Raw genomic sequence first — 57,671 nt, 5'->3', positions numbered from 1 at the left:
CTGCCGGATCACGTAGTTGCGCCCCGGCGCTCCCGCCACTCCGCCCGCGAGCCCGAAGGGCGGAATGCGCCGGCGGTTCGACAGGATGGACGCCGTCATCGGCTCCAGGAAGCGCAGGCGGCGGATCGCGCCGTTGCCGCCCTTGCCGCGCCCCGCACCCCCGGTTCCATGGCGTATCTCGAAGCTTTCCAGCAAGACCGGAAAGCGCCATTCCAGCACTTCCGGATCGGTCAGGCGCGAGTTCGTCATGTGCGTCTGCACCACGTCGGTTCCGTCGAAGCACAGCATTTCGCCCTGTCCGTCTCTGCTCAGCAGGCCGCCGCCGGAGCCGCCCGAAATGGTTTCGTAATACTGGTGCCGGGCATTGCCGAAGGTGAAGTTGTTCATGGTTCCCTGCGCGCCGGCCATGACGCCGAGCGCGCCGTACAGCGCATCGGTGATGCATTGCGATGTCTCGACATTGCCGGCCACGGTGGCCGCCGGAAAATGCGGATTGAGCATGGATCCCGGCGGAATGATCACCTGCAGCGGCTTGAGGCAGCCGGCGTTCATCGGGATCTCGTCGTCGACCAGCGTGCGGAACACATACAGCACCGCCGCCATGCAGACGGCCGACGGCGCGTTGAAATTGTTGGGCAGCTGGTCCGACGTACCTGTGAAGTCGATGACAGCGCTGCGCGCCGCGCTGTCGACTTTGACCGCGACGCGAATGACGGCGCCGTTGTCCATCTCGTAGGAAAACTCGCCGTCCTGCAGCACGCCGATCACGCGCCGCACCGCCTCCTCTGCGTTGTCCTGCACATGCGTCATGTAGGCCTTGACCACATCAAGGCCGAATTCGCGCACCATGCGCCGCAGTTCCGTCACGCCTTTTTCATTCGCGGCAATCTGCGCGCGCAGGTCGGCGACGTTCTGGTCCGGATTGCGGGCGGGATAGCGGCCGCCGCCGAGCAGCGCGCGCAGTTCGCTCTCGCGCAGGCGCCCGCCTTCCACCAGCTTGAAATTGTCGAGCAGCACGCCCTCTTCTTCCACCGTCCGGCTGTTGGGCGGCATGGAGCCCGGCGTGATGCCGCCGATGTCCGCATGGTGGCCGCGCGAAGCGACGAAGAACAGCAGTTCCCGTTCCGCTTCGTCGAATACGGGGGTGACGACCGTAACGTCGGGCAGGTGAGTGCCGCCGTTGTAGGGGTCGTTGAGGACATAAGTGTCGCCCGGCCGTATGCGTCCTGCATTCTTGCGGATGACGGTCTTGATGCTTTCCCCCATCGAACCGAGATGGACCGGCATGTGAGGCGCATTTGCGATCAGGCTGCCGTCGGCGTCGAACAGCGCGCAGGAGAAATCGAGGCGCTCCTTGATATTGACCGAGAAGGCGGTGTTGGCGAGAGTCGCTCCCATCTGCTCCGCGATCGACATGAAGAGGTTATTGAAGATTTCGAGCATCACCGGATCGACCGCCGTGCCGATCGCGAAACGCTGGGCGCGCGGCACGGCGCGCGTGAGCAGGATCTCGCCGCCCGGCAGCGTTTCCATCTGCCACTCGGGCTCCACCACGGTCGTCGCATTGGCATCGGAGACGATGGCCGGACCGGCGATGCGCGTGCCGCTGCCCAGTGCGTCCCGCCGGTAAACCGGCGTGTCGTGATATTGCCCGCCCGAGTACATGCGCACGGTTGCCGTCGGCGCTGGCGCAGATGCCGCACCGGTTCCGGCTTGCCCCGCATCGGGCGAGCGCGGCTGTTCGCCGCTCCGGCCGATCGCTTCGACCGACAGCGCCTCGATGACCAGCCGCTTGTCCGGCATCAGGAAGCTGTAGCGCTGCCGGTAAGTCGCCTCGAAGGCAGCCTGCATGCCGGGCGCGTCGGCGTATTCGACGACCAGCGCGGCATCCGTGCCTTCGTAGCGCAGATGGGCGCGCCGCACGACGCGGATGCGTTCGCTTGCAATCCCCTGTGCCGCCACCTGTAGCGTTGCGTTTTCGGCCATGCCTTCGAGCACCGCTTCGCACTGCGGCAGGCTGTCCTGCTGCAGCGGCAGCTCGACGCTGGTTTCACGCATGGCGGTGATATCGGCCAGCCCCATGCCGTAGGCGGAGAGCACGCCGGCCAGCGGATGGATCAGGGCGCGGCTCATGCCGAGCGCGTCGGCGACCAGGCAGGCATGCTGGCCGCCTGCGCCGCCGAAGCTGACGAGGGTGTATTTAGTCACGTCATAGCCGCGTTCAACGGAGATCTTCTTGATCGCATTGGCCATGTTGGACACCGCGATGCTGATGAAGCCCTCGGCTACCGATTCCGGCGTGCCGGTGCGTCCTGTGCTGCCGGCAATCTTTGCCGCCAGTTCCTCGAAACGCTGCCGCACCGACGCGGTGTCGAGCGGCTGGTCCGCCCGCGGGCCGAAGATCTGCGGGAAAAACGCAGGCTGGATCTTGCCCAGCAGGACGTTGCAGTCGGTCACCGCCAGCGGCCCGCCGTTGCCGTAGGCAGCAGGCCCCGGATTGGCGCCGGCCGAGTCCGGCCCGACGCGCATCCGGGAACCGTCGAACTGCAGGATCGATCCGCCGCCGGCAGCCACGGTATGGATGTTCATCATCGGCGCGCGCATGCGCACGCCGGCCACCTGCGTCTCGAAAGCCCGTTCGAATTCGCCGTTGTAGTGCGAGACGTCGGTCGAGGTGCCGCCCATGTCGAAGCCGATGATCTGGCCTGCACCGGCCGCCTCGGCGACACGCACCATGCCGACGATGCCGCCGGCCGGGCCGGACAGGATCGAATCCTTGCCCTGGAACTGCTCGGCCGCGGTGAGGCCGCCGCTGGATTGCATGAACATGAGCTTGATGCCGGTAAGATCGCGCGCGATCCTGTCCACGTAGCGCCGCAGCAGCGGCGACAGATAGGCATCGACGACGGTCGTGTCGCCGCGCCCGACCAGCTTCATCATGGGGCTGACCTGATGCGACACCGAGATCTGGGTGAATCCCATGTCGGCGGCCATCTTCGCGGCGGCCTGCTCGTGCTGCGGGTAACGGTAGGCATGCATCAAGACGATCGCGATCGCGCGGATGCCGGCGTCGAGCGCCCTCTGCAGCTTTGCCCGCAGTTCATCGTCCTGCATCTCCCGCAGGACCTCGCCTTGTGCAGTGATGCGCTCGTCGATTTCCTCGACGCGGCTGTACAGCAGTTCCGGCAGCATGATGCGTCGGTCGAATATGCGCGGGCGTGCCTGATAGCCGATGCGCAGCGCATCGCGGAATCCGGCGGTCGTCAGCAGGAGCGTCGCTTCGCCCTTGCGTTCGAGCAGGGCATTGGTGGCGACCGTGGTTCCCATCTTGACCGCTTCCACCTGTTCGGGCGGAATCGGATCGCCTGCCTTCAGGCCCAGCAGCGCGCGGATGCCGGCCAGCGCCGCATCCTCATACTGGCCCGGGTTCTCGGAAAGCAGCTTGTGCGTGACCAGCGCGCCGTCCGGACGGCGGGCGACGATATCGGTGAACGTGCCGCCGCGGTCGATCCAGAATTGCCAGCGCCGGCTGTCCTGCAGGTTGGTAGCAGTCGTATTGGTAGCCATGGTGTGAGCGTGTAAGAGAAGCAGGCGAAGAAGGCCAAGGGGAACGGCGCGATGCCTATGCGCCGCGCGGAGTCAGGGTATGAAGCGCTGCTCGCGGAAGCTGTCGAAGATCCGGATGAACATGTCTTCGGAATCGACAAACTCCTGGAAGCCGTATTTTCTCGCCTTGGTGTTGTCGAGCATGATGTCCCAGGTCGGCGCAAACGCATAATTGGCGAATGCCCAGTTCGCAGCCTCGGAAAACGGCGTCGGCAGCAGGCCGTGCTCCTGCACGATCTCGTCCCAGAGCGCTTCCTTGTCCGCCATCATCAGCTCGAGGTCGATCTGCTGCACGCCGCCGTTCTCGAGCCCGAAATAGTCGGCGATCCGCGGCCACAGGTATTGCCAGCGGAAGTGGTCGCCGTTGACCATGTTGAAGGCTTCGTTGGCCGCCGCTGGCGTGGTCGCGGCCCACAGCATGCCCTTGTTCAGCAATTCGACGTCGCTCGCGCAATGGATGGCCCGAAACGCGCCTTCGGGCCCCGGGAAGCGCAGCGGCAAGCCCAACTTCTTGCACAGGGTGGCGTAGACGGCGATCGGCTTGGGCAGGTTGATGTCGGTGCGCGCGTAGCCGCAGACGATGTGCGGACGCATCAGCGAATAGCTCCACGGCTTGCCGCGCGCGAGTTCCTTCAGCAGGTCTTCCTGGGTGTAATAGAAGTTCGGCGGGAAATGCCGCGCATCGCTCTCCTTCGCCGGCGTCTTGAACGGCCCTAGGTGACGGCCATAGTATTTCGACCCCTGCAGCAGGGACACATGCTCGAGGCGGCTTGCGCCCGGCAGGATCGCGGTCATCGCGTTCTTGAACAGATCGGTGTCCCTGGCCGCCTTGTCGACCCAGCGCGTACCTGTTGCATGGCCGGTCCAAAAGATATGCGTGGCGTTCGTCAATTGCCCGAGCTTGTCTGCGCAGTCGCCGGGGTCGCTCATGTCGCACTCGACATGCCGGGCACGCGTCTCGAATTGAGGGGGCCGGCGCGAGACGATCGTCACGTCCCATCCGCCCACCTTGTCCAGCAATTGAGCCATATTGGCTCCGACCATGCCGGTGCCGCCAAGAATGACGGCGGTTTTGTCAGTCATTGAAGTTCCTTGTGAGTGGGTGGGTGGACGAAATAGGGTTGGTTTGGTGAGGGAATGCATGCGCCACAATGCCTCTCCTCCCCCTTCAAGGGGGAGGTCGGGTGGGGGATGGGTTTAAGCATGTAGGTGCGTTAACCCCATCCCCACCCCAACCCTCCCCCTGAAGGGGAGGGAGTAGAGGTTTAGCGGCGTACGTGTTTCACCTGCCCCAACCTTTCCATTCAGACCGCCTGCAGAAGCGCAGCCTCCACCGCTGCACCAAGCGCCAGTATCTGCTCGTCTTGCCCATTTAAACCGGCAACCATCAGCCCCACCGGCGCATCGCCGGGCTTGTGGCAAGGCAGGCTCAATGCGCAGCCGTCGACAAAGTTGATCAGCGTTGGATTGCGCAGCATGAGCAGATTGGTCGAGGTAAATAATTCGTCGCTGTCGCGCAATGCGGCAATCGGCGGTGCGACCACCGGTACCGTCGGCATCAGGAACGCGTCGCATCCGGCTTCCGCCAGCCGCTTGCCTACGCCTGCGCTCCAGCGCTTGCGTTCGCCGAGCAGCGTGATGTAATCCGCGGCGCTCATCGCAGCACCCCTGCGGATTCGCACCGCGACGCGGGGATCGTATTCCGCTTCACGTTCGCCAAGCATTTGCTCATGCCACGCCCAGGACTCGGCAGCGATGAAGCCACCTTGCCGGTTGATATGCGCAAGTTCGGCAAACTCGGGAACGTCGATCTCGACCAGGCTGGCCCCTGCCTTCGACAGGCTTGCGCAGGCCGCCTCGAACGCCGCCGATACTGCGGCATCGATGCCGTCGAACGCCAGTGTGCGCGGTATCGCAAATCGATGATGGGCAAGTTCGGCCGGGCGCAGGTCTTCGCGGGATGCGCCAGACAGTACTGCGTCGATGCGGGCGCAACATGCGACGCTGTGCGCAAGAGGTCCGCTGGAATCGAGGCTGGTGGACAGCGGCAGCACGCCGTCGCCGGGCACGCGGCTGGCAGTGGGCTTGAACCCGGTCAGCCCGCAGAGCGCGGAAGGAATGCGCACCGAGCCGCCGGTATCGGTGCCGATGGCGGCAACCGCCGCGCCCTCGACGACCGATATCGCCGCACCCGACGACGAACCGCCGGGGATGCGTCCGGTCTCGCGGTCCCAGGGATTGCGCGGCGTGCCGTAGTGCGGGTTCAGGCCCAGGCCGGAATACGCGAACTCGGTCATGTTGGTGCGGCCGATGATCACCGCTCCGGCCCGCCTCAGCCTTTCCACGACAATGCTGTCCTGCCGCGCGGGAGCGGCGTCATTCCTCACCCGCGAACCTGCCCGCGTGACCTGCCCCGCTTCATCGAAGAGGTCCTTGACCGATATGGGAATGCCGGCCAGCACCGGCAACGGCACGCCGGCGGCGCGCATCGTGTCGATGGCGTCGGCCGTCGCGCGCGCCGCGGTGGCATGCACGGCAATGAAGGTGGCCTGCGCCTCGCAGGAGTTCAGCGCCGCCTGCAGCGCCAGCTCGGTCAGTTCCCGGCTGCTGACGCGGCCGCCGTCGAGTTCGGCACGCCAGTAATCCAGTGTATTGGGAGGAAGAGACATGAATCGCTTTCGTCAACAGGTTCAGCGCGCCACCATGGCGCTCGGCAGACTCAGCACGATCTGAGGGAACATCGTGATCAGCACGACCGCGACGACCATCAGCACGAAGAAAGGAAATGCGGCCTTGGCCACCGTGAAGATGTCCTTTCCGGTCATGCCTTGCACGACGAAGAGGTTGAATCCCACGGGCGGCGTGACCTGCGCCATCTCGACCACGATCACGATGTAAATGCCGAACCAGAGCAGGTCGATGCCGGCGGCCTGGACCGCCGGCATGATCACCGACGTGGTCAGCAGTACGATGGAAATGCCATCGAGGAAGCAGCCCAGCACGATGAAGAACAAAGTCAGCGCCGTCAGCAGCGCCCAGGCTGGCATGCCGATGCCGGCGATCCAGTTCGCAAGGGCTGCCGGCAGGCCGGTGAAGCTCATGGCCGAAGTCAGGTAGGCTGCTCCCAGCAGGATGAAGAAGATCATCGTCGAGGTGCGGACCGCGCCGAGCAGGCTGTCGACAAACGTGGCGCGCGTCAGCATGCCCGACAGGGCCGCGATCAGTAGCGCACCCACCACGCCGATGGCGGCGGCCTCGGTGGCGGTTGCAAACCCGGCATAGATGGAACCGATGACACCGATGATGAGCAGCACTACCGGAATCAGGCTTCGCGACGCATGAAGCTTCTGGCCGAAGCTCATCGCCATGGCGGCGACGGGAATCCGCTCCTTGTTCATCGCAGCCCAGAGAACGATGTACCCCGAGAACAGCGCCATCAGAAGCAGCCCGGGCAGCACGCCGGCGATGAACAGCCGGGCAACCGAGATCTGCGCGGCGACGCCGTACACGATCATGATGATCGAAGGCGGAATCAGCAGACCCAGTGTGCCCGAGCCGGCCAGCGAGCCGATGGAAATCGCCTCGGGATAACCGCGCGACTTGAGTTCGGGCAGGGAAATGCGGCCGATGGTCGCCGCCGTTGCGGCGGAGGATCCGCTGACCGCGGCGAAAATGCCGCAGCCGAGCACATTGACATGCAGCAGGCGGCCGGGCAGCCTGTCGACCCACGGCGCCAGCCCCGCGAACATGTCTTCGGAGAGCTTGGTGCGAAACAGGATCTCGCCCATCCAGATGAACAGCGGCAATGCCGTCATGGTCCAGCTGGCGCTCGACGCCCAGCTGTTGGTGGCGAGGATGGAACCGCCGGGCGCACCGGCGAAGAACTCCATGCCGATGATGCCGACGGCAATCAGCGCCGGCGCGATCCAGACGCCCATTCCGAGAAGCAGCACAAGCGCGCCTCCGAGAATTATTGCGAGCCACACCATATCCATTATTCGCTCCTCGCTTCGCCTTCGCCGATTTCGAAATTCTCATGCCGCAGCACGCGCACCAGCCGCTCGCCGAAAGCGAGCACCAGCAGGATGGTGCCGATGACCATCGGCAGCTGGGGCATCCACATCGGCACCGCGATCAGGCCTTGCGACACCTCGTTGAAACGGTAGCTTTCGATCACGAAGGCGGTGCAGTGCCAGGCCAGATAGGCTGCGAGCAGCAGGCCGATGAGCGACACCAGGACCTCGAGCGGATGATGGAGCGACTCGGGGATGAAGCGCATGACCACCTGCACCCGGATATGCGAGCCGCAGTGCAGCGCATACGGCAAACCGAGAAAGCCGGCGGCGGCCATGGCCCATGCGGCAAACTCCTCGGCGTCGCGCACGGTCGAGCCCAGGTTGCGGGCCACGACCTGCGCGATGATGAGCATGCAGATCAGGACCAGCGCGGTCGCCGACAGCAGCCCGGAAAGCCGGTATAAGCGGTGCAGGAAGGCCATCTTCAGGGCTTGGCCTTGTCAAGTACCGCCTTGCCGTCAGGGCCGGCCTTCTTCAGCCATTCCTCGGCCATCACCGCGCCGATCTTCGCCAGGTCCGGCTGCAGTGCCGCCGGCGTCGGTCCGACCACCATGCCGTTCTTGGCCAGGGTCTGCGTCAGCTCGCTGGTCTTGCTGCGGCCCAGCTCCCAACCCTTTTTCTCGGCGCGTTCGGCGGCGGCCAGCACCGCCTTCTGGGAAGCCTCCGGCAGCCTGCCGAAGGCACGTGCGTTCACCATGACCACGTTCTTCGGGATGAAGGCCTGCACGTCGTAGTAATACTTGGAAAAATCCCATGCCTGGGAATCGACGCCGGTGGCGGGCGAGGTAATCATCGCTTCGATCAGGCCGGTGCCGAAGGCCTGCGGCACGTCGCCGGAATTGACCGTGGTCGGCGAGGCGCCCATCAGCTCCACCAGGCGGGAAGTAGCGGCATTGTAGGCACGGAATTTCATGCCCTTGAAGTCGGACATCTGCTTGACCGGCACCTTGGTGTAGATGCCCTGGGGCGGCCATGGCACGCTGTAGAGCAGCTTGATGCCCTGCTTCTGCAGGCGGGCTTCCATCTGGGCGCGGCTTGCCTGCCACAGCTTCCAGGCGCTGTCGAAGTCGCGTGCCAGCAGCGGCACCGCATCGACTTCGAAGATGGCGTCTTCATTGCCCAGCACCGAGATCAATACGTCGCCGAGCGGCACCTGACCGGTCTGCACCGCGCGCTTGAGATCGGCGCGCTTGAACAATACCGAGTTCGAATGAATCTTGATGTCGAGCTCACCGTTGGTGGCCTTGGCGACATCGGCTGCGAAGTCGCGGGCGACCGTCGTGATGTAGTTTCCATCCGGCTGCTCGACGGAAAAATTCCAGCGCTCGGCGGCATGGGCCGAGGACAGGCCGAGGCCCAGGCTCAGGGCGGCGATGCCTGTAAGAAAACAGCGGCGGTGCAGGGTCATGAGTCTTTCTCCAGAAAGTTCAGGAAGCCAGGCGCCAGAGCGACTGGAACGAATAGACTTCTTCCGAGGGCAGGCCCAGGGATTGGGACAAAGCTTGGGCATGCTGCTGCGCGACCTCTGCCCGCGTGGCCTCGATCATCACGAGGGCATCGGCGGGCGCGGGCTTCGCATCCGCGGTCACCGGCGTGGACAGGGCAGTATCGGTTTCGAGCAGCGTGGCACGTATGACGTGATCCTCGCCGGTCACACCGGTCAGCCGCTGCCGCAGCTGGTCCTTCACGCCGGGCTGCTTGAGCGCATCTTCCGGCACCACGAACAGCGCAAGCGCTCCGCCCTCGCCTTCACCCTGCTCGAGGCTCAGGCGGCCGACGCGCCGCTGCGTGCCGCGCATGCGCTTGAAGTTCTCGAGCGACCAGGCGGTCTGGTTTGCAAATGCGGTCCGGTAGGCGTCGGAATGGAAGGTATCGATGCCGTCCGTGTAGTACAGCGCCAGATAGGGTCTCGGGCAGTTGCCTGCTGCGGCAAAACGGCGTGCACTTTGAAAGCCGGGAATTGCGACACGCTCCTGCATGTGCTCACGGTCATACCAGCGATTGAAGTCCAGCTCGTGCTCTGGGTCGATATCGGTCCAGATGCAGAGCAGCCCACGTTCCTTGTCAGCGTTCATGAGAAGCCAGTCGTCGTGTTAGCGATCAGCTATTCTGGCCCCGACGCACCGTCAAAATCCAACAATAAATTTTTGCAGTTACCGATCAATTAAGTTTATGGCCTTGCAATGGCCCACGGATCGCCGGGCACCTCCGAGGACGGCATGCGCGCCACTTCCCTGGGCAGGGAGCGGGCGAAGTCCTGCGCGCTTTGCTGCGCTGCAACAGCAATCTGCTGGAACAGCCGCGTTTCCGGACGAGAACGGTAGGAGCAGACGAGCGACATGTTGGGCATCTCGCTGTCGATGCTCAGGATGGAGACCTGCCCGCTGGCCAGCTCCTGCTGCACGATCGCGGGAGGAAGCATCGCCACGCCGAAGCCGTCCACGACGAGCCGCACCATCGCCGAGACCGACGTCATGCAGTTGATCCTGACCGGCTTCTCGATCTTGTCCTTGAACAGCCGTTCCAGATACCTGTGGGGCCCTGAATTGCGGGAAAAGCTCAGGATGGGAAACGTGGCGATATCGGCCAGGGTCAGCACATCGCCATGAAGATTCAATCCGGTGGCGCCGAACCAGCGCATCGGGAAATCGCACAGCGGCAGGTTCTGCACATTGGTCTCGAACACCGGGTCGGTCTGCAGAATGACATCGAGGTGCCCCTTGTTGAATTGCTCGATCAGCTTGATCGTCGTGTCTCCGGCAAGCTCCACTTCCAGCTGCGGATAGGCGCGATGGATGCGGGTCATCAGGTCGGGAAACCAGGAATGGATGATGGACTCGATCACGCCGATGCGCACCACCCCGGTGTAGAGCGCCGGGTCTTTCATGTTCTCGAGCATTTCCTGGGTCGTGTTCACCAGGCGTTCGGCGTACAGCAGCGCCTTGCTGCCCTCCAGCGTGAGGGTCACTTCCCTGTCCGCCCGGTTGAACAGGCGCACGCCGAGCTCCTGCTCAAGCGTGGCGATGCGGCTGGACACGGCCGCCTGCGTGGTATGAAGCTTTTCCGCCGTCAAACGGAAATTGCGTATTCTGGCGAGCCAGACGAATGTTTCCAGAAAGCGTAGGTTCATCGTAGTCCTTCATGCCGCGGATGATGAAGGCAAGGCCGCTGTGAACACTGCGGCAGTCATGTCTCCGGAGCCGACGCTCACCGAGGCGCTCATTATTTTCCAAATGACAATCTTGGGCGAGAAGCACCCATCCGTCAAGCCGGTGAAAGGGATTGGCTTGCTACTTCAATAGAGCTCCCGTTTTCGACGGATAGCTGCAATGAAATCTTTCAATGCTGCACAGGAGAATCGCCATTATCAGGATCGTCGTGGCTCGAGGAGAAATGTCGAGGGCTTGGAGAACAGGAAACGGTAGAGCAACGAGAACCTGCTGCTTCTCTTATGCAAAGTTTTATTAACGAAATCCTCAATGTATTTTTTACCGCTCGAATGCATAAAGAATCGGTACGGCAAATCGGGCCGCTGCACGCACGCCAGCAAATTCCGGAAAAGACGTTGTCCTAGACACGTTAAGGAGGGAGATTTTCCTCCCATACAATTTCCAGAGTGCTGGCATGGAGAATGCATTAAAGGCCATAACAATTTAAACATACGGTCTTTCCGAATCTGTCATGCGATCATTACTCTCAACAAGTCCAACTGCAGCAATTCATGAAACCCTCGCCCCGGATGCCAAGAGTCTTTACTTTGAACTGAACGCCGAGCATGGACCTACCCAAGAAGCACTCGAACGCAGCCGAGATTTTCTGCAGAACAAACTGAAGGAGACCGAGGGCTTGCCGTGCGACCTTCCGGACCGCATGGAAGAGTGGCATGACTGGATGGAAAACGGCGCCGCACAAGCCTCGCAGCAGTATCGCGACTATCTGCATGGCCGCCGGTCAGGCCAGGGGCGGCGTTACTTCGGCAATGTATCGCACGCACTGTACTTCCTGAACGCGGTCGCACCCACCAAGCTGGTCGACGGCTCCTGGCTTTACGGCGTATTGCAGCGCTGGGATGATCCGCGATTCGGCGACCTGATCCGCATCTATCTGGAAGAACTCGGCGAAGGACTTCCGGACAAGAACCATGTGGTTCTGTACCGCAAGCTGCTGGAAAAGCACGGATGCACGCATTGGCCGCAATTGGACGAAGCCTATTTCACGCAGGGCACCATACAGCTGTGCCTGGCCCATCACGCGGCCGATTTCCTACCCGAGGTGATCGGCTTCAATCTCGGCTATGAACAGCTTCCCCTGCATCTGCTGATCACCGCTTACGAGCTTAATGAACTCGGCATCGATCCCTACTACTTCACCTTGCACGTCACGGTGGACAACGCATCCACCGGCCATGCGCAAAAGGCCTTGAAAGCCGTGTTCGACGCCATGCCGCAAGCAGGCGACCGCGCCGAATTCCTGCGCCGCGTGATCAACGGATACAAGCTGAACGAGATTGGCATCAACACGCTGACAGCGATCAAGTCATTCGACATCACGCAGGCGCTGCTGTCGACCTTCCGCGCCAAGGCTAAGGTTGGAGCGGCCGTGCATTCGGACTACTGCCGCGTCGGCGGACGCACCGTCAGCGACTGGCTGGCGGAACCGGAGCGCATGCCGGACTTCCTTGCGGCGCTGGAAGACGCCGGCTGGATAAAGCGGCACGAAGCCCCGGAGAACAGCCGCTTCTGGAAGCTGATCAGCGGCGAACGCGCCGAGATGTTCGGTGTCTTTACCGGCTATGAGCAGCAGCTCATCCGCGACTGGATTGCAGGCGATGCCGCCCAGGCAGGAGCGACGTTGCCGCGCCAGCCAAGCTTCAGGGCCAAGCAACGCATGCTGGAAGCAGCGGCCGACACTGCGGGCCGGAGCCGTCCGACCTACATGGCGCGCGGCGTGTTCCGCACCCAGCAGGCAAGAAACCGCGCAGCCAACGACCACGACGACTTCAACGCCGATCTGCGCCTGCTCGAAGCCGAAATCGCCGCATTGAAGGACCGCAGGAAAATCATGTCGCGCCTCGTCGAGCTGTTGTCGCCGGCGGTCCACCATACGTCGGCCGGCATGATGGCCACGCGCATTTTCAATCGCATGTTTTACACGTGAGGCATCATAATCAATGCCGCAAAGACAATGTCGCCAGCGGTCATCTTATTTCCCCTCTCCCGCAAGCGGGGAGAAGGCAGGGTTTCGCAAACCATGGTTTGCGCGGCCGTAGCCGGATCGGCTTACAAGTCGATCCGTGGGGCGCGGAGCGGGGGTCAGGGGTGAGGGCGGCAGCATGAGCGACTGAGGTCTTCGCACGCCATTTGCGCATGCTGCAGAAACGCGGGCAATCCGAGGCAACTACCGAAGAAAGAAGCATTAACAAGCACTAACGTCCATCCCCAAAGCGCAACACCTTCCTGATAGCCTAACGGCATCCACACCTCATCCTTCCTTCGTTGCCGCCAGCACCACCGCAGCAATCCGGTCAGCCTGCGTATAAGGCTCATGCATCAGCTCTTCACCAAAAATATCGGGATCAATCTCCCTATACTCCCACCGCATCCGCGAATCCTTGAATTTCTCCTCGATCGCATCGCGAAAGCTATCCCTCCCGTTCACGATCGCCACGCCGGTATACAGCAGCAGGCTTCCCTCATCACTCAAGCGCTTCACTGCAGCGTCCACAATGGCAAGAGACAAGCCCTCGCCGAGGCTTCCGGCTCCATGCCGATAGGTACGCTGATCCGCATCGATAAGATAAGGCGGATTGGCAACGACAAGATCGAACGTGCCTTCGATATCATTCAGCAAATCGCCTTGCATCGCGTGCACGCCTTGCGTTCCGGCGAGCCTGCTGTTGGCCTCGGCAAAACGAATCGCCTTGGGATTGATATCGACGGCATATACCTCGGCAGAAGTCCGGAGAGAGGCAATCGATATCGCGCCGGGTCCGCCGCCGCAACCGATGTCAACGGCACGACGGACCGGTGTCCGCAGACCGGCAAGGTACTGTTCGACTGCATTCACAAAACGGTAGGTATCAGGCCCGAAGAAGACGGCGTCGACCTCCGCCGTCGGATAGGCGGAATGAAAGAACAGCTGACCGCCCAGGGTGGACGCCCGTACAAGGCTGCGGTACATGCTGCCTTCCCGGACGAGAACGCCGGCATTTCGCATACGGAGGCACAAGTCCTCCGGAACTGCGGCTATGTCAAACGGCCGGCTCCAGCCGAAAATCCCTTCGAGGTCAGTCGCGCATTCATTGCCTTTTCTTGCATTCACGCGCGAATGCGTCAATGGCGACACCGTGGTAAATCGATATCCCTCGGCCTTCAGGAAACGGCCGAGTTCAACCAGTGCGGCTTCCGCTTCGTGCATTGCTTGGAGTTGCGGTGGAACATGCATATGGATAATGGCTGGCGGCGCGAATCTGGATTTGCCGAAAGCAAAGTAGCAAAGCATGTTAGACAATTTGTCTGCCGAGCCATTGCATCGTTCCACCTGAAATCGGCACTCCGACTTGGACTTTTCCGTTTCGCATCCGATTCGGCCAGCCCGCCATTTTCACTGCAATTCGCGCAGGCAGGCTGTCAGATGATCAAGCTGCGGCAAGCAGGCGAGTCACCGCATCGATGAGATCGCTGCGCGGCACAGGCTTCTTTAGAATTTCAGTCAAGCCGCTGGCTTCCGTAGCTGCAAGTGTTGAGTCCCCGAAATGGCCGCTGACCAGAAGCACGGGTATTGCGGGTCTGATCTTCCGGATTTCCGCAGCCAGTGCGGAGCCGGGCATCTGCGGCATCCGTTCATCGCTGAGAAGCATGCTGTAACGGTCCGGATCATCCCGGAATGCCTTCAGCGCTGCCTTTCCGGACGTGCAGACATGCGGCACAAAGCCGACTTCGTCAAGAATTTGCGCAGATAGCTGCGCGAGAGCTTCCTCGTCATCCACGATCAGTATGTGCTTTCCTTGTCCTGTAACCTGGCGTGGAGGGCTCTGGTATAGCCTGTCTTCGTCGCCGGGCAACGCTGCCGGCGGTTCAGCCTTCTTCCGCGCGCACGGCAGCCGTACGATGAAGAGCGCTCCTTCATTTGGCGCGCTTGCCACATCGATGGTGCCTCCGAGATCCGCTACCATCGCATGCACCAGCGTGAGCCCCAGTCCGGTACCGACGCCGACTTCCTTCGTCGTGAAGAAGGGATCGAAAATCCGGCTCATAACGCCGGGGCTGATACCCATGCCGGTATCCTGCACCTTCAGCACGATATACTTGCCGCGGTCTACCGTACCGGTCGTGGCAGGCCGCTTTGCGCTTACGAATTCGGTCGACAGTGAAATTTGAAGCGTGCCTCCGTCCGGCATTGCATGAACAGCGTTGGTCAGCAGATTGATGACGATCTGATGAATTTGCGTGGGGTCGCTGCAGACGGGCGGCAAGGCACTGGCAACCCGGATCTCCATCGTTATTCCCGGAGGCAAAGTGGGATTCAGGATACCCAGGGTTTCCTGCAGCACCTTGTCTACCGAAACGCGGCTGCGTTCGGCGCCGCCGCTGCGGCTGAACGCAAGAATGCGGCTCACCAGGTCCTTTCCGCGCTTGCCTGCCTTGATGATGTTGTTGATATCCCTGAGCTGCCGGGCGTTCTTCTCCGCTCCGCGCAATGCCATCTCGCCGTATCCCAATACGGCACCGAGAATATTATTGAAATCATGTGCGATGCCTCCGGCCAGGGTTCCAAGCGCTTCCAACCGCCTCGACTGTTCGAGCGACGCTTCCGTCCGCTTCTGCATGTCGATATCGCTCACCGAGCCGGCCAGTCTGGTCGGCTGTCCATGAACGTCACGGACACATTGACCACGCACTCGTATCCACTTGATCTCCCCCGCCAGGTTATAGACACGAAGTTCATGGTCGTAACTGACGTTCTTCCCAGCCAGAAACGCTTCGAGCTCCCGCCCGAAGATGTCGGCATCGTTCGGATGCACGCGTACGGTCTGCCGCCAGTGGCTGAGCCGACGCTCGTTCTCGGTCGCTTCCAGACCAAAGATGCATTGCGCCCTGTTCGACATGAACAGGGTGTCACGCTTGATATCCCAGTCCCAGATGCCGTCCGTCGACGCCGCGACAGCAAGGGCGAAACGCTCTTGTGAAGCCTTCAGCGCTTCTTCAGCCTGCTTCAGCTTGGTCACATCGGTGGAAATGCCGCTGGCGCGCAATGTCCGGTTTACCGGGTTATGAACGAACACGCCACGCTCGTAGATCCAGGAGAACCTGCCATCCGGGTGCAGCAGACGATAATTGATATCGTAGCGGCTGCTTGTGTTCATCGACGCGGCGTGCTCGAATACGCTTGATACCCGCTGAACATCTTCCGGGTGGACCATATCGATCCACAACCGTGGATTCTTGTAGAGATCCTCGGGCTTGTGACCCCACAAGTGTTCGAAGCTCGGACTGACGTAGAGCACCCGTTCCGGCCGGAACTCGGTAACCCAGATCACATCCGGGGTCGTTTCGGCCATGAGACGGAAGCGCTCCTCGCTCTCCTTGAGCGCCGCATCGATATAGTCCCGTTCCAGAGCAACCGCAGCAAGCTGGATCAGTTGATCAAGATAGATCTGCTGTTCCGCACTGAGGTCGGGAGGGACGGCAGCATGCAAATGGAAGCTGCCAAGGAGCATGCCTGCAGAGGAAACTATCGGAACGATGCATAGCGTGCGCAAACCGTGCGACGAAGCATATTGCACGTAGGATTGCCACTCCGGACTGGTACTTGCATCACCATGCAAACAGCTGAACCGGGTGTCCTGCTGAAATCTTGTATTGCCATATGATGTCGGGAGGTGCTGATCGGCCTGCTGCAGAAAATCCGGCGGCAGTGCCGGCGCCGCTCCGAACCGGAGCATGCCCCCTTCCGATGCTCGCAGCACCACTCCGCAGGAAACGCCGGCCAGTGTTTCGTTCACGATCTGACAGAGCAAGTCCAGCGTCATGTGCAGAGGTCCACCGCGCACGATACGCTCGAGCAGCAGCTTTTCGCCGGCAAGCATCTCCTCGGCACGTTTCAAGTCATCAATATCGATGTTCAGGCCGTACCATTTGATGATCTTCCCGTGATCATCCTTGTGCGGGCAAGCCCGGACAAGAAACCAGCGGTAGACGCCGTCGTGACGCCGAAGACGCGCCTTCGCCTCGCCTGCAATGCCCGCCGCGACAACCTGCTTCCAGGTCGTCGCCAGGTGATCGACGTCTCCAGGATGATAGGCGTCGCGCCACCCGAAACCGCATGAGTCTTCAAGACTCATGCCGGTGTACTCGAGCCAGCGCAGGTTATGGAAATCAACCTCGCCTCCGGGCAGGGCAGTCCAGAGCAAGCCCGGAAAACAGTCTGTCGCGGCACGAAACGATTCTTCGCCAGGGGATGCTTCATTACCATTCGTTCCCGAATGTACCCGTTGCGCCCGTTTCCTGACGGGTCTGGCTTTTGTTTTTGCAGGCGTTTGATTCATGCCTCCATATTAAGGACAGCAAACAGGCAGGGCAAGCGCAGAGGGTAGTTCCCGAACCGCTGAACATGTCATCTGAAACATTGGCGCTGACAGACGGGCCCGGAGTTCGCTACCGCTACGCTGCCATGCGCGATATGGACTTGGAACGATGATGGAGACATGTTGACGCCGCCGAGCGCTTTCCCCTGTCAGCGCGATCCACGCTCGCGGTCATGGCGGCATTTCATCAAGACCGTCGATTGCGTCGATTGAAATGCACCGGCAACGTTTGAAACATGCCGTCGGCGGAATTGGCAAATCGCCAGTTCTAGAATTTCTCACGCCGCTTGCTGCACGGCGTGGGAACAAACCGTCAAGCCCGTATGATTGGCCGCTGATCAAGTCAGTATTCCTGACTTCTGGTACTTGGCACACATTCGAAAACTTCGAACATTGCTCTGCAAATTATCCGTTTTGGCATGGCGACAGGCGAAGCCATAATGTCAGCAGCTTACGGGGGCACATACGAGTACGAGCGAAATGTACCCGGCGCACGGCCCCGTATGCGGATAGACAGCGGCAGATCGCCAGTTGCATGGCATCGAATCGGGAAGCCTTTCGCGATTGGGGCACAAGCGAAGACGATTGCTGCGCCATTGAGTGGAATGCCTGTATTTCATTTGAAACAAGGACTGACACAATCAGGTGATCTGTGTTGTTTATCCTCCTTGGGCGCGAACAGGAAGTTTTCCTGTCCGGCTCTATCCATGTGCGTTACGGAGGCCGTCCCGACTGAATCGATATCGTCACCGATACCGCCATGTCGAAGTACCAGGCGCGCTGCTTGCAGCCGCACATGGATAGGCAGGGCGTCGTGGGTTGCAGCCGCAGGCGGGTACAACGCACGTCCAGCGTGACATTACCAAGATAAACGATTCCGGTACACGGCAGACACTTCACTTTCCGACCATTGGCGGCAAGGTGCCTGCTGAACCGCCGAACCGGCTACAGGAGCTGATTATGATTGAAAACGAACCAACCGAGATTGCACACCCTGACAAGTCGCGACGAAGCGCAATCAAGGCGATCGCCGGCGTTGCCGCCGGTGCCTGGCTGGGTCCCGGCGCAATGCTCAATGCGGCTGCGGCAACAGGCAACAAGCCGGAAATCATCCTGCACAACGCCAAGATTACAACGCTGGACAAGCGCATGCCGACCGCGAGTGCAGTCGCGATATCCGGCGGCCGATTCGTGGCCGTGGGCTCGGATGCCGACATCATGCGCATGGCGGGACCCGCAACGAAAGTTATCGACGGCCGCGGCCGTCGCGTCATACCCGGACTGATCGACTCTCATATTCACATCATCCGCGGCGGCCTCAACTACAACATGGAACTCCGCTGGGATGGCATTCCTTCGCTGGCGGAAGCCATGCGCAGACTGAAGGAACAGGTGGACCGCACGCCCGCGCCTCAATGGGTCCGCGTCGTCGGAGGCTTTACCGAACAGCAGTTTGCGGAAAAGCGGCTCCCCACTCTCGAGGAGATCAACGCCGTCGCTCCCGACACCCCGGTGTTCATCCTGCACCTGTACGACCGTGCCCTGCTCAATCGCGCAGCCCTGAGGGCAGCCGGCTATACCAAGGACACGCCGAATCCTCCGGGCGGATTGATCGTGCGCGGCAAGGATGGTGAACCAACGGGCCTGATGCTGGCGGAGCCGAATGCATTGCTGCTGTACTCGGCATTGGCGCGCGGCCCCAAGCTGCCATATGACTACCAGGTTAATTCCACGCGTCATTTCATGCGCGAACTGAACCGCCTCGGCGTCACGAGCGCGATCGATGCGGGCGGCGGCTTCCAGAACTATCCCGATGACTACAAGGTCATCGAAGATCTGCACAAGGAAAACCAGCTCACCGTGCGGATTGCCTACAACCTCTTTACCCAGAAGGCAAAGGAAGAGCTTTCCGATTTCAAGAGATGGACCGGCATGGTGAAACCCGGCCAGGGAGATGACTACTATCGCCATAACGGCGCCGGTGAGATGCTGGTGTTTTCCGCGGCCGACTTCGAAGACTTTCGTCAGCCGCGTCCCGAGATGCCGGCGAACATGGAGCAGGACCTCGAAGAAGTGGTGCGGCTGCTGGCACAGAACCGCTGGCCGTTCCGGCTTCACGCCACCTATGACGAGACCATCTCGCGGGCGCTCGATACCTTCGAGAAGGTAAATCGCGACATTCCATTCAACGGGCTGCACTGGTTCTTCGACCATGCCGAAACGATCAGCGATCGGAACATCGACCGGATCGCCAGGTTAGGCGGCGGCGTCGCCATCCAGCATCGCATGGCTTACCAGGGCGAGTACTTCGTTGAACGCTATGGACAAAAGGCTGCCGAGCGCACACCTCCATTCAAGAGGATGCTCGAGATGGGAGTCCAGGTCGGCGTCGGTACCGATGCGACCCGCGTGGCAAGCCACGATCCGTGGAATGCCTTGTACTGGCTGACGACAGGAAAGACCGTCGGTGGGCAGCGCCTCTATCCGACAGCCAACGTGGTGGATCGCGAAACTGCGCTGCGCCTCTATACCCAGGCCAATACCTGGTTCTCGAATGAGGAAGGGACGAAGGGACAGATCAAGGCAGGGCAGCTGGCCGACCTGGCCATTCTCTCGCAGGATTATTTCGCGGTCCCCGAAGAGGAGATCCGGCAAATCGTCTCCTCGCTCACGGTCGTCGGCGGACGCGTCGTGTATGCGGCCGACGACTTTTCCGCTCTGGACTCGCCGCTTCCGCCTGCGATGCCCGACTGGTCGCCCGTGCGTAAATACGACGGCTACTACAAGACGAAGAAGTCCGAGACTGCGCGTTTGCAGGAGCTCCATCGTCAGGCGCTTGCAGCCTGCGGATGCAGTACATCCTGCGGCGTGCACGGACATGCGCACGGCCGCGCCGCATCGGCTCCTACATCCGACAACAACGGGTTCTGGGGCGCGCTCGGTTGCTCCTGCTGGGCCGCATAAGGCCGGCCCCGGCAACGCTCGCCTGCATGCGGAAGAACGACGGAAGCACCATTCCGGCATGGCCGGAACAGCCGGGCGAGCTTGCGGAAAACCGAGTACGGCTCCGGTACGGCCGCGACCTGGCTGCCGCCGGAGCATTCCGCCGCGCATATCAGTTACATACCTCCTATCCATCCACTCCAAGGGAAAACATGAAAACCGCAAAACAACTTTTCGCATCGCTCCTGCTTGCAACATCCGTGGCAGCGCCCGCACTGGCCGCGCCTGAAACGTTTATCGTGGATACGACACACAGCTTCCCGCGCTTCTCGTACAGCCACTTCGGCTACTCGACACAGCTTTCCCGCTTCAACAAGACGACGGGCAAGGTCACGTTCGACAAGGCGGCGAAAACCGGTTCGGTAGACATCGTGATCGATACGAAATCCGTGGACACCGGCTTTTCGACTTTTGACGAACACATCCAGGGCGAAGACTTCCTGAATACGGCGAAATTTCCCACCGCCACGTTCAAGTCCACGAAAGTCAATTTCAATGGCGATACGCCCTCTACCGTGGAAGGCAACCTTACGATCAAAGGCGTCACCAAGCCGGTGACCCTGACTGTATCGTCCTTCCAGGCGATGGCACACCCGATGCTGAAGAAAGACGCAATCGGTGCGAACGCGTACACGCTGATCAAGCGATCCGATTTCAATGCCGGCAAGTTTGCACCGCATGTAGGTGACGATGTCCGCATCGATATCGCGGTTGAAGCCATCAAGGAATAACGCCGGCACCGGCGCCTGTGCTTGTTACCGTCGGCCGGGCGTGGCAAGTGCACCTGCACGCCCGAAGACCGTTGCAGCAGATCCGCCGACCGCTGCTTTCAGCTTCAGCCTGACGGTGCGCCTACTCCCGATGCCCGGCGTGAGCCACAGGCAGTATCAGCTGGAAAATACTTCCATGGGGAGAGGCCGGGAGGACTTGCAGCCGGCCATCGTGCGCTTCGACAATCGACTGCGAGATGGCAAGTCCCATCCCCATTCCGTTTTGCTTGGTTGTAAAAAACGCCTCGAACACCTTCGCCATGTCTTCGGCAGTCAGTCCAATGCCCGTATCCTTCACAGAGACCATAATATGATCATCGTCCGGGTTCTCGGAATAGATGGATAGCGTACGCGGCCGGTCGCTGATTTCGCTCATCGCTTCCACGGCATTGACCACCAGGTTCAGTAGCACCTGCTGCAGCTGAATACTGTCGCCATTCACGGCATGCCACGCGGCCGCGAGCGAAAGCTGGACCGAAACAGTCCGCCGCTCGATATCGCTTCGTGCCAGCGTCAGGATGCGGCGGACGATTTCATGCGCATCCAGCTGCTGCATCACCGGTGCGCTGTTCCGGGTCAAGGCTTGCAGGCTGTGTATGATGTGACCGGCCCTGCCGGCTTCGCTTACGATTTCCTCCAGCCCGACAAGGACTTCGCCGAGTTCGGGCGGATTCCGCTTCAGCCACCGCAAGCTTGCGCCTCCGTTGGACACGATGGACATCAGCGGCTGGTTGATTTCATGCGCAATCGATGCCGTGAGCTGCCCTACCGTCGTTATGCGCGCAACTCGGGCAAGTTCGGCCTGCGACGTGCGCAAGGCATCTTCGTAGCCGCGCCGCTCGGTAATATCGGTGACAGTCCCGACGAAATGTCCGACATTGTCATCTCCTATCGCAAGCTTGCCCACACCGGATACATAGCGAATGGTTCCGTCCGGGCGGACGATGCGATACTCGACGTGGAAGGGCTTCCGCTCTTCCGTGCATAGACGGAGCGTATCGACCACGACCGAACGGTCATCTTCGTGGATATAAGCGAGGAAATCGGACAACGACAGCAGGCGCTGGTCCGGATCACGGCCGAAGATCCGGCAAGCCTCGGCGGAAGCGCTGACGACGTTTTCATTCGTATCCCACTGCCAGCTCCCGGTATGCGTGATCTGCTCGCCAAGCTCCAGCTTTGCCTCGCTGGCGCGCAACGCAGTTTCCGCCCGCTGCCGCTGCTGATTCTCGTCGACGAGATCCGCATACAGCCTTGCGACTTCGAGCGAGATGGCGGCTTGCGCAGCAATCACTTCAAGCACCCTGACCTGCTCCTCAGTGAAGGCATCCGGCCGATGGCAATTTTCAAGAAACAGTACGCCGATCAATTCTCCGCGCTTGACCAGCGGAATGCACATCGCAGCACAATGCGGCTTGCCCTGCAGATACGGATCCTGCTGAAAGGCGCTCGCGTGCAGGTTGCCGGCGAAGTGCGTCCCCCTGAGGCTGCGCATCGTGGTATGCAGCATCGAAAGCGGAAGGTCCTTTTCCGATGGCGGCCTCTGCAGCAGATCCACGTCTACCCCGGTCAGCGAGGTGGTTGCCCTTGCCGTTATCACCGGCACCTCCCGTTCATTGCGAATCAGGAGCCCGCGCTGTGCGCCTGCATGTTCGATGGCGATCGTCATGAGAATCTTGACGGAACTGTCCAGGCGTATCTCTTCGGACAATGCACGCACCGAGCGCAATACGCTGGACATCTGCCAGCTTTCCTCGCCGCCCGCGACCGCCGCATTCGCGAGCGGGCCTGCGGCATGTTGAAACAGTCTGGGATATACCTGCTCCAGCCGCCTTGCCTTCGCAAAGGCGCCCCAGCTGCGATAGGCATTGCGCGCGCAATTGACATGAGCCTCGGCCGAGGTCTGCAGGTCATGTTCCATGCAAAACCTTGCAGCCAGTTCATGCGCAAAAGCGGCATACTGGAGAAAGCCCTGAGATTCCGCATGCCGTATCGCCGTTCCATACAGTGTCTGTGCCGTCCATGGATCTCCGCTGACTCTTGCCATCTCGGCCCCGACGAGCGCCTTTTTGTCGGAGAAGTTGCCGGGATTGGCTTCAGCCCACTGCACGAGCTTCTCGTAATGCGGCTGGATGCCGGCACGGATCGCATTCGAATCAAGCGATGCGTCTCCGCCGGCGGCAATGATCAGCGCATAAAAAACATGGAAATCAACCTGGGTCACATGTGCAGGGGCCGACCACGCAAATTGCTCGGCCTCCTTGATGCTGGCCGCGGCTTGCCCGAACTCTCCGGCCACGTAATGGCTGATGGCTTTGTAAAGCCAGAACCAGAACACCAGGGTCGACATGCGCTCCCTGCCCTGCTCCGTGAATTCATCCAGATACGACACGGCAATCCCGTTTCCCGAAAAGGGAACATTTTCTGCCTTCCGAAGATTTTCGATGAAGCGGATTTGTATCTTCAGGATGGCTTCCACATCCCTGTAACCGGCGTGCTGCACGAATGACAGGCCGCGTTCGGCTTCGGACTGCACCGCGTCGAGGTGGTCTCCGCGTGCAAGGCAGTACACCACCTGGGCGCAGCAGTGAATGCACGCCATGGTGACATCTCCATGGGCTATGCCGGCCTTGAATCCGGCTGTCGTGCAATCGACGGAAAATGATAGCGGCCGGGTCCAGGCGCCGAGCAGGCCCAGCTGCAGGAGCGATCTGGATTCATAGGGCAGGTAACGATGCTGCGTCACCAGGCTCTGCGCCAGCTGCGCATAACGGAAGCCCTCCTTGCTGTTACCGAAACGCTGAGTCACCATGGCGCCGAAGCTTCCCAAGGCGATGGCGGCGCTTCCCGTCATCCCGAATTCGAGCGTCAATTCCAGCGTCTGGCATATCTGGATGAAATTCAGGCGATCGTCCGTAAAGGCTGCGGAGGGGAACAATACCGATAGCAGTGACATGGCCGCCTGCACATCCGGATTCTGCATTGGCGGAAGCCTGAACAGCACGTCTTCGGGAGACGCAGTGAGCTTGCTCGACAGGCGTTGATACGCAGTCTCGCAATCCTGGTCCGTAGGGTGCCGTTCGATCCGTATCCCGAACGGCCGCAGGCCCTCCAAGACAACGTCCACCGTTTTCGAGTTTTCGGAACGCCGCAAATGAATCTCGGCCTTGATTCGGCAGGCATTCGTTTTGTCGGCCAGGGAGGACGGAAGCAAAAGCAGTTTGCGGACCACCTGATCGGCGTCATCGAGGCTGCCCGCCAGCAGCAGGCAATCCGCCCTTTCCAATTCGAGTGCATGGATCAAGGTCATGCAAGCTTCCGAATTTTCGCTGCGAATCAGAGTCAGCGCAGAATCGATAAATTTCAACGCGGAGCCGTAGGCGATTGCACGCCTGGCTTTCCGGGCGGCTTGCAGGCCGAGCCTTGCCACATGTTCACGCTCGCCTGGCACAACGATAAGCGGTGATGCAATCGCCAGGTGGTCAAACGCCTTGAACAAATCCTCTTCACGAGCGCTGCCGGCAAAGTCATCGAGCAACATCCGTCCGACGCGCAGATGAAGATGCGAGCGCCGTTGTTCATCGATGAGCAGGTAGGCAGCCTCCTGTACCCGGTCGTGATGGAAGCTGATGTTCTCCTTGGAGAGAAATACTGCTTCAGCCTCGATTGCGGGTTCCAGCATCTCGCTGACTGTGGCTGCAGTATCTGCATGAAGCCTTGCCAGCAGCTCAAGCGAACTTCTTCGTCCAAGGCAGGCCAGCGTCCCCAGGACATCCCGTGTCGGCGAAGGCAGGCGTGACAGCCGCAGCAGCACCAACGCTGCGACATTGTCGGTGTAATCGCGATTGCGGATGGCAGCCAGATCAAAGTTCCAGACCGCGGACGAGGGATCGAAGGCAACCAGCCCGTCATCCACGGCGGCTTTCAGGAACTGTTTAACGAAGAAAGGGTTTCCGTCCGTCTTTCCATGTACAAGCGCCGCGAGTTCCCGTACGCCTCGCACGTTCTGGCGCAGTGCGCCGGCAACCATGCGTTCGACCGCCTTGATATCCAGGGCAGCCAAGCCTGTTCGAAAAACCTTGGAGGCGTTCGGTCTCACGTCACTCAGCAACATGTTGAAAGGCGCTCCGGCGACCTTTTCCTCTTCCCGGTAGGCGAGAACAAGCAGCAGCGGCATCTCTTCCGCACACTTCATCAAGTACTCGAGCAGTTGCACTGACGGAAGGTCGATCCACTGTACATCGTCTATCACGAGTACCATTGGGCGGCCCGGCGAGGCAAGCGCACTGAAAAGTCGCTGCATCACCGTACGAAATCTGTTCTGCGTTTCGAGCGCGGGCAAATCCGGAACCGGAGGCAGCTCACCGACAAGGTATCCCAGCGCCGGAATCAGATTCAGTGCGAGCGCGCCGTATTCTCCGAGACGCTGCATCAAGCGATTGCGCCAGAAAAGCAATTCCTTGTCCGGCTGGCCGATGATGCGCATGATCAGGCTCTCAAGCGCCTGCACAATGGCTGCATACGGCAGGTCATTGCCATACTGGTCGATCTTTCCCAGCGCAACGCAGGCATCACGCTGGCGCAGTTGCGACAGCAATGACGCCAGCAGCGCCGATTTGCCGACGCCGGACTGGCCATGAACAATGGCCAGGGTACGGCTACGCGTTGCCCGGACCTGTTCGAATGCCGCAAGAAGTACCTGGAGGTTGTCCTCTCTTGAGTACAGTTTGTTCGAGAAGCCGAGTTCGGCGCCTATATCCTGCGCACCAAGCGGAAACTCGTCGATCCTGCGAGACAGCTTCCAGCTGCGGTGGCAACGCCTCAGGTCACGCTCAAGCCCGGCTGCGGTTTGATAGCGGGACCCCGGGTTCTTGGCCAGAAGCTTCAGGACCAGTGAAGAAAGCTGCTTCGGGATTTCAGGAAAAAGCAGATGTGGAGCACTCGGTTCGCTTGCCAGGTGCTGGTGGATCCACTCCATGCTTTCCGTACCGTCTTTGAGGTTGAACGGCAGGAGCCCGGTCAGAAGCTCGTAGAACATGACGCCTAGCGAATACAAGTCACTCCGCGCGTCAATCATGTGCTTCGTACGACCGGTATGCTCCGGCGACATGTAGGCATGGGTAGCCGCGAGCAGCCGGGGCTGATCCTGCATTCCCTCTTCCGTGGTCCGCCAGGCCGTTCCGAAACTGCGGAGGCGACAGGTTCCGTCCCGTTGTACCAGAACCGTCGAGGGCTTCAAATTATTGTGCTGCAAGCCGGTGGCATGCATCCGCCGTACTGCATTGGCCATCGGCATCGCATACTCGAAAAACACATCGATATCGAGCAGATGCGAAGTGATTTGATCGAGAGAAACCACGTCGATGTCGTGGTAGAGCAGGGAAAGCCGGCCCTCATGCACCACCGTTTGCTGGGGTACGAGTGCCCATGCGGGATCGAGAATCTTGCGCAGCCCATACTCATGATTCAACTGCAGGCTGGCATCGATTCCATCGGAAGCAGCCGCAGCCTGTACCATCAAGACCGTCGATGGAGAGGATCGATGGCGACCGCGATACAGCGCGAGCACGCTGTCGTGCAACAGCGCTTCAAAATCAAAATCCGCGAGTGAGGCAACAGACTCGCCGCCGCGAAGCCCGGCATGAGAGACGCGCTCGGAGGCCGGTTGAAGCCGTGTCATCCAGCGCTCCTGCGCGCCTCGAGGATCGTTTCGATATCGTCGAGAAGAGCATCGACATCGATCGGCTTGGAACGAAACGCAAAAGCTCCGGCGTCCATCGCGCGTTTGCGAACGGCTTCATCGCCGTAGGATGATACGAAAATGACCGGCATGCAGGTTCCGGAATCCGCGAGGCGGCGCTGCACTTCAAACCCGTCCAGTCCTCCCAGTTTGATGTCCAGTATCAAGATGGCAATGCCTTCACGTGGACCCGATTCCAGCAGCGCTTCTCCCGACGCAAAGCATTCGGTCCTGTATCCGGCTGATTTGAGCAGGTTGCTCAAGCCTCTCCTGACCGCGCGCTCATCGTCAACGATACCGATCAGGCACGGCGAAAGGGATGGGTCACACATGCTATGCCTCTTGTGTCGGTATTAGCTGCAACAATTCCGGATTATTCGCAAAAGATCATCGATCACGCTTGCGCCTGGCCATCGATCGGACCGAACCCCGACAGACGGAGCAAGTTGCGAATTGTAACCAAGCCTACCCGCCGATGCTTATATTTTTCAATCCGAACGAAAGGTCCGGCGACGCGCGGCGCGGCCCGCTCATGCCGATCGGCAATCATTCCATCCAGTGCATCGCCCTGCTACGTTTCGCTCTTTGCGGGATCAGCGGCGCCGGCGGGACCGGCAGCCTCGACCGTATTGGCTGGAGCGGCGGGAGCGGCCGGCGCCCCGGTAATCCTGGGAACGCATTCGTTGCGAAACCATGTAATGGTCACGGGTTCGCCGTTGATGATGCGCTTCACGGCAGGAACCACCTGCTCGCCGACGAGCATTCCAAGCAGCCCGAGCAATGCGATGACGGGCGGTGCAGGCGAACGGACATTGAGCAGGGAATAAACGATTCCCACCAGGGCGCCGGCACCCAAAGACATCAGATAGAGCTTCATCGATGACCCTCTTTAGATGTGTCAACGCCTCGCCGGGGACCGCATTATTGATCCGGCCCGAAAAATGGTTCATTTTTCGGGCCGCTGATCTCACCCTCTCCCTCTGGGAGAGGGCCGGGGTGAGGGGATCCGGCTCAACCTATTTTCGGGCCGGATCTATAACGCTCCTCGGCGAGGCACTTCTGATACCTGATCCGCTGCTTCAGTCAGCGTGCGGGAACCGGGGCCAGCGTTTCATGGCTGGAAGCGCGCTGGGGCGCCTTGTGTACCATCGTGTACGCATAATCGACACCCATGCCATAGGCTCCCGAGTGCTCCCTGACGATGTCCATGACGGCGTTGTAGGTGTCCTTGTGAGCCCAGTCCCGCTGCCACTCGAGCAGCACCTGCTGCCAGGTCACCGGCACGACGCCTGCCTGGACCATGCGCAGCATCGACATGTCATGCGCCTCCTTGGATGTGCCGCCGGAAGCATCGGCAACCATGTAGATTTCATAGCCGCCCTCGAGCATTGCGCTCAGTGCGAAGGTATTGTTGCAGACTTCCGTCCACAAGCCGGCCACCACCACCTTTTTACGGCCGTTCCTTGCGAGTGCGTCGCGCACCTTCTGGTCGTCCCAGGAGTTCATCGAAGTGCGCTCCAGCAGCGGGGCGTCAGGAAACACGTTCAACAGTTCGGGATAGGTGTGGCCGGAAAAGCTCTCGGTTTCAACGGTGGTGATCGTCGTCGGAATGCCGAAGGCTTTCGCCGCCTTTGCAAGGCCGACGGTATTGTTCTTGAGGACCTGGCGGTCGATCGACTGAACACCGAAAGCCATCTGGGGCTGGTGATCAATGAAAATGATCTGGCTGTTTTGCGGGGTCAGTACTTCCAATTTCGGATTGGTCATGGTCGGCTCTTCAGTGTTTGATGTTTGCAATGTCACGCTCGGCCGGTTTCTGTCATTGCCGTTTCCATTCACTCCCGCGCACGATGGAGGTGTCGTTTGACGGAACGGAAGATTGCAGCGGCTTCAGCCGGAGGCTGCAGAGCGTATCGGGCGACCGGTCGGCCGGTTTCGTCGCGTGGACGGCACCGCAGCTTACGGTCGGAGCAAATTCTAGGTTGCCGATTCAACGCTGCCTATTATCCAATCGGATAATAGACGGGTTCATCCGGCATCGGGACAATGCTGCTACCTTGTGATTGCCAGGCCCATCGAAAGGAGTCATGCAGTGGAATCAACCTTAACGCCCGATCTTCTTTTGGTCAACGGCAAGTTTCGCACCATGAACAGGCAGCAACCCGTTGCCGGCGCCGTCTCCATCAGCAACGGCAGGTTTGTCGAAGTCGGCGATACCGAAGCCATCCTGCGCAACAGGAAAGGGAACGCAAAGGTCATCGACCTCGGCGGACGAACCGTCATTCCTGGCCTGAACGATTCGCACATCCACCTGATCCGGGGCGGCTTGAACTATAACCTCGAGCTGCGCTGGGAAGGCGTTCCCTCCCTCGCCGACGCGCTGCGCATGCTCAAGCGACAGGCGGAAAGGACTCCTCACCCTCAGTGGGTCAGAGTCGTCGGCGGCTGGTCGGAATTCCAGTTTGCCGAGCGCCGCCTCCCGACGCTGGAGGAGATCAATGCGGCGGCACCGGATACGCCCGTCTTTATCCTCCATCTCTACGATCGCGCGCTCCTCAATGCGGCGGCGCTCAGGGCAGTCGGCTATAACCGCGATACGCCAAACCCGCCCGGGGGCGAGATTCAGCGCGACGCCAACGGCAATCCGACCGGCATGCTGATTGCCAGGCCGAACGCGATGATTCTGTATGCGACGCTGGCGAAGGGGCCGATGCTGCCTCGCGAGCATCAAGTCAACTCGACCCGGCAGTTCATGCGCGAACTGAACCGCCTGGGCGTCACCAGCGTCATCGATGCGGGCGGCGGCTTCCAGAACTATCCGGAGGATTATGCGGTGATCGACGAGCTTGCGCGCAACGGCCAATTGACTCTCCGTGTCGCGTACAACCTCTTCACCCAGCGCAAGGGCAGCGAACTCGAAGACTTCCAGAACTGGACATCGATGATTCAGCCCGGCCAGGGTGATGACTACCTGCGCCACAACGGCGCCGGAGAAATGCTGGTCTTCTCGGCTGCCGACTTCGAGGACTTCCTTGAGCCGCGCCCGGATCTGTCGCCCGACATGGAGCCCCAGCTCGAACGCGTCGTGCGTCATCTCGTGGAACATCGCTGGCCGTTCAGGCTGCACGCAACCTACGACGAGTCGATCAGCCGCATGCTGGATGTCTTCGAAAAGGTCAATCGCGACATTCCCTTCGACGGCCTGCACTGGATGTTCGACCATGCGGAGACCATTTCGGACCGCAACATCGAACGCGTGCGCGCCCTTGGCGGCGGCATTGCGATTCAGCACCGGATGGCCTTCCAGGGCGAATACTTTATCGACCGCTATGGTTTCGAAGCTGCAAGCCATACGCCGCCGGTCGCGAGGATGCTTGAAATGGGCGTTCCCGTCGGCGGCGGCACCGACGCCACGCGCGTAGCAAGCTATAACCCATGGACAGCGCTGTATTGGCTGGTGTCAGGCTGCACGGTTGGCGGCACCCGGCTGTACAAGGCAGCAGGCACGCTGCCGCGGGACACCGCGCTGGAGTTATGGACCGCCGGCAGCGCCTGGTTCTCCAGCGAACAGGACAAGAAGGGAAGAATCAAGACAGGCCAGCTGGCCGATCTCGCGGTGTTGTCGGCCGACTTCTTCTCGATCCCTCAGGAGGAAATCAAGTCGCTGGAATCGCTCCTCACCGTGGTAGGCGGGAAAATCGTGCATGCGGACGGCGAATTCTCATCGCACGGCCCCGAACCCTTGCCGGTCATGCCGGAATGGTCTCCCGTGCGCGAGGTCCCGGGCCACTATCGTCCTGCCCAGGCCAGGTCAGCCTCCCTGATGCCGCATTCCTGCGCCGGTGCATGCGGGGTACATGGCCATGCGCACGATACCGCAAGGCGCTCCTCGGTGCCGGTGACCAACTTCAGCGGCTTCTGGGGCACGCTCGGCTGCAGCTGCTTCTCCTTTTGACATGTGCATGTGAATATGAAAACTACACGCCCTTCGTTGGCAGAACAGGGAGGAGATGCCGGCCTCTTCTTCCTCCGCCTCGCCGGCAGCTTCATGCTGGCCTATGTCCATGGCTGGCCCAAGGTCATGAACTACGCCCACGAGCTCACCGTCATCGAGGACCCTTTCGGGTTCGGTCCTCATTTCAGCTTGTGGTGCGCGCTGATCGCCGAGGTGGTCTGCCCGGTCTTTATCGTGGCCGGCGTGGCAACGCGGCTGGCATGCCTGCCGGTCATCGCCGTTCTGCTGGTTTCAATGTTCATCGTGCATCCCGCCTGGACGATCGCGCAGGGACAGTTCGGCTGGCTCCTGCTCATCATCTTCGTGGCGATCGCGCTCTGCGGTCCGGGACGTTGGCGCCTGACGCTGCCCTTTTCCCTGCCGTCTTCGCAGCCGCGGCAACGCCTGGGCGCATGAAAACAGTGAATGACATAGCCAACCTGCAATAGGTGGAAATAGGTGGAATATGAAACAAGCTGCAGATACATCGGCCAACCAAGCCGGGACGGCCGGTGAAAAAACATTCCCGGCATCGGCAAAGGCCGCGCCAAGCGGATCGGCGTGGAGCCCATTGAGCCACCCTGTCTTCCGCATGGTGTGGATTGCCACGGTTGCCTCCAATGTCGGCACCTGGATGCACGATGTCGGCGCAAGCTGGATGATGACCTCGCTCAATCCCGACCCGCTCATGATCGCCATGGTGCAGGCCGCCGGCAGCTTGCCCATGTTCCTGTTCGCACTGCCGTCCGGCGTTCTCGCGGACATTGTCGATCGCCGCAAGTACATGCTGTTTGCGCAGGTATGGATGCTGGTGACCGCTGCGGCGCTTGGCGTTCTGGCGTTCGGCGGTCTTGTGACGCCCGGCGTGCTGCTGGGCACCACCTTCCTGCTGAGCATGGGTGCGGCGATGAGCGCGCCTGCGTTCCAGGCCATCGTGCCGGATCTCGTTCCAAAATCCGACCTGCCCCAGGCGGTGGCGCTGAATTCGCTGGGCATCAACATCAGCCGGGCCATTGGGCCTGCCCTCGGCGGATTGATACTGTCCTTTGCCGGCCCTCCTGCGGTGTTCATGCTGAATGCGGTGTCCGTCGTCGGCGTCATGTATGCGCTTTATCGCTGGAAGCCCGCCGAGAAAAAGAAGCGGCTGCCGCCGGAACACTTCATTCCTGCGATTCGCACCGGAATCCGTTATGTACGTTCGGCGCCGGTACTGCGCATCGTACTTGCCCGCTCCGTCGCATTCTTCCTGTTCGGCAGCGCCGGCTGGGCATTGCTTCCGCTGGTGGCGCGGCAGGAGCTTGGCGTCGGTCCCGGCGGTTATGGCTTGCTGCTGACCAGCATCGGCATCGGCGCGGTTGCAGGTGCATTGCTGCTGCCCAGAATACGTGCAGCCCTGGGCGCCGACAAGCTGGTCGTCGTGTCGAGCCTGATCTTCGCGATGACCATGCTGGCACAGGCCTACGTGCGTCATTTCTGGCTGCTTGCGGGGATGCTCTTGTTCGCCGGCTTTTCATGGATCGCCGTATTGTCGACCCTTAACGTCGGCGCGCAGCGCAGCACGGCAAATTGGGTCAAGGCACGTGCGCTGGCAGCCTACCTTACCGTGTTTTTTGGCTCCATGACGGCAGGCAGCGCCATCTGGGGGCAAATCGCCTCGCTGCTCGGCGTGACAACGAGCTTCGTCATTGCAGCAGCGGGCATGGCGGTGGCGTCTGCGGCGGTCCTTCGCTGGCGACTCGACACATCACCCGCGCTGGACTTGAGTCCTGCCGAACTGGTGTCGCTTTCCTCGACGGAAACCGACCATGACCGCGGTCCCGTCATGATCAGCGTCGAATACGACATCGATCCGGCAGAGGCAGGTCCCTTCACGACTGCGGCACGCGAGTTGGAAAGGGTGCGCAAGCGCAGCGGCGCCCTGTCGTGGGCGCTCTATGAAGACAAGGAGAATCCGCGCTGCTATGTCGAAGTCTTCATTGTCGAATCCTGGCTCGAGCATCTGCGCCAGCATGAGCGTCATACCGCAAACGATCAGGCCATCAGAACCAGGGTCCATGCCTTTCATCGCGGCCCTGCGGCGCCTGTCATCAGGCACCTGATCGCCCCCAATGCAGCGAGTTGAAGAAGTGCTGCGGGCAGAGGTGGCGAAACCGCGCCGGACCAAGGGGAATTGCGCGCATTGTCGACGCAGTACCTGCGCGATGCTCGCATTTCATTTCAACGACAAGTTTTAGCGCGCACCGCTCTTGAATGGCGATTCAAGCCTTTCCGATATTCAATGGCTCAGGAGGCGCAGTTTGGACCCGGCCCTGTTGAACACTCCTCTGCCCAATGGCATGCATGTCTTGCTGATCGACGATGATGCAGGCATACGGGACTTGATTTCCGATTATCTGAATGACAATGACATTCGCGTCACAAGCCTGGCCAGCGGCCGGGGAATCGGTGATGTTCTCTTCAGGGAATGCATCGATCTCGTCATTCTTGAACGGAAGCTGCCGGGCGAAGACGGCATGCACATCGTGCTGAAGCTGCGAGAGGCATCTTCCATTCCCATATTCATACTGACCGGGTTGAAGGAAGAAGCCGATCGCGTCATGGGACTGGAACTCGGTGCCGACGATTACCTTACCAAGCCGTTTTCTCCCCGGGAGTTGCTTGCGCGGATTCGCGCACTGATGCGCCGCACACGGAGGCATGAATCAATCGCGAGCGAATTGTCGCGAATCCGTTCCTACCGCTTTTCCGGCTGGGAAGTGAGCGTCCGGCTGCGCAGCGCCACGCTGCCCAGTGGAGACCGGGTGGATCTCACCAATGCGGAATTCAATCTGCTTGCCGCATTCCTGGCCTCGCCCCAGCGCCTGTTGACCCGTGACCAGCTCCTGACCAAATCCAGGCTGCGCAATGACGAGGTGTACGACAGGTCTATCGACGTCCAGGTTGCCCGGCTGCGGAAAAAGCTGGCTTTCGATACCTCCATCATTCACACCGAACGTGGTACAGGTTATATGCTGAACGTGCCCGTCGATATCGCATACTGAAGACCCATGCTTTTCAGGCAGAGGGACAGACAGCGGTTTTGTCCCAGTCATGCCGATATTGTTCAAGAATTTCCAAGCCCTTCTTCATACGATGATGGCAGCCATCGCCACGATGTCGGCTTTTGCCAGGTCATTTTGCTCAAGTTATCAATGCTGCATGTGACATGACGCCGCATCGCCGGACTGGCTGCGCCCCGTTTGGCGCGCCAGAGGCCTTCTGGTAACGCCGGACGGAGCAACAGCTGAAATATCCGAACATGTACATTTCCGGCAAGACCTGTCCAGCCCTTGAACTCCGCTGCCAGGAGAGCTTCTTTTCTGGAACATCCAGACGCATATACGCAATGTGTCTGCACGTCTCAGCAAGGCGGCCGGTTTTGCCAGGTTTCCGAATGATGCAATACAAGCAATTACACCAAGCAGACAGCATGAAGTCCTTCTACGTACGGATGACATTCCCTTCTTCCGCACGCGGCGGAGGGATTAGTGGTGAAGGTGAAAGCGACGGCAAAGCCGCCTGCCGCCGTGACCAGCCGCTTCGTTCCCGGCCCTTCTTCTGCCTGCAGGAGAAGGCGGCAATATTCACATCGTCTGATTGTAAAAAAGCCTTTCTTCATCTGCTTGGACATATCAGGAGAACCGCATGCCTGCGATAGCAGCCGAACCTCGCACGTATTCGCTGGCACTGAAAAACACGGTGGAACCGATGCCATTCACCAGCTCCTATCCTTCCGAACCCCATGTCCTGGTAGTGGAAGATGACGACGGGATGCGCCAGATGATCACCGACTATCTCGTCGACAACGATATATGCGTTACCAGCCTCTGCAACGGCAATGGCATTCTGGACGCGCTGGCAACCAAAGAAATCGACCTGATCATTCTTGATGTAAAACTGCCGGGACAGGACGGAATGCAGATCGCTCGCAGATTGCGTGAAGCGTTCGCGATTCCGATCATCATCGTCACAGGCCTGAAAGACGAGGCCGACCGGGTGATGGGATTGGAGCTTGGTGCCGACGACTATCTCACCAAGCCTTTCTCGCCGCGAGAGCTGCTGGCCAGGATCCGTGCCCTGCTCCGGCGAACCAAGGCAGCGGAATCCATCTCGAATGCTGCTGCCAAGGTTCGCGGTTACCGTTTCGGCGGTTTTGAGGTCAGTGTCGGTCTGCGGCGCCTCACCTGCCCTAACGGCGAGACCGTTGAACTGACGAACAACGAATTCAACCTGCTCCTGGCGTTTCTGTCGGCTCCGCAGTGCGTACTGACGCGAGACGATCTTCTCAGCAGATCTCGCCTGCATAACGATGAAGTCTATGATCGCGCCATCGACGTGCAGATCGGCCGGCTGCGGAAAAAGCTTGCTGCGGGCGGGGATCGTGCATCGCAATTGATCAAGACCGAGCGCGGCTCGGGTTATGTGCTCACGGTACCGGTGAACGTCATCAGATAGCGTGACGCGACGAGTTGAAGATCTGCCGAGGGTTCATGTACAGGGCATTCAAACCCGACGATGTATTGTCGGGCTCTCATTGCCCCTGGACTGCCAACGCGGCTTGTGAGCCTCCGATACCCTGACCGGGCAGTACCACGGCTACGCACTGCCCGATTCCTGGGGCCGGTTTGAAAACTGTCACGGATAGCGCAAGTCCGTTACGAAAAGCGCTGCGTGCGTGAGATGCACCGCCCCAGGTTCCCAAACAGGCTCTTCCAGCAAGCGCTGTCCGGGAATTACGTGAGACTTGCCGCTTCCCGAGTCAACTCAAAACCGCTGTGCTTCGCATAATATGCGTGCACCCCGCGTTTTGTCAGGGCCGCACATACGCCAGCGGCATACAGCGGATCAGCCTTCATGAACAGGCCGAGTTGCCTGTGCAGGATTTCTTCCGGCACCTGGCTCAATGTATCGGCCAGATTGTCGAACAGGCGCTGCTTTTCTTCGGCATCCATCAATCGGAACAGATTGCCTGCCTGCTGGAAATCATCCTCATGGCCTCGGCCATCGTAACGGCCGGCATGGCCGATGATGGGCAAGCCCGGTTCGCCATGCCCCAGTCCTGACGGCGATGTTCCGCGTGCCTGGACGTTATGATAGTTTGCGTCCGCCGAACCATGACCGCTTGCCATGGCGCCGTCACGCTGGAAATTGTGAAACGGGCACTTGGGCGCATTGACGGGAAGGTGCTGATGATTGGTACCCACGCGATACAGTTGTGCATCGTGATAGGCAAACAGCCTTCCCTGGAGCATCTTGTCCGGCGAATAGCCCATGCCCGGCACGACATTGGCAGGGGAAAACGCAGCCTGCTCGACTTCGGCATGATAGTTCACGGGGTTGCGATCAAGCTCCAGCAGGCCGGCTCTCAACAGCGGGAAGTCTCCATGCGGCCATACTTTAGTCAGATCGAAAGGATTCCAGCCTGTGCGCTTTTCCCAATCGGACAATGCAGCTTCCGTCGCAACCTGGATGAAAACATCCCATTGAGGAAAGTCGCCGCTTTCGATCGCGGCGAACAGGTCGCGCTGAGCATAATCAGGATCGTCGCCGCAAAGCCGCAGGGCCGCTTCCTGGCTCAGGTTTTTTATTCCCTGCCGCGTTTTCAGATGCCACTTCACGTAAAAGCGGTCGCCGGTGTGATTCACCAGGCTGTAAGTATGGCTGCCGAATCCGTCCATATGGCGATACCCGTCGGGAATGCCGCGGTCGCCAAATAACATCGTGACCTGGTGAAGGCTCTCCGGCGCCTTGCTCCAGAAGTCGAACATCATTGTCGGCGACTTGAGGTTGGTCCGGGGATCGCGCTTCTGCGTGTGAACAAAGTCCGGAAACTTGATCGGATCCTTGATGAAGAACACCGGCGTGTTATTGCCCACCAGATCCCAGTTGCCCTCCTCGGTATAGAACTTGACCGCAAAACCTCGCGGATCGCGGACGGTATCGGCACTGCCGCGCTCGCCGCCCACGGTGGAGAACCGTACAAAGGTCTCCGTCTTTTTTCCGACCTCGCTGAACAGCTTCGCCTTGGTGTACTGCGAAAGATCCTGCGTCACGGTGAACGTACCATAGGCGCCCGATCCTTTTGCATGGACGACGCGTTCGGGAATTCGCTCGCGATTGAAATGCTGAAGCTTTTCAATGAGATGAACATCCTGCAGCAGCAGCGGACCGCGCCTGCCCGCGCTCAGCGAGTTCTGATCGTCCGCCACCGGAATACCGGATGCGGTCGACAACGGAGACCTTGTAGTCATGAGAAGACTCCTCCTTCAGTTATGCAGCCGACTTGCTTGGCGACTTCGCGAATTCAAGCAAGTCCGCATTCAGCTTGTCCTTGTGGGTATCGGCCAGACCATGCGGCGCGCCAGGGTACACAATGAGTTTCGCGCCCTTGACCAGCTTTGCCGACATCAGACCGCTCGCACCGATCGGCACAATCTGGTCATCATCCCCATGAATCACCAGCGTCGGAACGTCGAACTTCTTCAGGTCTTCGGTAAAGTCGGTTTCGGAGAAGGCCTTGATGCAGTCATAGGTATTCTTGTGCCCTGCCTGCATGCCCTGCGCCCAGAACGAGTCGATCATGCCCTGGGACACCTTCGCGCCCGGCCGATTGAAGCCGAAGAAGGGACCGCTGGCAATATCCTTGTACAGCTGGGAGCGATCGGCCAGGGAAGCGGCGCGCATGCCATTGAACACGTCGACAGGCAGCCCGCCCGGATTGGCAGCGGTCTTGAGCATCAACGGCGGGACGGCCGAGACCAGCGCCGCCTTTGCAACGCGCCTGGTGCCGTGCCGGCCGATATAGCGCGCAACCTCGCCGCCGCCGGTGGAGAACCCGACCAGGATGGCATTCTTCAGATCGAGCGTATCCATCAGCAAGGCCAGGTCGTCCGCATAGGTATTCATCTCGTTGCCGTTCCACGGCTGGGTGGAGCGGCCATGACCGCGGCGGTCATGCGCAATCACGCGAAAACCATTGGACGCCAGATGCATCATCTGCGATTCCCAGCTGTCGGAATTCAGCGGCCAACCATGGCTGAACACGACCGGCTGGCCGCTGCCCCAGTCCTTGAAGTACAGTGTCGTGCCGTCTTGCGTGGTGATGGTGTTCATGGGCTTTGCTCCTGGTTTTGCGGGTTGGTTTCTTTTCTCAGTGTTGGCACTGGTAACCGCGGTGGCTGCCCCGGATATACCAAGGGCGGCCGCCGCTACTGCGCTTTTGAGAGCGGAACGGCGGGTGATTGCGGCGGGCACATCGTTATTGTTGTTCGACATTGATTCCTCGTTTTAATGGCTTGGATTGCATGCGCAGCGTTCTTGCTGCAGCATTCGAATGCTCGCAAAACGATGTTTCATTCTTATGCCGGCAGTGCCTGGGCAGATGTCATTTGATATGCAAATGTTACGAGGGATATCAGGACGCGTTGTCGCAGACAGTGGTCAGGAAAGCATGTCAGCACCCGTTAATTCGTGCGCTTCCTTAGCAGGTACACGCATTTCCAGTTTTGTCGTCAAGGGCTGGCGTACCAACGGCCACTATTTTTTCTATAGGTTACGGCGAATTTCGTTGATAGAATCGCAATCTTGCAAATAAAACACTATTCCTGCTTTTTTGATTGCGAGCAAAAAGATGATGACGTGGAATTTCAAATTGAACGGCAAGCCCAAGAGCGTCCTGACCTGCGGGTCATCTACATTTCCTGCGTTCTCAGGAATGAACAACTACAAAAATGACCCTCGCTTCCAATGCATTGCCGGCAATGGACCGATCCCGGCCGGAACCTATTACATCCTTCAACGAGAGTCAGGCGGCCGACTGGGGTGGCTGCGCGAGCTATGGAGCGGCAACAACAAGAAAGACTGGTTCGCCTTGTATGCCGCGGATGGAAAAATTGATGATGAGGTTTTCTGCGACAAGGTGAAACGGGGAGCATTCCGTTTGCATCCGAAAGGGCCACTAGGCATCAGTGAAGGCTGCATCACGATTGAAAGCAGCGCCGACTTCATGACGATCAGCCACATGCTTAAAAGCAGCACGCTTGAACAAGTTCCGAACAGCGAGATTCTCGCTTATGGAAAAGTGACAGTGGCATGATGAGAACAGTCCTTAAAGCCCTTGGGCTGTTCATATGGCTGGTTCTGCTTGCGTTCTTATATGGAGCTATCTGGAACAGGTATCCCGAAGGTTATTTTCCTGTGCCGCCTGAAGCAGTCAGCAACTGGATCGCGAGTCGTTATCTTGCGGAATTTAATATTGAGGACAAGACGGATATTCTTGTTCTACTGTATTCGTTTTTCACGTCCAGCTTGATTAGCTTTTGTGTTTGGGGTGCATGGAAATTTTGGAAAAAAGTTCGATGAAAGTTAATCGGCAACAATAGCAAGGAATGCAAACGCCGTTCTAAGAGTGAGCTTCGGCGGCTAGATGTAAGTAGGCTGTTCTACACACGAAGTAGGAATTTGAATCGATTTTCTTTACCCTTTGTAAGATTTTTTATTTATTCCACTTAATTCGGGAGTAAATAAAACCTTTCATAAGGCACTTCAAGATTAAAAATCCCAAATTTCTAAGCACTGTCATATGTACAGACAATAACTAGCCGCCTTCCAATTTATTAAATATCAGTTGCAGCAACTGCATTTCCCGAAAGATTACTGAGCTCAAATATTGGAGCTTTACGTAACAAAGCAACCAATCGAAGCACTGTATCACCGGCCCGTGACGGTTCTGTACTTCGTGTACGTTTCAAAACCATATGTCCACGCTCAAAATCCAAGACGTGAAGACCTTGTTTTAAGCGATAACCCGAATATTGGCTAAGATCCAGCAAATATACTTCAGATCGCTGTCCTGCATGATGTGGGTCCGACAAGCTATTGTTTATGAGGTGCAGCATGCGCAGATCTGCCAATGCTTGAAGAGCTCGATACTCGGCGCCGTTAGTTTCTTTGTCCCTGAAATCAACTCTGAAGAAGGTAATTTGCTGTTGGGCTAATAAGAAATCGCGTACTATGTTTAATGTGTCTACGAGTACAGAGGATCGTCCGGATGTAGCAGCAGCATCATCCTCGAGTTCTTGTAGTTTTGTTTGGCCAGCAACTCCTGCAGCATTATTAACGTCTTGAACCCCCACAGTTTTAGCGTTGGGCCGTTGGCGTGCTGTTTGTATAGATAGGGCGCAAAGAGTCAAAAAGTCACGTGGTACTCCACCGGAAGCAAGTACCAATCGGTCGAGCGCAGAAGCACTCAATACATTACTTAACGGTAGGGCAGAGCACTCGTCAATATATCCTCTTAGCACGCTTTCAAGAAAAGCTTTTGCTTTTCCTGGATGCTCTAGGGTCATATCTAAGTTAATAATAGTTGCATCATGGCCAGTTTGAAGTCCTGTAGGCGGCACCGGAATAAACCATCTTGTTTGGTGTTGAATTCCTGCTATCTTCAACCAAACTGGATTATCTCGTGTTATTCCATGGAGAGCATCTAGAAAATGTGGTACGTCACTACTTGGCAAGTAGTGAATATCATCGAGAAAAATGAACATTGATGCTTGAACTTGGATACAGAAGCGGGAACAGGCTTGCTGAAGAAGCGGCACCAAAAGTGTCACGTCCTTAAGTTTCGTAGCTGTCGCCTGAAATCTTTGTTCGACATTCGACCTCAAAGATCTCACAAATTCTGTGCTATGTACTGAGACTAGGCCTGACTCATATGCGCCAAGGATCAAATCACATACTCGCATCGCAACGGTTAGGAATGCATGCGCAACACTAAGTGACCTGAGCGGTTGCATATTGATCCATAATACGTATGCCCCAGTTCCCTCTAATGTACGCTTCGCCTCAAGAAGCAGAGCAGTTTTACCTACACCTCGCCTGCCAAACACTAGATGATGACGTGGAGAAATCGCCAAACTAAGACGTTCATCTACGTCTTGAATATAGCGAAGGCTCGGTTGACTTTCAGACGTTCGGGACCTTGCATTCAAGAGATTTAACAGAGCTCCAACTCGTTCATCATGAACGCCATCGACGGGTTTGTTATTCGTTCGCCTCAATGTACTTTGCTGAACTTGACGAACTGTTACAAATCCGTTTTCTATTTTTCCATCAAGTGTTTGTGCTACATCTAATGCACGTTGATAATCTCGATCAACTTCAATGATAGCAATTACCTCACCAGGAAATGTCCTAATCTGAATAGATACAGGAGATATCCCAGCTATCCTAAGCTCTTCTTCCACAAGCTTTCGAACGTTTGATTCTGCAGACATGTATGCCTTTAAAAATTACGATTTTGAACGAAGATAAATTTGAGCGACTTTTATCAACTCTTTAGCTTGATCAATTAAATCTGCTGCCACTGTTCCAAATGCTGCGTCCCCGGCAGGATACGGATCATAATCTGCTCGGTTCCGCTCAAGACGAGCATTCTTGAGCTTATTCTTCCAGATATCAGCATTCGGCAAATCGTGTGGCAATTTTGTGGGAAGTACCGAATGTTGTTCATGATCGTCTCCACCAAAAGAAACATACGTTACGGCTCGTGCTGCATGATACATAGCATAATAGGCTCTGCTTACCACAGTGCGACTTTGATCCTTCTCGGCCTTATACGCGATAATTGCATGCTTTAGTTGTAGACGCGCTAATCGCAACCGATCATTTGCAGTACGTAGTTGAAGTTTTTGAATCGTTGTTCTTGCACGTTGCGCAATCTTTGCCCCATCAGAGAAATGCTTTAATTTCTCCTGAGGAGCCTTCGAAATAAGCAGCAATTCGCTTTCTGTTATCTTTGCCATGCGATAATAGTAACTTACTTCTTGGAAATAAAAACAGTAGTATATTTAAAGTACTTGTCACTTCACATCAGATACTAAGTAATTTCTAAAGCGAAAATCGGCAAAGACGTAACCAATGTTAGTATGCAAGGCCTTTGCGCTTTTGTAGCTTATCTCAACAAAGTTGGCAATATTTTGTATGTGGATAACTAAGCGTTTCGCTTTATCGATACAGCGTTTTAGCTCATCACCGCGATTACGGAGGTCAGTTTCTGAAAAGATCGGTTTCTGAAAATTTGCGATATCTAGCAAAATCAAAGGAGAACAGCATCTATACGAATTACATATAGGAAGGGCTAGCGTTACCGCTAGCCCTTCATTTTTGGTGCTGATGAGAGGAGTCGAACCTCCGACCTACTGATTACGAATCAGTTGCTCTACCAACTGAGCTACATCAGCCGAAATACACATTTTACAAAAAACTTTTCTACGCTACTAGCCGGCGAAAGCTTCAGAACGTAATAAAAGCAGATTCCTGCTTTCGCCATCGACATCCGAAGGATCTAAAAGGTATCACTGGTTGTGATACCCGGTAACCCGTTCCACTTCGCTCTTCGAGCCCAGGAACACCGCAACCCGCTCGTGCAGCTTCTGCGGCTGGATATCCAGGATCCGCTGCTTGCCGTTGGTCGCGGCGCCGCCGGCCTGTTCGACGATGAAGGCCATGGGGTTGGCTTCGTACATCAGGCGCAGCTTGCCGGGCTTGTCCGGTTCGCGGGCGTCGGCCGGGTACATGAAGACGCCGCCGCGGTTCAAGATGCGGTGCACGTCGGCGACCATGGAGGCGATCCAGCGCATGTTGAAGTTCTTGCCGCGCGGACCGGTGTCGCCGGACTGGAGTTCGTCGATGTAGCGCTTGACCGGCGGATACCAGTGGCGCGCGTTCGAGGCGTTGATCGCGTATTCCTTGGTCTCGGCGGGGATCTGCATGTCGCGCTGGGTGAGGACCCAGGAACCCATCTCGCGGTCGAGGGTGAAGCAGTTGACGCCGTCGCCGGTGGTGAGCACCAGCACGGTCTGCGGGCCGTAGACCGCGTAGCCGGCGGCAACCTGTTTCACGCCGGGCTGCAGGAAGTCCTTCTCGCTCGGTTCCTTCATGCCTTCCGGCGCCTTCAGCACCGAGAAGATGGTGCCGATGGAGACGTTGACGTCGATGTTGCTGGAGCCGTCGAGCGGATCGAACAGCAGCATGTATTCGCCCTTGGGATAGCGGTTGGGAATGGGATGGATGGTTTCCATTTCCTCGGACGCCATCGCGGCGAGGTGGCCGCCCCATTCGTTGGCTTCGAGCAGGATTTCGTTGGAGAGCACGTCGAGCTTCTTCTGCACTTCGCCCTGCACGTTTTCGCTGCCGGCGCTGCCGAGCACTTCGCCGAGCGCGCCCTTGCTGACGGCGTGGCTGATGGTCTTGCAGGCGCGGGCGACGACTTCGATCAGCAGGCGCAGTTCGGCGGGGATGCTGTTGTGCAGCCGCTGCTCTTCGACCAGATATTGGGTAAGGCTTATGCGTTTCATAGCGTTTCCGTTGGTTTAATAATAGTTATGTCCTGTGTTCGGCGGCTCGGCTTATCGACTGAGCGGGCCTCCCTTGCCGGCGCGGTTCCGGTCGCCGGAACCGCCCGGCCGCCGCAAGTGCTTGCAAGGATTCTGCCCTGCGGCGGCCGCGCCGGTTTTGCCGCACATTAATTGGCGAGCGATTTGCTGATCACCTCGTGCACGTCCTTGGAGAGCGACTTGGTCGCGGCCACGCGCTGCAGGGCGGCGCGCATTCTGTCCTGCAGTTCCGGCGCGTACTTGCGCCAGCGGTCGAGGCTGCGCGCCAGGCGTGCGGCGACCTGCGGATTGATGGTGTTGAGGGCGATCACCTGGTCGGCCCAGAACTCGTAGCCGCTGCCGTCGGGCGCATGGAACTGGCCGGGGTTGCCGTTGCAGAAGCTGAAGATCAGGCTGCGGGCTCGGTTCGGATTCCTGAGGCTGAACGCCGGGTGCTCCATCAGCGCGCGCACGGCGGCCACGTCGGTGGTGCGCGCCATGGCCTGCAGCGAGAACCACTTGTCGACGACCAGCGCTTCCTGCTTGAAGTCTTCATAGAAGCTGGCCAGCGCCGCGTCCCTGCCCGGCGCGCTGCCGTTGACCAGGGCCGACAGCGCGGCGACGCGGTCGGTCATATTGTTGGCGTTGTCGTACTGGGCCTGGGCGAGCGCATGGGCGTCGCTGTCGTCAAGCTCCAGCACGTAGGACAGCGCCAGGTTCTTCAGGCCGCGCTTGCCGGCAGAGACCGGGTCGGGGCTGTAGGCGCCGGGCGTGCGGTTGGACTGGTAGGCGACTTCCCAGTCGAAGCGCATGGCCGATGCCAGCGAACGGCGCAGGAAGCGGCGCACCTGGTGGATGGCCTGCGGATGCACGACATCCATCTGTTCGGCCACCACGCTTTCCGAGGGCAGCGTCAGCGCGAGTTCGCAGAAGGCCGGATCGAGCGCGGTGTCGGTCAGCGTGGCGCGGAATGCGTTGCCGAGCGCCTTTTCGGCGGCGCCTTCCGTCAACTGCTCGCCGTTCTTCACCGCCTCGGTCAGCGCCAGCATGCGGCGCATGGCGAGGCGCTGGCCGGCTTCCCAGCGGTTGAAGGCATCGCTGTCGTTGGCCATCAGGAAGGCGAGTTCGGCGTCGGTGTATTCGATGTCGAGGATCACCGGCGCGGAAAAGTTGCGCAGCACCGAAGGCACCGGCTGTTCACGCACATTGCGGAAATGGAAGGTCTGGCTCTGCTCCGTCAGTTCGAGCACCATCGTCGTCGGTGCGGCGTCGATCTCGTCGCCGCCCTCGACGCTGTCGAGCACCAGCGGCATGTCGCGTCCGCCGCTGTCGAGCAGGCCGACCGCCACCGGGATATGGAAGGGCAGCTTGGTCGGCTGGCCCGGGGTCGGCGGGCAGGACTGGGTGAGCGTGATCATGTAGCTCTGCGCAACTTCGTCGTAGCGGGTCTCGACCTTGACGCGCGGCGTGCCGGCCTGGCTGTACCAGAGCTCGAACTGGGTCAGGTCGCGGCCGCCGGCGTCGGCCATCGCGGCGCGGAAGTCGTCGCAGGTGACGGCCTGGCCGTCATGCCGCTCGAAGTACAGGTCCATCCCCTTGCGGAAGCCGTCGCGGCCGAGCAGGGTCTGGTACATGCGCACCACTTCCGAGCCCTTCTCGTAGATGGTGACGGTATAAAAGTTGTTGATCTCCACGTAGGAATCGGGCCGCACCGGATGCGCCATCGGGCCGGCGTCTTCCGGGAACTGCGCCTGGCGCAGCACGCGCACGTCCTCGATGCGCTTGACCGCGCGGCCGCTGTCGGTGCCGATCAGGTCGGCCGAGAATTCCTGGTCGCGGAAGACGGTGAGGCCTTCCTTGAGCGACAGCTGGAACCAGTCGCGGCAGGTGACGCGGTTGCCGGTCCAGTTGTGGAAGTATTCGTGACCGACCACCGATTCGATGCCGGCATAGTCGGCGTCGGTGGCGATGCGCGGGTTGGCCAGCACATACTTGGTGTTGAAGATGTTGAGGCCCTTGTTTTCCATCGCGCCCATGTTGAAGTCGCCGACGGCCACGATCATGAAGCGGTCGAGGTCGAGCTCCAGGCCGAAGCGTTCCTCATCCCAGCGGATGCTGTTCTTGAGCGAATCCATCGCATGCTGGGTCTTGTCGAGATTGCCTTCCTCGACCCACACCTGCAGCAGCACTTCGCGGCCGGATTGCAGCGTGTAGGTTTCTTCCTGGCACACCAGCTGGCCGGCCACCAGGGCGAACAGATAGGACGGCTTCTTGAACGGGTCTTCCCATACCGCATAGTGGCGGCCGTCGCCCAAGTCGCCCTCCTCGATCAGGTTGCCGTTGGACAGCAGCACCGGATAGCGGCTCTTGTCGGCGCGCAACATGACCTTGTACTTGGCCATGACATCGGGCCGGTCGGGGAAGAAGGTGATCTTGCGGAAACCTTCGGCCTCGCACTGGGTGAAGAAGTTGCCGTTGGAGGTGTACAGGCCCATCAGCGAGGTGTTCTGGCTGGGCTGGATGGCGGTCTCGATGTCGAGCGTGACCTCGTCGGGCACATTGAAGATTTCAAGGACGCCGTTGCCCAGGGTGTAGCCGCGCTTGCCGACTTCCTTGCCGTTCATGCGCAGTTGCACGAGTTCAAGGCTCTCGCCGTACAGCACGAGGCTCTTGCCGCGGCTGCCGGTATTGCGGCTGAGCGTGAGGCGGGTGGCGACGCGGGTCAGGTCGGGATCGAGGTCGAAGCCCATTTCCACGGTATTGACCCAGTAGGTCGGCGGCGTGTAATCCTTGCGGTAGATGGCTTGGGGAGTGTCGGTACGCATAGGCTGATGGAATCAGGAGATAATGGCGCAAAGTGGCATTTTACCAACCAACGGCAGCAGGAGCCTATTCCGATGAAGTCTTCCTTTGCGCTTTTCGTAGTTGCCATTTCGGCACTGCTTTCGGCGTGTACCCAGGAGCAGCAGAACCAGATCAGCCGCTCGGTCCAGAACTGGACCGGCACCAACGGCGTGCTCGAATACTACGCGGGCGACAAGCTGGTGCGGCGCTTCATCCGCATCGACAAGATGACGACGGCTTCCGGCACCGACGACGGCCGGCCGCGCTCCTATCGCTTCGGCTACGGGGTGCTGGACGAGAACCTGAACATGATTGCCGATCCCGGCGAAAAGAAGGTGTATTTCGAGATCAGCGACTTCGGGTCGAACTACATCTTCTTTGAAAACCCGCGCTGAAGGGCGGCATGCCACGGTCGCGCAGTCGAGTAGGGAGTTAAAGATCGCGGTACTTGCCGACAAAGTGGGTTACAAAAATTTACGGAATTTTTAACTCCATTTTCCATTCTGAACTTTTAACCAATATCCGATCCGGAGAGATGTAATGAAGCGATGGATGATCGCCATGCTGATGGCGGTTTCAGCGATGCTGCTCGGCGGCTGCGCGACCAGCACGTTCAGGAGCAGCGTCACGGCCTTTCATGAATGGCCTGCCACCCTTCCCAGCAAGACCTATGTCTTCGAGCGAACGAAGGAACAGAACGACAGCCTCGAATACCGCAACTATGAAAACCTGGTGCGCAACGAACTCGCCCGCCTCGGCTTCGAGGAAGCGCCCGCATCGGTGAAGCCGGCCCTGAAGGTATCGCTCAGCTACAGCAACAACGGGCGCGATGTGCGCGAAGTCTATCCGGTCGTGGTCAATCCCTATCCCTATTGGGGTCCCGCCTGGCGCGGCTATTACGGCCCGTTCTACAGTCCCTTCTATGACCCGTTCTGGTACGGACCGCCCATCGTGGAGCAGCGCGTGTCGCAGTACCAGCTGTTCAACCGGCAGCTGAAGATACAGATGGCCGACATGGCGACGGGCAAGAAACTGTACGAGACCACGGTGGTCAGCGAAGGCACCAACAGTTCGCTTGCCGCCGTGATGCCTTTCATGGTGCGCAGTGCGTTCACCGATTTCCCCGGCCCGAGCGGCGTGCCGCGCCGGGTGGAGCTGAAGCTCGAGCAGTAGTTGCCGCTCCCTCAACATGGACAAAGACAACGATAAAGCGCCCTGCAATGCGGGGCGTTTTTATTTTGCGAGTCCACGGCGGCGCATCCCCCGGCTGCAGTGCTCCGGCTGCCTCGTTCGTTCCGGTTTGCGCTGAATCAAGCCCGCCTCAGCCCGGAGGAAGACCATTCCGGAACGGGCCTGCCTTGCCAAGGCCAAGCCTATCCGGCAACACCGGCAGCCCGGGTCCGTAATGCAATCGAGGAGGATGCGATGACCATGACCAATGCCGCTTCCGGCACGAACGTGAACGAGATTGCGGCCGGCATCTACCGGATCAACACGCCGACGGACACGGTTCCGGGCGGCTTTTCCTTCAATCAGTACCTGATACTGGACGACCAGCCGCTGCTCTTTCATACCGGGCCGCGCAAGATGTTTCCATTGGTTCATGAGGCCGTCGAAAAGATCATGCCGGCAAGGGAGTTGCGCTACGTCGCGCTGTCGCATTTCGAGGCGGACGAATGCGGCTCGCTCAATGAGTGGCTGGAGGCGGCGCCGCACGCCGTTCCCCTGTGCAGCCATGTCGCCGCGCTGGTTTCCGTCAACGATGTGGCAAACAGGCCTGCACGTGCGATGGCCGACGGCGAGGAACTCGGCCTGGGCGCGCATTCCGTGAAATGGCTGGACGCGCCTCACATGCCGCACGGATGGGAGACCGGCTACCTGATGGATACCGTAACCGCGACGATGTTCTGCGGCGACCTCTTCACCCAGGGCGGCCGCGGTTTGGTTGCACTGACGCAAAGCGATATCCTGGAACCGAGCGAAGCCTTCCGCCGGCCGATGGATTACTTTTCCCACTCGGCCAACGCGGCTTCGCTGATCGAGAAGCTTGCGCGTGAAAATCCCTCCACGCTGGCCTGCATGCATGGCAGCGCGTGGAGCGGAAACGGCGCCGGCCTGCTGCGCGCGCTCGGCCGGCGCCTCGCCGAGCATTAGAGCGCTTTCGGGTTGACTGTACTGTCGATGCCGGTCGATTTGCCAGCGGCACTGCGTTGTGTCTCCTTGCCATGGCCCCGCCATGTCGCGTCAACACGCCTTGTTCCGCAGGCAATTCACCTCGGCCTCGCCGAGTCCAGTCAACCCGAAAGCGCTCTAGTACACGGTTGCGACCTACCCAGGCTGGTGCCGAATCACAAAGGCGGCACCACGCCGGCAAACTTCAGCAGATCGGTCATCATGAAGCGTCCCGGCTGGGCGGACGGCAGTGTCGGCCGCCAGTCGGGATGCGCGTGGAGAAAGCCGCCCTTGTCCCGCTTCAGCAGGCCCATGAAGACTTCCCCGACGATGGAGGCACCCACCGGCCCCAGGCGCAGGCCATCTTCCATCAGTTCCGCTTCCTTCAGGACGTAGAAAAACAGGGGCGTGGAATTGTCCAGCGTGGACTTGCTGTCGGCGGCATAGGTCGCGAGGTCGGCAAGCTGTTCCGGCGTGAGGACGGGAAGGTGCATCTTCTGCGCCACCGCCTGGCCGGACGGCAGGCCGAAGTTGACATGCCGGGTCAGCGTGCGCGCGGGCAGCGACTGCAGGCCGTCGGCCGGCAGTCCGGGCGATGCTGCGCGCGAGCCCGGCAGGTTCATGATCACCGAAGACAGCTTGGTGTCGATGCGCTTGTTGGGGCGGGAATTGCTGTCGCCGAAATTGAAGAAGGTTTGCCAGTCGACGAAGCGCCTCGGTGCGCGCTTGCCGCCGCGCAGGTCATCGGGATCGGAGGAGTTGGGATCCTGATTGTCGTCGAACAGGAAGGCAAAGAAGGGCGAACCGCCGGTGGCACCGAAATTGAGGCGATAGCTGGGGCGTGCCTGCGAATGGCCGAAGCGGTAGGCGGCCACCGCGAATTCGATGGGTATCAGCGCAAGGCCGCGCTCTTCCTTCTTATCCATGCGCCTGGCCCGCTGCCGGGGATAGTAGTAATGCAGGCCTTCCGCCTGCATGCGGTCGACGCGGTCCTGGCCGATGGTCGCCGGCAGAAACTCGTGGAGAATGATCCACTGGTAATGCCATGTGACAAGCCGGCGCGCCTCGGCAAAAACGTCTTCGGCGCTGGCATTGCGGTATTCGGGCTGCTCGTCGAGATAATCCGTCACCGCGTTATGGAAGGACAGCATTGCCAGATGCAGCTGCGACAGGATGACATTCTCGTCGTTGCGGCTGTCGGCAATCAGGGCATTGCCTTTCGCGTCGCGCGGCACGTCGTTCCTCGGCACACCGTGCCGCGATACGGCATCGGAGCCGGGAATGGTTTCCACGATGAATTTGATGCGGCCCGAGCTGCTGTCATAGAGCTGCGGAGAACCGGAAGGCCCGTCGCCGTAGACGGAATCGAGATCGAATGCGGCCGTACGGAAATTAAGGATCTCGCCGGGCGAAGTGTTCTCGTTTAACGGAGAGTTCTTGTCCAGGGTGAGGTCATGGTCGAGAAACTGGCCGAGAAAGGTGACGCCGGCGGTCATGTTGGGGTTGTCCCTGTTGCGGGGACTAAAGACGGCCGGCTCGGTAATGGAGCGGACCGGGTCGGTGAGGTTGTCCTGCGCATCCAGGATGCCGCCGCGCGCTCCCAGTCGCTGTACCGTGCGCCGCGCGGTGTCGGTTTGCTCCGCAAAGGAAGGCAGGTCCGGGAACATGCGGGTGAATACGTTGTTCGGGTCTGGAGGAGAAGCGGGAAACGGCGCCACTACGGTCTGCGCCGGCGCGGAGGCGGCAATGAGGTTCAGCGAAACGCCTGCAAGAAATAATGAAATCCTGTGTTTCATGGTGCATCCTTTAACTCCGGTTTAAAGGGACGCGGCAGACCGCCATGACACATGACGATGCATGGGCAGAACGATGACGTTCGCTTGAGCGTGTTCGATCTGCAGGCCTCGCATGAGGCATGCCGTTTGCCAGCGGATGCAATGCACTGGATGTGGCAAATCCTGATAAGTGATGAAAAGGGCCAGGCGGATGCAGTACAAGCTGGCGCCATCGGCGGAAATGCCGTCGTGCATTGACGTAAAAGTGTGATGAAGTTTATATGCTGGTGTAGTCAGGGCGAGTGTCTTTACACGGCTTTACATAGCTTACTGACGGCATTGCTGCCGTGCAGCGGATGTCTTGGAGATGCCTTTAACCGCAGGGTCATCGCGGCCTGCTACCGGCAGGACCCGGTAGTTAGTTGCCCGCCGCCGGCAACAAGGCATGGTGCATCGAGGTTTTCTGGAGCATGCCTGTCCTATCTCATACAGGCATGAGTTATCAAGCGACGAGCGCTTGCATTCGCAGATGTCCGCCCTATGGTGAGCTTACGCTCTCCATGTCCTGGTGCGCCGCATCCGGCTGGATGCGCACGCCTGCCTGCACCCGGCCAGAATGAAGAATCAACTCCGCTGCTGCGCAGGTCATCGCGGGGATATTCGCTGCATGTCGGGCAGGGAAAACCCTCGCCAACCCTCAGGAGGTTCAGATGAGAACGCTCGCCTTGATAGGTCTTCTTGTGATCGCGACGACCGGATGTTCGAACATGCGGGAAATGTATTCCGGCAGTTCGTCGACGGCGTATTCCGGCAGTGCGGGTCGATCCGGAATGGATGCGAGGGGTTTCGAACCGGTCATGAACGACACCGTCATCAATCCGCGCACCGGTCAGCTGACCTTGTATCACGGCGGCTAGTCCCCTGTCGCCCTGCAAAGGCGAGCGCATTTCCGCAGCTTGATCGCTGAAGATTGCATGAAACAAAACGCATGGCGGGCATCGATGATCATTGATGATTGATGCCAGTCGGCTTGCAGAAACAATTAGCGGATTGAATCTTTGATACGGCTGCATATACTGAATCTGTCACGGAGCAAGGCATTCAAGGAGGTAGCCATGCGACATCGACTTTTCTATCTGCTGCCCGACATCGAAAGTGCGCGTCGGACGCTCGACGACCTGCTGCTGCATCGGATTGAACAACGCCATGTTCATTTCATGTCGAGGGCGCCGCTGCCGGAGGATCTGCCGGAAGCCAACTTTCTTCACAAGACGGACGTGGTGCATGGGGCGCAGAACGGCATGATCGCGGGAGCGCTTCTCGGGCTTTGCCTCGGCTTCGTCATCATCTATTACTTCGACCTGGCATCGCCGGCGCTGGTGGTCACGGCATCGAGCCTGGTGGGCATCCTGTTCGGAGGCTGGGCGGCCAGCATGGTGGCCGCGGCCATTCCCAACACCAGGCTTCAGTCATTCTTCCCGGAGATCGAAAAAGGAAGAGTGCTCATGATCGCCGATGTGCCGAATCAGCGGGTGAAGGCAATCGAGGAACTGCTCGCACAGCGGCATCCCGAACTGAATTTCCGCGGCGAGGACTCGCACGTTCCCGTGTTTCCGTGATGCGGCCGGCGCCGCATTGATGCATGCGGCGTAACCGCGGTGGAATACGGCAAAAGGGATTCAAGCAAGCTTGAAGGGGAAAGACATGGGAATGGCTGTCTGGCTCATTGTCATTGTCGTTGCGGCCCTGGCCTTTCACATCGCGAGCCCATGGTGGATCACGCCGCTGGCTTCCAACTGGAGCCAGATGGATGACACGCTCGCCATCACGCTGGTGGTGACCGGCATCTTTTTCGTCGGCATCAATCTCTTCGTCGCCTATGCGCTCTGGCGCTTTCGCCATCGCGACGGCTCTCGCGCAGCCTACGAACCCGATAACCGCAAGCTGGAGCGCTGGCTGCTTGCCGGCACGACCGTGGCCATCATGGCGCTGCTGGCACCCGGCCTGTTCGTGTATGCGGAATACGTGGAGCCGCCGAAGGATGCCATCATTGTGGAAGCCGTGGGCCAGCAATGGCAATGGCATTTCCGCTACCCCGGCAGCGACGGAAAGCTCGGCCTTAGCGATACCCGCCACGTCGATGCGGGCAATCCCTACGGCCTCGATCCGGACGACCCGCTCGGCCACGGCAACATTCTCGTCAGCGGCGATCTTCATTTGCCGCTCAACAAGCCGGTAAAAATGCTGCTGCGTTCGAATGACGTGCTGCATGATTTCTACGTGCCGCAGTTCCGCGCGCGCATGAACATCGTGCCCGGCATGGTGACTTCGTTCTGGTTCACGCCCACCAAGCCGGGCCGCTACGAGATCCTGTGCGCCCAGCTGTGCGGCCTCGGCCACTACAACATGCGCAGCTACGTCGTGGTGGAAGATGATGCCTCCTTCGGCAAATGGCTGGCCGCGCAGCCGACGTTCGCGACCATCATGGCCAAGCCGGCCGGCGGCAGCACCGCAACCGTGAACGCGAACGCAAATGCGGCGGCCGGCGGACCTGAAGCGCGCGCCGCGCAGGGCAAGTCGCTCGCCCAGTCCAAGGGCTGCGTTGCCTGCCATACCGCCGACGGTGCGCCCGGCGTCGGCCCGACATGGAAGGGCTTGTACGGCAAGACCGAAACCATGACCGACGGCAGCACCGCGCTGGTGGATGAAGCCTACCTGAGGGAATTCATTCTCAATCCCCAAGCCCGGCAGGTGAAGGGTTTTCCGCCCATCATGCCGAAGATTCCGGTGTCCGACGAAGAACTGGCCGCGCTGGTGGCCTATATCCAGTCTTTGGGCAGCGCGCCCGCGAAAGCGCAGAAATAACAGGGAGAACGCCATGAGCTACACCGGTCATGATGCGCAGCACGGCCCGCAGAGTTTCTGGACCCGGTATGTCTGGAGCCAGGACCACAAGGTCATTGCCGTCCAGTATGCATGCGTTGCCATCGCGGTCGGCCTGGTCGGCGTCGCGCTGTCCAACCTGATGCGGCTGCAGCTCGGCTTTCCCGGCCGCTTCGCCTTCATCGACGCCCAGCATTACTACCAGTTCGTCACCATGCACGGCATGATCATGGTGATCTACCTGCTGACAGCGTTGTTCCTCGGCGGCTTCGGCAATTACCTGATCCCGCTGATGATCGGCGCGCGCGACATGGTCTTCCCCTTCCTCAACATGCTGAGCTTCTGGGTCTACCTGCTATCGGTACTGGTGCTGATGGCCAGCTTCTTCGTGCCCGGCGGGCCGACCGGCGCCGGCTGGACGCTCTATCCGCCCCAGGCCATCCTGCAGGGAACGCCGGGTTATGAATGGGGCATCATCCTGATGCTGGTGTCGCTGGTGATCTTCATCGTCGCCGCCACGATGGGCGGCCTCAACTATGTGACCACGGTATTGCAGGCGCGCACCGAGGGCATGACGCTGATGCGCATGCCGCTCACCGTCTGGGGCATCTTCGTCGCCACCATTCTTGCGCTGCTGGCGTTTCCGGCACTGTTCGTGAGCGGCGTCATGATGCTGCTCGACAGGACGCTCGGCACCAGCTTCTTCATGCCCTCGCTGGTATCGATGGGGCAGGTCACCGATTACAAGGGCGGCAGCCCGCTCCTGTTCCAGCATTTGTTCTGGTTCTTCGGCCATCCCGAGGTCTACATCGTCGCGCTGCCCGCCTTCGGCATCGTGTCCGACCTGATCAGCGTGCATGCCCGCAAGAGCATCTTCGGCTACCGCAACATGGTATGGGCGATCCTGGCCATCGGCGTGCTGTCGGTGGTGGTGTGGGCGCACCACATGTTCGTCAGCGGCATGAATCCCTACTTCGGCTTCTTCTTCGCGACCACCACGCTCATCATTGCGGTACCCACCGCGATCAAGGTCTACAACTGGCTGCTGACCCTGTGGCGCGGCGACATCCATCTCTCGGTGCCGATGCTGTTCGCGCTTGCCTTCATCAGCACCTTCGTCATCGGCGGGCTCACCGGCCTGTTCCTGGGCAACGTGAGCGTCGACATTCCGCTGTCGAACACCTATTTCGTGGTCGCGCACTTCCACATGGTGATGGGCGTGGCGCCCATCCTCGTGGTCTTCGGCGGCATTTATCACTGGTATCCGAAGGTGACCGGGCGCATGCTCGACGACCGCCTCGGCAAGCTGCATTTCTGGACGACCTTCCTCGGCACCTATGCGATCTTCTTTCCCATGCATTATCTCGGCGTGCTGGGCATGCCGCGCCGGTATTATGCGTTCCAGCAGTATGAATTCATCCCGCAATCTGCCCACACCCTGAACGCCTTCATCAGCGTGGTGGCGCTGGTGGTCGCCGCCGCCCAGATCGTGTTCGTCTACAACCTTGTCCGGTCAGTGTTCCATGGCAGGCGGGCGGACGGCAATCCATGGCGGGCCGCCTCGCTCGAGTGGCAGACGCCGGCGACTCCGCCCGGCCACGGCAACTGGGGACCGGCGCTGCCGGTCGTGCACCGCTGGGCCTACGCGTACAGCGTGCCGGGCGCGCCGCAGGACTTCATCGCACAGAACGCGGCACCCGATGCAGGGGGCACAGAGCCGCTGCATTACGGCGGCAAGGAGGCGCTGACATGAATACGGCAATCCTGCCCAAGGTCGCGGCCGGGCGTGACGACGGCAACGGCAATGGAGAATATTCCGGCGAGGCATTGGGCCGGTACGGCGGCTGGCGCAGTTCTCCCGCCGCCGTTGCGCTCTGGGTGTTCATGGGCGTGGCTACCGCACTGTTTTCCCTTTTCCTCGCCGCCTATGTGATGCGGATGGAGTCCTTCGACTGGTCTCCGCTGGCCATGCCGCCGCAGCTATGGCTCAGCACCGCCCTGCTGGCGACAGGCAGCCTGCTGCTGCAAATGGCAAGCACGAGGGCGAATAACCGAAGATGGCGCGAGGCGCGCCGCCTGTTCATCGCGGGCGGCATCTGCGCAGCGGCGTTCATCGCCGTGCAAATCCTGGCCTGGCAGCAGCTGCTGACGAATCAGGTCTCCCTGGCCGGCAATCCGGCCGCCAGCTTCTTTTATCTGCTGACCGCCATGCACGCGCTGCACGTCGCAGGCGGCGAGATTGCCTGGGCGGCATCGCTGCGCGGCATGCGTTCCGGTGCCGACATGGCGCAGGCCGCAAGGCGCATCGGATTGTGCGCGCGCTACTGGCATTTTCTGCTGGCCGTATGGCTGGTGCTGTTCGGCGCACTCGGCTGGCTCACGCCGGAAGTGGTGCGCCTGATTTGCGGCACCCGCTGAGACGAGGGCACAAGGAGACGAACATGAGTGCGCAATTATCTCCCTCCCAGCCGCTGCAGCCGGCACATTCCGTGCAGCAGATGCCGGCCGGCGGCTGGCGTGGACTGGTTGCGGACTGGGCATCGGACCAGGCGGCATTCCAGGTGTCCTGGGGCAAGGCGATGATGTGGATCTTCCTGCTTTCCGACACCTTCGTCTTCAGCTGTTTCCTGACCGGCTACATGACGGTCAGGATGGCCACGCCCGTGCAGTGGCCCAATCCCAGCGAAGTCTTTGCGCTGCATATCGGCGGCGCCGACGTTCCGCTGATCTTGATCGCCATCATGACCTTCGTTCTGATCACCAGCAGCGGCACCATGGCGATGGCGGTCAATTTCGCCTATCGCCGCGACCGCATGCGCACTGCCGCGCTGATGTTCGCCACCGCAGCGTTCGGCGCGATGTTCGTCGGCATGCAGGCGTTCGAATGGACCAAGCTGATCGTCGAGGAAGGCGTGCGCCCCTGGGGCAATCCGATGGGCGCCGCACAGTTCGGCTCGACCTTCTTCATGATCACCGGCTTCCACGGCCTGCACGTGTCGGCCGGCGTCATTTATCTCCTGGTGGTCGCATCGCGCGTCTTGCGCGGGCGATATGAGCAAAGCGGCAATTACCAGATCGTCGAGATCGCCGGCCTGTACTGGCACTTCGTCGACCTGGTCTGGGTATTCATCTTTGCCTTGTTCTACCTGTGGTGAGGACGGCCATGAGCACGCAAATCACACTTGGCACGCCGGGCACGCCTGCCGCGGATGATGCGGCGAATACGCATAGCGGACAGCAGCATCCGATCAGCCTCTACCTGAAAATCTGGGGATTGCTGTTCGTCCTCAGTGCCATGTCCTATCTCGTCGACTATTTTCACGTACAGGGCTATCTGCGCTGGACATTGATTCTTCTTTTCATGCTCCTGAAGGCAGGTCTGATCGTGTCGGTGTTCATGCACATGGCATGGGAGCGCCTGTCGCTGGTCTACGCCATTCTCCTGCCGCCGCTGTGCCTGCTGGTGCTGGTCGCGCTGATGGCGACCGAGGCGGGATACACGCTGGCGCTGCGGCTGCTGTATTTCCACTGATTTCCTGCGTTATTCGCAACGCAGCAGATGCATTCGTAGATGGAGAGTCGCCTGCTGCCATCCAACTTGCCTCCGAAGTTGCCGGAGGACATCGCAAGACGGTCTGACGTTTAATATTGACTTTGAAAAGTCGAAGACAGACTTTTATTCATGCTGCTTATAACTCTACATCACCACTTGAAATTGGGAATGTTGCGTGGCGAGGCCTATATTGTTTTCAACAGCACAGGACATTACGAAAGGAACAGCCATGACAGCTCTTGCCATCCAAACCGCAAACCGCTCCGCCGCATTCTTCGGCACTTTCATCGACGCTCTGGACAAAGCCATCTCCATGACAAAGGCCATCCGCCACGACAGCCCGAGCGCCGACGAGATCAAGAGGGTTCGCGCGATCGCTGAATCCATCTAAGCAAGGTTCAGCCTCCGCCATCAGCGCAGTCGCGCTGCCCCTGCAGGCGAACAGCGCGCAGGGCCGGGCACCGGAATACTGAAGGCCGGGTATCCGTGAAAGGATGCCCGGCCTTCTTTGCGTGGTTCCTCTGTAACCTTCCGAATTGAAGCTGAATAATCATCAACCGAGATGCCTCGACAAGTATGTCGTCCCGCAGCGCGAACAACATGCGCATCTATTTGCTCAAACCATAGGCTTGCAAAGGCCGACAACCGGGCTGCACTTTCTTGAGCTGCATGTAGACGTGCAGGCAGTCCAGATTATGCTTTGTTGCGCTCTTCTCTTCTTCGCTCATCAGATGCAGTACCGTGTCTGCGGCTATGGCGGACTGGTAGAGCGGCACCACGTACTGTGCGTCTAAGCGGGTACCAAGGTCGCGGATGCTCGCTTCAGCATATTCATTCAATGCCTGCGGAGTGGGATAGCGAATAGCGCTGCCGCCGAACGCCTTGCTCGCAAGCGCCCAACGTTTTTCCTTTTTCAGTTTCCGGCCCAACTCGAAGAATTCCCTGGCCGACTCTTTGTCAGCCTTGGCGCCATTTTCAATCAACCATGCCTTGACCACCTCAGGTCTTTCCAGATCGTCCTGAAACATTCTGGGTGCCTCCTGTGCAAGCGCGGGCATTGATTGCAGCACTAGAGCATTTTCACGTTGACTTGCCATAGCCGGCATGACGGATATATTGCTCACACTCGTCCGGAGCGAAGGCGTCCATTAATTCTCCAATGACCGACCAGAGCTCATCAATGGTGCGTTTGGCTGCCGCTCGCAGCGATGTTTTTATCTTGGCGAACACCTGTTCAATGGGATTGAAGTCTGGAC

45 protein-coding genes and 1 tRNA gene (1 of these 46 running past the window's edge) are annotated in these 57,671 nt (G+C 59.5%); 23 read left to right on the top strand and 23 right to left on the bottom strand.

Annotated elements, in window-relative coordinates; translation table 11 throughout:
- The 8 genes from IGW03_RS19690 to IGW03_RS19655 all read right to left on the bottom strand — a co-directional run.
- Positions 1–3,567: the 5' portion of a hydantoinase B/oxoprolinase family protein gene (locus IGW03_RS19690; protein WP_194724242.1), read on the bottom strand. The gene continues 111 nt to the left of window position 1, outside the view; 3,567 of the gene's 3,678 nt are visible here — the first part of the coding sequence; it begins with the start codon at positions 3,565–3,567; its stop codon lies off the left edge, out of view.
- 72 nt (positions 3,568–3,639) lie between these two features.
- Complete coding sequence (locus tag IGW03_RS19685; RefSeq protein WP_194724241.1) at positions 3,640–4,689, bottom strand: SDR family oxidoreductase; 1,050 nt, start codon at positions 4,687–4,689, stop codon at positions 3,640–3,642.
- A gap of 221 nt (positions 4,690–4,910) precedes the next feature.
- Positions 4,911–6,275: an amidase gene (locus IGW03_RS19680; RefSeq protein WP_194724240.1), complete on the bottom strand. Its 1,365-nt coding sequence runs from the start codon at positions 6,273–6,275 to the stop codon at positions 4,911–4,913.
- Between the two features lie 21 nt (positions 6,276–6,296).
- Positions 6,297–7,601 (bottom strand): TRAP transporter large permease, encoded by a 1,305-nt coding sequence (locus tag IGW03_RS19675; protein ID WP_194724239.1) that lies wholly within the window; start codon positions 7,599–7,601, stop codon positions 6,297–6,299.
- Entirely contained in the window at positions 7,601–8,104 is a 504-nt protein-coding gene (locus IGW03_RS19670; RefSeq protein ID WP_194724238.1) for a TRAP transporter small permease, read from the bottom strand. Before IGW03_RS19670 ends, IGW03_RS19675 begins: the two co-directional genes overlap by 1 nt.
- 2 nt (positions 8,105–8,106) lie before the next feature.
- Positions 8,107–9,090 carry a TRAP transporter substrate-binding protein gene (locus tag IGW03_RS19665; RefSeq protein WP_194724237.1) on the bottom strand — a complete coding sequence of 328 codons (984 nt, stop codon included), beginning with the start codon at positions 9,088–9,090 and terminating at the stop codon, positions 8,107–8,109.
- Positions 9,091–9,109: 19 nt separating this feature from the next.
- Positions 9,110–9,757 carry a DUF4286 family protein gene (locus IGW03_RS19660; RefSeq protein WP_194724236.1) on the bottom strand — a complete coding sequence of 216 codons (648 nt, stop codon included), beginning with the start codon at positions 9,755–9,757 and terminating at the stop codon, positions 9,110–9,112.
- A 95-nt stretch (positions 9,758–9,852) separates the two neighbouring features.
- Entirely contained in the window at positions 9,853–10,812 is a 960-nt protein-coding gene (locus IGW03_RS19655) for a LysR family transcriptional regulator (protein WP_194724235.1), read from the bottom strand.
- A gap of 551 nt (positions 10,813–11,363) precedes the next feature.
- Between IGW03_RS19655 and IGW03_RS19650 the strand changes: the two genes are divergently transcribed.
- Entirely contained in the window at positions 11,364–12,839 is a 1,476-nt protein-coding gene (locus IGW03_RS19650) for an iron-containing redox enzyme family protein (RefSeq protein ID WP_194724234.1), read from the top strand.
- Positions 12,840–13,163: 324 nt separating this feature from the next.
- Here IGW03_RS19650 and IGW03_RS19645 read toward each other — a convergent pair whose 3' ends face one another.
- Together IGW03_RS19645 and IGW03_RS19640 are read right to left on the bottom strand one after the other, a co-directional pair.
- On the bottom strand, positions 13,164–14,183 hold the full coding sequence (locus tag IGW03_RS19645) for a methyltransferase (protein ID WP_228535818.1): 1,020 nt from the start codon (positions 14,181–14,183) through the stop codon (positions 13,164–13,166).
- 136 nt (positions 14,184–14,319) lie between these two features.
- Complete coding sequence (locus IGW03_RS19640; RefSeq protein WP_228535810.1) at positions 14,320–17,229, bottom strand: PAS domain-containing protein; 2,910 nt, start codon at positions 17,227–17,229, stop codon at positions 14,320–14,322.
- Between the two features lie 1,107 nt (positions 17,230–18,336).
- Here IGW03_RS19640 and IGW03_RS19635 point away from each other — a divergent pair.
- Both IGW03_RS19635 and IGW03_RS19630 read left to right on the top strand, forming a co-directional pair.
- A complete protein-coding gene (locus tag IGW03_RS19635) occupies positions 18,337–20,232 on the top strand; it encodes an amidohydrolase (protein ID WP_194724278.1) in 1,896 nt (631 codons plus the stop codon).
- A gap of 191 nt (positions 20,233–20,423) precedes the next feature.
- Positions 20,424–21,002 (top strand): YceI family protein, encoded by a 579-nt coding sequence (locus IGW03_RS19630; RefSeq protein ID WP_194724232.1) that lies wholly within the window; start codon positions 20,424–20,426, stop codon positions 21,000–21,002.
- 121 nt (positions 21,003–21,123) lie between these two features.
- On the opposite strand, the gene IGW03_RS19625 is transcribed toward IGW03_RS19630, so the two are convergent.
- The 4 genes from IGW03_RS19625 to IGW03_RS19610 form a co-directional block, all read right to left on the bottom strand.
- The gene (locus IGW03_RS19625; protein WP_194724231.1) at positions 21,124–26,721 is read right to left on the bottom strand and encodes an AAA family ATPase; all 5,598 of its coding nucleotides are present in this window, start codon (positions 26,719–26,721) and stop codon (positions 21,124–21,126) included.
- Positions 26,718–27,113, bottom strand: a complete 396-nt coding sequence (locus tag IGW03_RS19620) for a response regulator transcription factor (RefSeq protein WP_194724230.1) — start codon at positions 27,111–27,113, stop codon at positions 26,718–26,720. The genes IGW03_RS19625 and IGW03_RS19620 overlap by 4 nt, the downstream gene beginning before the upstream one ends.
- A gap of 239 nt (positions 27,114–27,352) precedes the next feature.
- Complete coding sequence (locus IGW03_RS19615) at positions 27,353–27,658, bottom strand: XapX domain-containing protein (RefSeq protein WP_194724229.1); 306 nt, start codon at positions 27,656–27,658, stop codon at positions 27,353–27,355.
- 206 nt (positions 27,659–27,864) lie between these two features.
- Entirely contained in the window at positions 27,865–28,548 is a 684-nt protein-coding gene (locus IGW03_RS19610; RefSeq protein ID WP_194724228.1) for a hydrolase, read from the bottom strand.
- A gap of 379 nt (positions 28,549–28,927) precedes the next feature.
- On the opposite strand from IGW03_RS19610, the gene IGW03_RS19605 reads away from it, so the two are divergent.
- The 6 genes from IGW03_RS19605 to IGW03_RS19580 all read left to right on the top strand — a co-directional run bounded on the left by IGW03_RS19605 (position 28,928) and on the right by IGW03_RS19580 (position 35,269).
- Positions 28,928–30,736: an amidohydrolase gene (locus IGW03_RS19605; protein ID WP_194724277.1), complete on the top strand. Its 1,809-nt coding sequence runs from the start codon at positions 28,928–28,930 to the stop codon at positions 30,734–30,736.
- A gap of 15 nt (positions 30,737–30,751) precedes the next feature.
- A complete protein-coding gene (locus IGW03_RS19600; protein ID WP_194724227.1) occupies positions 30,752–31,192 on the top strand; it encodes a DoxX family protein in 441 nt (146 codons plus the stop codon).
- 49 nt (positions 31,193–31,241) lie between these two features.
- A complete protein-coding gene (locus tag IGW03_RS19595) occupies positions 31,242–32,897 on the top strand; it encodes an MFS transporter (RefSeq protein WP_194724226.1) in 1,656 nt (551 codons plus the stop codon).
- A gap of 190 nt (positions 32,898–33,087) precedes the next feature.
- The gene (locus IGW03_RS19590; RefSeq protein ID WP_228535808.1) at positions 33,088–33,816 is read left to right on the top strand and encodes a response regulator; all 729 of its coding nucleotides are present in this window, start codon (positions 33,088–33,090) and stop codon (positions 33,814–33,816) included.
- 428 nt (positions 33,817–34,244) lie between these two features.
- Positions 34,245–34,472 (top strand): hypothetical protein, encoded by a 228-nt coding sequence (locus tag IGW03_RS19585; RefSeq protein ID WP_194724225.1) that lies wholly within the window; start codon positions 34,245–34,247, stop codon positions 34,470–34,472.
- The gene (locus IGW03_RS19580; protein ID WP_438943662.1) at positions 34,460–35,269 is read left to right on the top strand and encodes a response regulator transcription factor; all 810 of its coding nucleotides are present in this window, start codon (positions 34,460–34,462) and stop codon (positions 35,267–35,269) included. The genes IGW03_RS19585 and IGW03_RS19580 overlap by 13 nt, the downstream gene beginning before the upstream one ends.
- Before the next feature lie 278 nt (positions 35,270–35,547).
- On the opposite strand, the gene IGW03_RS19575 is transcribed toward IGW03_RS19580, so the two are convergent.
- On the bottom strand, positions 35,548–37,065 hold the full coding sequence (locus IGW03_RS19575; RefSeq protein ID WP_194724224.1) for a catalase: 1,518 nt from the start codon (positions 37,063–37,065) through the stop codon (positions 35,548–35,550).
- Between the two features lie 19 nt (positions 37,066–37,084).
- Complete coding sequence (locus IGW03_RS19570; RefSeq protein WP_228535806.1) at positions 37,085–38,089, bottom strand: alpha/beta fold hydrolase; 1,005 nt, start codon at positions 38,087–38,089, stop codon at positions 37,085–37,087.
- 355 nt (positions 38,090–38,444) lie between these two features.
- Between IGW03_RS19570 and IGW03_RS19565 the strand changes: the two genes are divergently transcribed.
- Positions 38,445–38,909, top strand: coding sequence for a DUF2778 domain-containing protein (locus IGW03_RS19565; protein WP_194724222.1), 465 nt, complete (start codon positions 38,445–38,447; stop codon positions 38,907–38,909).
- A complete protein-coding gene (locus tag IGW03_RS38200; RefSeq protein ID WP_228535804.1) occupies positions 38,906–39,175 on the top strand; it encodes a hypothetical protein in 270 nt (89 codons plus the stop codon). The genes IGW03_RS19565 and IGW03_RS38200 overlap by 4 nt, the downstream gene beginning before the upstream one ends.
- 254 nt (positions 39,176–39,429) lie before the next feature.
- Here IGW03_RS38200 and IGW03_RS19560 read toward each other — a convergent pair whose 3' ends face one another.
- From IGW03_RS19560 to pepN, 5 genes are all read right to left on the bottom strand, one after another.
- Positions 39,430–41,088, bottom strand: a complete 1,659-nt coding sequence (locus tag IGW03_RS19560) for an ATP-binding protein (protein ID WP_194724221.1) — start codon at positions 41,086–41,088, stop codon at positions 39,430–39,432.
- Positions 41,089–41,103: 15 nt separating this feature from the next.
- The gene (locus IGW03_RS19555; protein WP_194724220.1) at positions 41,104–41,616 is read right to left on the bottom strand and encodes a HEPN domain-containing protein; all 513 of its coding nucleotides are present in this window, start codon (positions 41,614–41,616) and stop codon (positions 41,104–41,106) included.
- 362 nt (positions 41,617–41,978) lie between these two features.
- Positions 41,979–42,054: transfer RNA gene (locus IGW03_RS19550), tRNA-Thr, on the bottom strand.
- 114 nt (positions 42,055–42,168) lie between these two features.
- Positions 42,169–43,170: a class 1 fructose-bisphosphatase gene (locus IGW03_RS19545; RefSeq protein ID WP_194724219.1), complete on the bottom strand. Its 1,002-nt coding sequence runs from the start codon at positions 43,168–43,170 to the stop codon at positions 42,169–42,171.
- A gap of 167 nt (positions 43,171–43,337) precedes the next feature.
- Positions 43,338–46,013: an aminopeptidase N gene (pepN, locus tag IGW03_RS19540; RefSeq protein WP_194724218.1), complete on the bottom strand. Its 2,676-nt coding sequence runs from the start codon at positions 46,011–46,013 to the stop codon at positions 43,338–43,340.
- A 72-nt stretch (positions 46,014–46,085) separates the two neighbouring features.
- Here pepN and IGW03_RS19535 point away from each other — a divergent pair, with 72 nt between their 5' ends.
- The 3 genes from IGW03_RS19535 to IGW03_RS19525 all read left to right on the top strand — a co-directional run bounded on the left by IGW03_RS19535 (position 46,086) and on the right by IGW03_RS19525 (position 48,186).
- Positions 46,086–46,427: a hypothetical protein gene (locus IGW03_RS19535; RefSeq protein WP_194724217.1), complete on the top strand. Its 342-nt coding sequence runs from the start codon at positions 46,086–46,088 to the stop codon at positions 46,425–46,427.
- Positions 46,428–46,572: 145 nt separating this feature from the next.
- The gene (locus IGW03_RS19530) at positions 46,573–47,205 is read left to right on the top strand and encodes a DUF4136 domain-containing protein (RefSeq protein WP_194724216.1); all 633 of its coding nucleotides are present in this window, start codon (positions 46,573–46,575) and stop codon (positions 47,203–47,205) included.
- A 252-nt stretch (positions 47,206–47,457) separates the two neighbouring features.
- Positions 47,458–48,186: an oxygen-binding di-iron domain-containing protein gene (locus IGW03_RS19525; RefSeq protein ID WP_194724215.1), complete on the top strand. Its 729-nt coding sequence runs from the start codon at positions 47,458–47,460 to the stop codon at positions 48,184–48,186.
- Positions 48,187–48,380: 194 nt separating this feature from the next.
- Here the strand turns inward: IGW03_RS19525 and IGW03_RS19520 are convergent, their stop codons facing one another.
- Positions 48,381–50,000 (bottom strand): peroxidase family protein, encoded by a 1,620-nt coding sequence (locus tag IGW03_RS19520; protein WP_194724214.1) that lies wholly within the window; start codon positions 49,998–50,000, stop codon positions 48,381–48,383.
- A gap of 84 nt (positions 50,001–50,084) precedes the next feature.
- Between IGW03_RS19520 and IGW03_RS38195 the strand changes: the two genes are divergently transcribed.
- The 9 genes from IGW03_RS38195 to IGW03_RS19480 all read left to right on the top strand — a co-directional run bounded on the left by IGW03_RS38195 (position 50,085) and on the right by IGW03_RS19480 (position 56,806).
- On the top strand, positions 50,085–50,237 hold the full coding sequence (locus tag IGW03_RS38195) for a hypothetical protein (protein WP_228535802.1): 153 nt from the start codon (positions 50,085–50,087) through the stop codon (positions 50,235–50,237).
- Between the two features lie 452 nt (positions 50,238–50,689).
- Positions 50,690–50,896 (top strand): hypothetical protein, encoded by a 207-nt coding sequence (locus IGW03_RS19515; RefSeq protein WP_194724213.1) that lies wholly within the window; start codon positions 50,690–50,692, stop codon positions 50,894–50,896.
- Between the two features lie 198 nt (positions 50,897–51,094).
- Positions 51,095–51,598, top strand: a complete 504-nt coding sequence (locus IGW03_RS19510) for a DUF1269 domain-containing protein (protein WP_194724212.1) — start codon at positions 51,095–51,097, stop codon at positions 51,596–51,598.
- 85 nt (positions 51,599–51,683) lie between these two features.
- Positions 51,684–52,844 (top strand): cytochrome c oxidase subunit II, encoded by a 1,161-nt coding sequence (locus tag IGW03_RS19505; RefSeq protein WP_194724211.1) that lies wholly within the window; start codon positions 51,684–51,686, stop codon positions 52,842–52,844.
- Positions 52,845–52,857: 13 nt separating this feature from the next.
- Positions 52,858–54,615 (top strand): cytochrome c oxidase subunit I, encoded by a 1,758-nt coding sequence (ctaD, locus tag IGW03_RS19500; RefSeq protein ID WP_194724210.1) that lies wholly within the window; start codon positions 52,858–52,860, stop codon positions 54,613–54,615.
- Positions 54,612–55,280 (top strand): cytochrome c oxidase subunit 3, encoded by a 669-nt coding sequence (locus IGW03_RS19495; protein WP_194724209.1) that lies wholly within the window; start codon positions 54,612–54,614, stop codon positions 55,278–55,280. The genes ctaD and IGW03_RS19495 overlap by 4 nt, the downstream gene beginning before the upstream one ends.
- A 23-nt stretch (positions 55,281–55,303) precedes the next feature.
- Positions 55,304–56,017 (top strand): heme-copper oxidase subunit III family protein, encoded by a 714-nt coding sequence (locus IGW03_RS19490; protein ID WP_194724208.1) that lies wholly within the window; start codon positions 55,304–55,306, stop codon positions 56,015–56,017.
- Between the two features lie 8 nt (positions 56,018–56,025).
- A complete protein-coding gene (locus IGW03_RS19485) occupies positions 56,026–56,394 on the top strand; it encodes a cytochrome C oxidase subunit IV family protein (protein ID WP_194724207.1) in 369 nt (122 codons plus the stop codon).
- 250 nt (positions 56,395–56,644) lie between these two features.
- Positions 56,645–56,806 (top strand): hypothetical protein, encoded by a 162-nt coding sequence (locus IGW03_RS19480; protein WP_194724206.1) that lies wholly within the window; start codon positions 56,645–56,647, stop codon positions 56,804–56,806.
- A 217-nt stretch (positions 56,807–57,023) separates the two neighbouring features.
- On the opposite strand, the gene IGW03_RS19475 is transcribed toward IGW03_RS19480, so the two are convergent.
- Positions 57,024–57,443 carry a hypothetical protein gene (locus IGW03_RS19475; RefSeq protein WP_194724205.1) on the bottom strand — a complete coding sequence of 140 codons (420 nt, stop codon included), beginning with the start codon at positions 57,441–57,443 and terminating at the stop codon, positions 57,024–57,026.
- Positions 57,444–57,671 lie beyond the last annotated feature (228 nt).

This window comes from Noviherbaspirillum malthae, assembly GCF_015352985.1.
GTDB classification, from domain to species: Bacteria; Pseudomonadota; Gammaproteobacteria; order Burkholderiales; family Burkholderiaceae_D; genus Noviherbaspirillum; species Noviherbaspirillum malthae.
This window is presented reverse-complemented; position numbering and strand designations above follow the sequence as displayed.

Bases quoted from the DNA above. Each gene is read 5' to 3' on its own strand.
- IGW03_RS19520 (WP_194724214.1), bottom strand. From the start codon at position 50,000: ATGAAACACAGGATTTCATTATTTCTTGCAGGCGTTTCGCTGAACCTC.
- IGW03_RS19510 (WP_194724212.1), top strand. From the start codon at position 51,095: ATGCGACATCGACTTTTCTATCTGCTGCCCGACATCGAAAGTGCGCGT.
- IGW03_RS19680 (WP_194724240.1), bottom strand. From the start codon at position 6,275: ATGTCTCTTCCTCCCAATACACTGGATTACTGGCGTGCCGAACTCGAC.
- IGW03_RS19615 (WP_194724229.1), bottom strand. From the start codon at position 27,658: ATGAAGCTCTATCTGATGTCTTTGGGTGCCGGCGCCCTGGTGGGAATC.
- IGW03_RS19565 (WP_194724222.1), top strand. From the start codon at position 38,445: ATGATGACGTGGAATTTCAAATTGAACGGCAAGCCCAAGAGCGTCCTG.
- IGW03_RS19605 (WP_194724277.1), top strand. From the start codon at position 28,928: ATGAACAGGCAGCAACCCGTTGCCGGCGCCGTCTCCATCAGCAACGGC.
- IGW03_RS19490 (WP_194724208.1), top strand. From the start codon at position 55,304: ATGAGTGCGCAATTATCTCCCTCCCAGCCGCTGCAGCCGGCACATTCC.
- IGW03_RS19485 (WP_194724207.1), top strand. From the start codon at position 56,026: ATGAGCACGCAAATCACACTTGGCACGCCGGGCACGCCTGCCGCGGAT.
- IGW03_RS19525 (WP_194724215.1), top strand. From the start codon at position 47,458: ATGACCATGACCAATGCCGCTTCCGGCACGAACGTGAACGAGATTGCG.
- IGW03_RS19545 (WP_194724219.1), bottom strand. From the start codon at position 43,170: ATGAAACGCATAAGCCTTACCCAATATCTGGTCGAAGAGCAGCGGCTG.
- ctaD (WP_194724210.1), top strand. From the start codon at position 52,858: ATGAGCTACACCGGTCATGATGCGCAGCACGGCCCGCAGAGTTTCTGG.
- IGW03_RS19640 (WP_228535810.1), bottom strand. From the start codon at position 17,229: ATGAATCAAACGCCTGCAAAAACAAAAGCCAGACCCGTCAGGAAACGG.
- IGW03_RS19655 (WP_194724235.1), bottom strand. From the start codon at position 10,812: ATGAACCTACGCTTTCTGGAAACATTCGTCTGGCTCGCCAGAATACGC.
- IGW03_RS19505 (WP_194724211.1), top strand. From the start codon at position 51,684: ATGGGAATGGCTGTCTGGCTCATTGTCATTGTCGTTGCGGCCCTGGCC.
- IGW03_RS19645 (WP_228535818.1), bottom strand. From the start codon at position 14,183: ATGCTTTGCTACTTTGCTTTCGGCAAATCCAGATTCGCGCCGCCAGCC.
- IGW03_RS19530 (WP_194724216.1), top strand. From the start codon at position 46,573: ATGAAGCGATGGATGATCGCCATGCTGATGGCGGTTTCAGCGATGCTG.
- IGW03_RS19560 (WP_194724221.1), bottom strand. From the start codon at position 41,088: ATGTCTGCAGAATCAAACGTTCGAAAGCTTGTGGAAGAAGAGCTTAGG.
- IGW03_RS19675 (WP_194724239.1), bottom strand. From the start codon at position 7,601: ATGGATATGGTGTGGCTCGCAATAATTCTCGGAGGCGCGCTTGTGCTG.
- pepN (WP_194724218.1), bottom strand. From the start codon at position 46,013: ATGCGTACCGACACTCCCCAAGCCATCTACCGCAAGGATTACACGCCG.
- IGW03_RS19575 (WP_194724224.1), bottom strand. From the start codon at position 37,065: ATGACTACAAGGTCTCCGTTGTCGACCGCATCCGGTATTCCGGTGGCG.
- IGW03_RS19650 (WP_194724234.1), top strand. From the start codon at position 11,364: ATGCGATCATTACTCTCAACAAGTCCAACTGCAGCAATTCATGAAACC.
- IGW03_RS19535 (WP_194724217.1), top strand. From the start codon at position 46,086: ATGAAGTCTTCCTTTGCGCTTTTCGTAGTTGCCATTTCGGCACTGCTT.
- IGW03_RS19495 (WP_194724209.1), top strand. From the start codon at position 54,612: ATGAATACGGCAATCCTGCCCAAGGTCGCGGCCGGGCGTGACGACGGC.
- IGW03_RS19580 (WP_438943662.1), top strand. From the start codon at position 34,460: ATGCCTGCGATAGCAGCCGAACCTCGCACGTATTCGCTGGCACTGAAA.
- IGW03_RS19635 (WP_194724278.1), top strand. From the start codon at position 18,337: ATGCTCAATGCGGCTGCGGCAACAGGCAACAAGCCGGAAATCATCCTG.
- IGW03_RS19600 (WP_194724227.1), top strand. From the start codon at position 30,752: ATGAAAACTACACGCCCTTCGTTGGCAGAACAGGGAGGAGATGCCGGC.
- IGW03_RS19660 (WP_194724236.1), bottom strand. From the start codon at position 9,757: ATGAACGCTGACAAGGAACGTGGGCTGCTCTGCATCTGGACCGATATC.
- IGW03_RS38200 (WP_228535804.1), top strand. From the start codon at position 38,906: ATGATGAGAACAGTCCTTAAAGCCCTTGGGCTGTTCATATGGCTGGTT.
- IGW03_RS19665 (WP_194724237.1), bottom strand. From the start codon at position 9,090: ATGACCCTGCACCGCCGCTGTTTTCTTACAGGCATCGCCGCCCTGAGC.
- IGW03_RS19625 (WP_194724231.1), bottom strand. From the start codon at position 26,721: ATGACACGGCTTCAACCGGCCTCCGAGCGCGTCTCTCATGCCGGGCTT.
- IGW03_RS19555 (WP_194724220.1), bottom strand. From the start codon at position 41,616: ATGGCAAAGATAACAGAAAGCGAATTGCTGCTTATTTCGAAGGCTCCT.
- IGW03_RS19595 (WP_194724226.1), top strand. From the start codon at position 31,242: ATGAAACAAGCTGCAGATACATCGGCCAACCAAGCCGGGACGGCCGGT.
- IGW03_RS19610 (WP_194724228.1), bottom strand. From the start codon at position 28,548: ATGACCAATCCGAAATTGGAAGTACTGACCCCGCAAAACAGCCAGATC.
- IGW03_RS19620 (WP_194724230.1), bottom strand. From the start codon at position 27,113: ATGTGTGACCCATCCCTTTCGCCGTGCCTGATCGGTATCGTTGACGAT.
- IGW03_RS19630 (WP_194724232.1), top strand. From the start codon at position 20,424: ATGAAAACCGCAAAACAACTTTTCGCATCGCTCCTGCTTGCAACATCC.
- IGW03_RS19670 (WP_194724238.1), bottom strand. From the start codon at position 8,104: ATGGCCTTCCTGCACCGCTTATACCGGCTTTCCGGGCTGCTGTCGGCG.
- IGW03_RS19585 (WP_194724225.1), top strand. From the start codon at position 34,245: ATGAAGTCCTTCTACGTACGGATGACATTCCCTTCTTCCGCACGCGGC.
- IGW03_RS19570 (WP_228535806.1), bottom strand. From the start codon at position 38,089: ATGTCGAACAACAATAACGATGTGCCCGCCGCAATCACCCGCCGTTCC.
- IGW03_RS19685 (WP_194724241.1), bottom strand. From the start codon at position 4,689: ATGACTGACAAAACCGCCGTCATTCTTGGCGGCACCGGCATGGTCGGA.
- IGW03_RS19515 (WP_194724213.1), top strand. From the start codon at position 50,690: ATGAGAACGCTCGCCTTGATAGGTCTTCTTGTGATCGCGACGACCGGA.
- IGW03_RS19480 (WP_194724206.1), top strand. From the start codon at position 56,645: ATGACAGCTCTTGCCATCCAAACCGCAAACCGCTCCGCCGCATTCTTC.
- IGW03_RS19475 (WP_194724205.1), bottom strand. From the start codon at position 57,443: ATGTTTCAGGACGATCTGGAAAGACCTGAGGTGGTCAAGGCATGGTTG.